Source organism: Desulfurococcus sp. (assembly GCA_026626905.1).
GTDB lineage: Archaea > Thermoproteota > Thermoprotei_A > Sulfolobales > Desulfurococcaceae > Desulfurococcus.
Genome location: JAPNUX010000003.1, coordinates 1 through 57,013, shown reverse-complemented (window position 1 = coordinate 57,013; position 57,013 = coordinate 1). Strand labels below are relative to the sequence as shown.

Annotated in this window: 67 protein-coding genes and 1 tRNA gene (1 of these 68 cut by a window edge); 25 read left to right on the top strand and 43 right to left on the bottom strand. The window is 46.3% G+C overall.

Features of this window, described 5'->3' with window-relative positions:
* The 5 genes from OWQ48_02330 to OWQ48_02310 form a co-directional block, all read right to left on the bottom strand.
* On the bottom strand, positions 1-586 hold the 5' portion of the coding sequence (locus tag OWQ48_02330) for a transcription initiation factor IIB family protein (GenBank protein ID MCY0868054.1). The gene continues 296 nt to the left of window position 1, outside the view; only the first 586 of its 882 coding nucleotides appear in the window; its start codon is at positions 584-586; its stop codon lies off the left edge, out of view.
* Positions 583-837 carry an RNA-binding protein gene (locus OWQ48_02325; GenBank protein ID MCY0868053.1) on the bottom strand — a complete coding sequence of 85 codons (255 nt, stop codon included), beginning with the start codon at positions 835-837 and terminating at the stop codon, positions 583-585. The genes OWQ48_02330 and OWQ48_02325 overlap by 4 nt, the downstream gene beginning before the upstream one ends.
* A gap of 185 nt (positions 838-1,022) precedes the next feature.
* Positions 1,023-1,319: a signal recognition particle protein Srp19 gene (locus OWQ48_02320; protein MCY0868052.1), complete on the bottom strand. Its 297-nt coding sequence runs from the start codon at positions 1,317-1,319 to the stop codon at positions 1,023-1,025.
* Positions 1,320-1,342: 23 nt separating this feature from the next.
* Positions 1,343-1,729, bottom strand: coding sequence for a 30S ribosomal protein S8e (locus OWQ48_02315; protein ID MCY0868051.1), 387 nt, complete (start codon positions 1,727-1,729; stop codon positions 1,343-1,345).
* Between the two features lie 86 nt (positions 1,730-1,815).
* Positions 1,816-2,367 carry a chromate transporter gene (locus OWQ48_02310; GenBank protein MCY0868050.1) on the bottom strand — a complete coding sequence of 184 codons (552 nt, stop codon included), beginning with the start codon at positions 2,365-2,367 and terminating at the stop codon, positions 1,816-1,818.
* Positions 2,368-2,465: 98 nt separating this feature from the next.
* Here OWQ48_02310 and OWQ48_02305 point away from each other — a divergent pair, with 98 nt between their 5' ends.
* From OWQ48_02305 to OWQ48_02295, 3 genes are read left to right on the top strand one after another with little or no spacing between them, the layout of a single operon-like run.
* Complete coding sequence (locus tag OWQ48_02305; GenBank protein MCY0868049.1) at positions 2,466-3,863, top strand: CoA-binding protein; 1,398 nt, start codon at positions 2,466-2,468, stop codon at positions 3,861-3,863.
* A gap of 11 nt (positions 3,864-3,874) precedes the next feature.
* On the top strand, positions 3,875-4,573 hold the full coding sequence (locus OWQ48_02300; GenBank protein MCY0868048.1) for an acetate--CoA ligase family protein: 699 nt from the start codon (positions 3,875-3,877) through the stop codon (positions 4,571-4,573).
* An 11-nt stretch (positions 4,574-4,584) separates the two neighbouring features.
* Positions 4,585-5,493 carry an ATP-binding protein gene (locus OWQ48_02295; GenBank protein MCY0868047.1) on the top strand — a complete coding sequence of 303 codons (909 nt, stop codon included), beginning with the start codon at positions 4,585-4,587 and terminating at the stop codon, positions 5,491-5,493.
* Positions 5,494-5,524: 31 nt separating this feature from the next.
* On the opposite strand, the gene cysS is transcribed toward OWQ48_02295, so the two are convergent.
* The 3 genes from cysS to OWQ48_02280 are packed head-to-tail and all read right to left on the bottom strand — an operon-like array spanning position 5,525 to position 8,383.
* A complete protein-coding gene (gene cysS, locus OWQ48_02290) occupies positions 5,525-6,967 on the bottom strand; it encodes a cysteine--tRNA ligase (protein ID MCY0868046.1) in 1,443 nt (480 codons plus the stop codon).
* 9 nt (positions 6,968-6,976) lie between these two features.
* A complete protein-coding gene (locus tag OWQ48_02285; GenBank protein ID MCY0868045.1) occupies positions 6,977-7,702 on the bottom strand; it encodes a purine-nucleoside phosphorylase in 726 nt (241 codons plus the stop codon).
* Between the two features lie 18 nt (positions 7,703-7,720).
* Positions 7,721-8,383 carry a hypothetical protein gene (locus tag OWQ48_02280; protein ID MCY0868044.1) on the bottom strand — a complete coding sequence of 221 codons (663 nt, stop codon included), beginning with the start codon at positions 8,381-8,383 and terminating at the stop codon, positions 7,721-7,723.
* Positions 8,384-8,485: 102 nt separating this feature from the next.
* Between OWQ48_02280 and OWQ48_02275 the strand changes: the two genes are divergently transcribed.
* A complete protein-coding gene (locus OWQ48_02275; protein MCY0868043.1) occupies positions 8,486-8,974 on the top strand; it encodes an adenosine-specific kinase in 489 nt (162 codons plus the stop codon).
* A 64-nt stretch (positions 8,975-9,038) separates the two neighbouring features.
* Here OWQ48_02275 and OWQ48_02270 read toward each other — a convergent pair whose 3' ends face one another.
* Positions 9,039-9,341 carry a deoxyribonuclease gene (locus OWQ48_02270; protein MCY0868042.1) on the bottom strand — a complete coding sequence of 101 codons (303 nt, stop codon included), beginning with the start codon at positions 9,339-9,341 and terminating at the stop codon, positions 9,039-9,041.
* Positions 9,342-9,576: 235 nt separating this feature from the next.
* Between OWQ48_02270 and OWQ48_02265 the strand changes: the two genes are divergently transcribed.
* Positions 9,577-9,807: a hypothetical protein gene (locus tag OWQ48_02265; protein MCY0868041.1), complete on the top strand. Its 231-nt coding sequence runs from the start codon at positions 9,577-9,579 to the stop codon at positions 9,805-9,807.
* Here the strand turns inward: OWQ48_02265 and OWQ48_02260 are convergent.
* Positions 9,799-10,680, bottom strand: a complete 882-nt coding sequence (locus tag OWQ48_02260) for a hypothetical protein (protein ID MCY0868040.1) — start codon at positions 10,678-10,680, stop codon at positions 9,799-9,801. The genes OWQ48_02265 and OWQ48_02260 overlap by 9 nt on opposite strands.
* Before the next feature lie 147 nt (positions 10,681-10,827).
* Here OWQ48_02260 and OWQ48_02255 point away from each other — a divergent pair, with 147 nt between their 5' ends.
* The 5 genes from OWQ48_02255 (at position 10,828) to OWQ48_02235 (ending at position 14,325) form a co-directional block, all read left to right on the top strand.
* A complete protein-coding gene (locus OWQ48_02255; protein MCY0868039.1) occupies positions 10,828-11,250 on the top strand; it encodes a hypothetical protein in 423 nt (140 codons plus the stop codon).
* Between the two features lie 94 nt (positions 11,251-11,344).
* On the top strand, positions 11,345-12,037 hold the full coding sequence (locus OWQ48_02250) for a CdvA-like protein (GenBank protein ID MCY0868038.1): 693 nt from the start codon (positions 11,345-11,347) through the stop codon (positions 12,035-12,037).
* Between the two features lie 161 nt (positions 12,038-12,198).
* The gene (gene uppS, locus OWQ48_02245) at positions 12,199-12,981 is read left to right on the top strand and encodes a polyprenyl diphosphate synthase (protein ID MCY0868037.1); all 783 of its coding nucleotides are present in this window, start codon (positions 12,199-12,201) and stop codon (positions 12,979-12,981) included.
* A 161-nt stretch (positions 12,982-13,142) separates the two neighbouring features.
* Entirely contained in the window at positions 13,143-13,718 is a 576-nt protein-coding gene (locus OWQ48_02240) for a hypothetical protein (GenBank protein ID MCY0868036.1), read from the top strand.
* Positions 13,687-14,325, top strand: a complete 639-nt coding sequence (locus OWQ48_02235) for an HAD-IB family phosphatase (protein MCY0868035.1) — start codon at positions 13,687-13,689, stop codon at positions 14,323-14,325. The genes OWQ48_02240 and OWQ48_02235 overlap by 32 nt, the downstream gene beginning before the upstream one ends.
* A 66-nt stretch (positions 14,326-14,391) precedes the next feature.
* Here the strand turns inward: OWQ48_02235 and OWQ48_02230 are convergent, their stop codons facing one another.
* From OWQ48_02230 to OWQ48_02200, 7 genes are all read right to left on the bottom strand, one after another.
* The gene (locus tag OWQ48_02230) at positions 14,392-14,712 is read right to left on the bottom strand and encodes a transcriptional regulator (protein MCY0868034.1); all 321 of its coding nucleotides are present in this window, start codon (positions 14,710-14,712) and stop codon (positions 14,392-14,394) included.
* Positions 14,713-14,750: 38 nt separating this feature from the next.
* Complete coding sequence (locus OWQ48_02225; GenBank protein MCY0868033.1) at positions 14,751-15,080, bottom strand: DUF167 domain-containing protein; 330 nt, start codon at positions 15,078-15,080, stop codon at positions 14,751-14,753.
* A gap of 64 nt (positions 15,081-15,144) precedes the next feature.
* Positions 15,145-16,344, bottom strand: coding sequence for a tRNA (guanine(26)-N(2))-dimethyltransferase (locus OWQ48_02220; protein ID MCY0868032.1), 1,200 nt, complete (start codon positions 16,342-16,344; stop codon positions 15,145-15,147).
* On the bottom strand, positions 16,328-16,891 hold the full coding sequence (locus OWQ48_02215) for an NTPase (protein MCY0868031.1): 564 nt from the start codon (positions 16,889-16,891) through the stop codon (positions 16,328-16,330). Before OWQ48_02215 ends, OWQ48_02220 begins: the two co-directional genes overlap by 17 nt.
* Positions 16,892-16,914: 23 nt before the next feature.
* Positions 16,915-17,817, bottom strand: coding sequence for a helix-turn-helix domain-containing protein (locus OWQ48_02210; protein ID MCY0868030.1), 903 nt, complete (start codon positions 17,815-17,817; stop codon positions 16,915-16,917).
* An 86-nt stretch (positions 17,818-17,903) separates the two neighbouring features.
* Complete coding sequence (locus tag OWQ48_02205) at positions 17,904-18,608, bottom strand: fibrillarin-like rRNA/tRNA 2'-O-methyltransferase (GenBank protein ID MCY0868029.1); 705 nt, start codon at positions 18,606-18,608, stop codon at positions 17,904-17,906.
* A gap of 5 nt (positions 18,609-18,613) precedes the next feature.
* Complete coding sequence (locus OWQ48_02200) at positions 18,614-19,840, bottom strand: C/D box methylation guide ribonucleoprotein complex aNOP56 subunit (GenBank protein ID MCY0868028.1); 1,227 nt, start codon at positions 19,838-19,840, stop codon at positions 18,614-18,616.
* Between the two features lie 96 nt (positions 19,841-19,936).
* Between OWQ48_02200 and OWQ48_02195 the strand changes: the two genes are divergently transcribed.
* Positions 19,937-20,089 carry a 30S ribosomal protein S30e gene (locus OWQ48_02195; GenBank protein ID MCY0868027.1) on the top strand — a complete coding sequence of 51 codons (153 nt, stop codon included), beginning with the start codon at positions 19,937-19,939 and terminating at the stop codon, positions 20,087-20,089.
* Positions 20,090-20,160: 71 nt separating this feature from the next.
* Here the strand turns inward: OWQ48_02195 and OWQ48_02190 are convergent, their stop codons facing one another.
* Positions 20,161-21,123, bottom strand: a complete 963-nt coding sequence (locus OWQ48_02190; GenBank protein MCY0868026.1) for an NAD-dependent epimerase/dehydratase family protein — start codon at positions 21,121-21,123, stop codon at positions 20,161-20,163.
* Between the two features lie 25 nt (positions 21,124-21,148).
* On the bottom strand, positions 21,149-22,345 hold the full coding sequence (locus OWQ48_02185; GenBank protein MCY0868025.1) for an aminotransferase class I/II-fold pyridoxal phosphate-dependent enzyme: 1,197 nt from the start codon (positions 22,343-22,345) through the stop codon (positions 21,149-21,151).
* 138 nt (positions 22,346-22,483) lie between these two features.
* Here OWQ48_02185 and gatD point away from each other — a divergent pair, with 138 nt between their 5' ends.
* The 4 genes from gatD to OWQ48_02165 all read left to right on the top strand — a co-directional run bounded on the left by gatD (position 22,484) and on the right by OWQ48_02165 (position 27,553).
* Positions 22,484-23,836, top strand: coding sequence for a Glu-tRNA(Gln) amidotransferase subunit GatD (gatD, locus tag OWQ48_02180; GenBank protein ID MCY0868024.1), 1,353 nt, complete (start codon positions 22,484-22,486; stop codon positions 23,834-23,836).
* Positions 23,829-25,769, top strand: coding sequence for a Glu-tRNA(Gln) amidotransferase subunit GatE (gatE, locus tag OWQ48_02175; GenBank protein MCY0868023.1), 1,941 nt, complete (start codon positions 23,829-23,831; stop codon positions 25,767-25,769). Before gatD ends, gatE begins: the two co-directional genes overlap by 8 nt.
* Positions 25,770-26,103: 334 nt before the next feature.
* Entirely contained in the window at positions 26,104-27,003 is a 900-nt protein-coding gene (locus OWQ48_02170) for a Fis family transcriptional regulator (protein MCY0868022.1), read from the top strand.
* Positions 27,004-27,154: 151 nt separating this feature from the next.
* Positions 27,155-27,553, top strand: a complete 399-nt coding sequence (locus tag OWQ48_02165) for a translation initiation factor IF-5A (GenBank protein ID MCY0868021.1) — start codon at positions 27,155-27,157, stop codon at positions 27,551-27,553.
* Here the strand turns inward: OWQ48_02165 and OWQ48_02160 are convergent.
* The 5 genes from OWQ48_02160 to OWQ48_02140 are packed head-to-tail and all read right to left on the bottom strand — an operon-like array spanning position 27,550 to position 34,499.
* A complete protein-coding gene (locus OWQ48_02160; GenBank protein MCY0868020.1) occupies positions 27,550-27,909 on the bottom strand; it encodes a hypothetical protein in 360 nt (119 codons plus the stop codon). The two genes, OWQ48_02165 and OWQ48_02160, sit on opposite strands and share 4 nt — an antisense overlap.
* Positions 27,910-27,948: 39 nt before the next feature.
* Positions 27,949-28,839 carry a carbon-nitrogen hydrolase family protein gene (locus tag OWQ48_02155; GenBank protein ID MCY0868019.1) on the bottom strand — a complete coding sequence of 297 codons (891 nt, stop codon included), beginning with the start codon at positions 28,837-28,839 and terminating at the stop codon, positions 27,949-27,951.
* Positions 28,840-32,853: a reverse gyrase gene (gene rgy, locus OWQ48_02150; protein ID MCY0868018.1), complete on the bottom strand. Its 4,014-nt coding sequence runs from the start codon at positions 32,851-32,853 to the stop codon at positions 28,840-28,842.
* A gap of 33 nt (positions 32,854-32,886) precedes the next feature.
* Complete coding sequence (locus OWQ48_02145) at positions 32,887-34,332, bottom strand: sodium:solute symporter family protein (protein ID MCY0868017.1); 1,446 nt, start codon at positions 34,330-34,332, stop codon at positions 32,887-32,889.
* The gene (locus OWQ48_02140; protein MCY0868016.1) at positions 34,329-34,499 is read right to left on the bottom strand and encodes a hypothetical protein; all 171 of its coding nucleotides are present in this window, start codon (positions 34,497-34,499) and stop codon (positions 34,329-34,331) included. Before OWQ48_02140 ends, OWQ48_02145 begins: the two co-directional genes overlap by 4 nt.
* A 112-nt stretch (positions 34,500-34,611) precedes the next feature.
* Between OWQ48_02140 and upp the strand changes: the two genes are divergently transcribed.
* A complete protein-coding gene (gene upp / locus OWQ48_02135; GenBank protein ID MCY0868015.1) occupies positions 34,612-35,277 on the top strand; it encodes a uracil phosphoribosyltransferase in 666 nt (221 codons plus the stop codon).
* On the opposite strand, the gene OWQ48_02130 is transcribed toward upp, so the two are convergent.
* From OWQ48_02130 to OWQ48_02090, 9 genes are all read right to left on the bottom strand, one after another.
* A complete protein-coding gene (locus tag OWQ48_02130) occupies positions 35,274-36,026 on the bottom strand; it encodes a nucleotidyltransferase family protein (protein ID MCY0868014.1) in 753 nt (250 codons plus the stop codon). The genes upp and OWQ48_02130 overlap by 4 nt on opposite strands.
* A 36-nt stretch (positions 36,027-36,062) precedes the next feature.
* On the bottom strand, positions 36,063-37,406 hold the full coding sequence (locus tag OWQ48_02125; protein MCY0868013.1) for an MATE family efflux transporter: 1,344 nt from the start codon (positions 37,404-37,406) through the stop codon (positions 36,063-36,065).
* A gap of 12 nt (positions 37,407-37,418) precedes the next feature.
* Positions 37,419-38,393, bottom strand: coding sequence for a glycosyltransferase (locus tag OWQ48_02120; protein MCY0868012.1), 975 nt, complete (start codon positions 38,391-38,393; stop codon positions 37,419-37,421).
* A 112-nt stretch (positions 38,394-38,505) separates the two neighbouring features.
* The gene (locus tag OWQ48_02115) at positions 38,506-38,970 is read right to left on the bottom strand and encodes a hypothetical protein (protein MCY0868011.1); all 465 of its coding nucleotides are present in this window, start codon (positions 38,968-38,970) and stop codon (positions 38,506-38,508) included.
* An 18-nt stretch (positions 38,971-38,988) separates the two neighbouring features.
* Positions 38,989-39,357, bottom strand: coding sequence for a hypothetical protein (locus OWQ48_02110; GenBank protein ID MCY0868010.1), 369 nt, complete (start codon positions 39,355-39,357; stop codon positions 38,989-38,991).
* The gene (locus OWQ48_02105) at positions 39,354-40,286 is read right to left on the bottom strand and encodes a PfkB family carbohydrate kinase (GenBank protein ID MCY0868009.1); all 933 of its coding nucleotides are present in this window, start codon (positions 40,284-40,286) and stop codon (positions 39,354-39,356) included. Before OWQ48_02105 ends, OWQ48_02110 begins: the two co-directional genes overlap by 4 nt.
* Positions 40,287-41,144: a uridine phosphorylase gene (gene udp, locus OWQ48_02100; GenBank protein MCY0868008.1), complete on the bottom strand. Its 858-nt coding sequence runs from the start codon at positions 41,142-41,144 to the stop codon at positions 40,287-40,289.
* A gap of 32 nt (positions 41,145-41,176) precedes the next feature.
* Positions 41,177-41,698: a metallophosphoesterase gene (locus OWQ48_02095; GenBank protein ID MCY0868007.1), complete on the bottom strand. Its 522-nt coding sequence runs from the start codon at positions 41,696-41,698 to the stop codon at positions 41,177-41,179.
* 39 nt (positions 41,699-41,737) lie between these two features.
* Positions 41,738-42,310, bottom strand: coding sequence for an Hsp20/alpha crystallin family protein (locus OWQ48_02090; GenBank protein ID MCY0868006.1), 573 nt, complete (start codon positions 42,308-42,310; stop codon positions 41,738-41,740).
* Positions 42,311-42,406: 96 nt separating this feature from the next.
* On the opposite strand from OWQ48_02090, the gene OWQ48_02085 reads away from it, so the two are divergent.
* Together OWQ48_02085 and OWQ48_02080 are read left to right on the top strand one after the other, a co-directional pair.
* The gene (locus OWQ48_02085) at positions 42,407-42,823 is read left to right on the top strand and encodes a secondary thiamine-phosphate synthase enzyme YjbQ (protein ID MCY0868005.1); all 417 of its coding nucleotides are present in this window, start codon (positions 42,407-42,409) and stop codon (positions 42,821-42,823) included.
* Positions 42,824-42,825: 2 nt separating this feature from the next.
* Positions 42,826-44,004 (top strand): nicotinate phosphoribosyltransferase, encoded by a 1,179-nt coding sequence (locus OWQ48_02080; GenBank protein ID MCY0868004.1) that lies wholly within the window; start codon positions 42,826-42,828, stop codon positions 44,002-44,004.
* On the opposite strand, the gene OWQ48_02075 is transcribed toward OWQ48_02080, so the two are convergent.
* The gene (locus OWQ48_02075; protein MCY0868003.1) at positions 44,001-44,681 is read right to left on the bottom strand and encodes a phosphatase; all 681 of its coding nucleotides are present in this window, start codon (positions 44,679-44,681) and stop codon (positions 44,001-44,003) included. The two genes, OWQ48_02080 and OWQ48_02075, sit on opposite strands and share 4 nt — an antisense overlap.
* A 60-nt stretch (positions 44,682-44,741) precedes the next feature.
* Here OWQ48_02075 and OWQ48_02070 point away from each other — a divergent pair, with 60 nt between their 5' ends.
* Genes OWQ48_02070 through OWQ48_02060 form a run of 3 tightly spaced genes read left to right on the top strand, consistent with a single transcriptional unit; the run spans position 44,742 to position 47,736 of the window.
* A complete protein-coding gene (locus tag OWQ48_02070; GenBank protein MCY0868002.1) occupies positions 44,742-45,743 on the top strand; it encodes a hypothetical protein in 1,002 nt (333 codons plus the stop codon).
* Positions 45,740-46,318, top strand: a complete 579-nt coding sequence (locus tag OWQ48_02065) for a phosphoesterase (protein MCY0868001.1) — start codon at positions 45,740-45,742, stop codon at positions 46,316-46,318. Before OWQ48_02070 ends, OWQ48_02065 begins: the two co-directional genes overlap by 4 nt.
* A 35-nt stretch (positions 46,319-46,353) precedes the next feature.
* Entirely contained in the window at positions 46,354-47,736 is a 1,383-nt protein-coding gene (locus tag OWQ48_02060; protein ID MCY0868000.1) for a CoA-binding protein, read from the top strand.
* Between the two features lie 125 nt (positions 47,737-47,861).
* Here OWQ48_02060 and metG read toward each other — a convergent pair whose 3' ends face one another.
* Together metG and OWQ48_02050 are read right to left on the bottom strand one after the other, a co-directional pair.
* Complete coding sequence (gene metG, locus OWQ48_02055) at positions 47,862-48,188, bottom strand: methionine--tRNA ligase subunit beta (protein MCY0867999.1); 327 nt, start codon at positions 48,186-48,188, stop codon at positions 47,862-47,864.
* Between the two features lie 37 nt (positions 48,189-48,225).
* A complete protein-coding gene (locus tag OWQ48_02050; GenBank protein ID MCY0867998.1) occupies positions 48,226-48,930 on the bottom strand; it encodes a hypothetical protein in 705 nt (234 codons plus the stop codon).
* Positions 48,931-49,017: 87 nt separating this feature from the next.
* Here OWQ48_02050 and OWQ48_02045 point away from each other — a divergent pair, with 87 nt between their 5' ends.
* Positions 49,018-49,836 (top strand): D-aminoacyl-tRNA deacylase, encoded by an 819-nt coding sequence (locus OWQ48_02045; GenBank protein MCY0867997.1) that lies wholly within the window; start codon positions 49,018-49,020, stop codon positions 49,834-49,836.
* Here the strand turns inward: OWQ48_02045 and OWQ48_02040 are convergent.
* The gene (locus tag OWQ48_02040) at positions 49,833-50,885 is read right to left on the bottom strand and encodes a hypothetical protein (GenBank protein ID MCY0867996.1); all 1,053 of its coding nucleotides are present in this window, start codon (positions 50,883-50,885) and stop codon (positions 49,833-49,835) included. The genes OWQ48_02045 and OWQ48_02040 overlap by 4 nt on opposite strands.
* A 207-nt stretch (positions 50,886-51,092) precedes the next feature.
* The gene (locus tag OWQ48_02035; protein ID MCY0867995.1) at positions 51,093-51,449 is read right to left on the bottom strand and encodes a hypothetical protein; all 357 of its coding nucleotides are present in this window, start codon (positions 51,447-51,449) and stop codon (positions 51,093-51,095) included.
* 59 nt (positions 51,450-51,508) lie between these two features.
* On the opposite strand from OWQ48_02035, the gene OWQ48_02030 reads away from it, so the two are divergent.
* Together OWQ48_02030 and OWQ48_02025 are read left to right on the top strand one after the other, a co-directional pair.
* Positions 51,509-51,883 (top strand): TOBE domain-containing protein, encoded by a 375-nt coding sequence (locus OWQ48_02030; protein ID MCY0867994.1) that lies wholly within the window; start codon positions 51,509-51,511, stop codon positions 51,881-51,883.
* Between the two features lie 150 nt (positions 51,884-52,033).
* Positions 52,034-52,136 (top strand) — tRNA-Thr (locus OWQ48_02025).
* Between the two features lie 50 nt (positions 52,137-52,186).
* Here the strand turns inward: OWQ48_02025 and OWQ48_02020 are convergent.
* Together OWQ48_02020 and OWQ48_02015 are read right to left on the bottom strand one after the other, a co-directional pair.
* On the bottom strand, positions 52,187-52,954 hold the full coding sequence (locus tag OWQ48_02020) for a DUF5603 domain-containing protein (protein MCY0867993.1): 768 nt from the start codon (positions 52,952-52,954) through the stop codon (positions 52,187-52,189).
* A gap of 4 nt (positions 52,955-52,958) precedes the next feature.
* Positions 52,959-53,903, bottom strand: a complete 945-nt coding sequence (locus OWQ48_02015; GenBank protein MCY0867992.1) for a D-2-hydroxyacid dehydrogenase — start codon at positions 53,901-53,903, stop codon at positions 52,959-52,961.
* Between the two features lie 332 nt (positions 53,904-54,235).
* Between OWQ48_02015 and hxlB the strand changes: the two genes are divergently transcribed.
* Positions 54,236-54,841, top strand: coding sequence for a 6-phospho-3-hexuloisomerase (gene hxlB, locus OWQ48_02010; protein ID MCY0867991.1), 606 nt, complete (start codon positions 54,236-54,238; stop codon positions 54,839-54,841).
* Between the two features lie 15 nt (positions 54,842-54,856).
* Here the strand turns inward: hxlB and OWQ48_02005 are convergent, their stop codons facing one another.
* The 3 genes from OWQ48_02005 to OWQ48_01995 are packed head-to-tail and all read right to left on the bottom strand — an operon-like array spanning position 54,857 to position 56,912.
* A complete protein-coding gene (locus OWQ48_02005; GenBank protein ID MCY0867990.1) occupies positions 54,857-55,453 on the bottom strand; it encodes a hypothetical protein in 597 nt (198 codons plus the stop codon).
* 43 nt (positions 55,454-55,496) lie between these two features.
* Entirely contained in the window at positions 55,497-56,174 is a 678-nt protein-coding gene (locus tag OWQ48_02000) for a hypothetical protein (GenBank protein ID MCY0867989.1), read from the bottom strand.
* Positions 56,175-56,225: 51 nt separating this feature from the next.
* Entirely contained in the window at positions 56,226-56,912 is a 687-nt protein-coding gene (locus tag OWQ48_01995; GenBank protein MCY0867988.1) for a hypothetical protein, read from the bottom strand.
* Between the last annotated feature and the right edge of the window lie 101 nt (positions 56,913-57,013).

Genomic DNA, 57,013 nt, shown 5'->3' with positions numbered 1-57,013 from the left:
CCAGCTTAACGCTACTAGTGGCTTCACGTATCATTCTAACGCCATCCCATAGATCGCTCTCTGATATTCCTAGCTCCTGCGAGAAGAGCTTAGGGGATCTTGGCTGCTTATGGATCTTATATGACAGGTATATGGCTGCTAGAACTATCCTCCTAATAGTCTTCTCCTTGTAGTTCCTGCCTCTGACAGTCTCGTGGATGAGTCTTGCAGCAGTCTCTCTTATCGCTATAGGTGGATCCAGTATCCTGAGGTACTCGTTGAGCTCTTGGAGTGCTCTCTTAAGTCTTCTATCCTTCTTCTCAACTCTGATCTCGCTGTTAGCTCTAACCCACCCCCTCCCCTCTCTAATATGCTTCATGAAGCTTCCTGCTATCTCCGTGCCTCCAACCCCATGGTCGTGAACCATGTGCGTGAAGGCTCCACTGTAGCGGGGGGTGTTCTCGCTCTTAGAGAAGCCTTCATAGCCCTGGTAAGCTGGTCTTTCATCTAGCACTGAACCACACACCTGGCATACATAGGCGTCGTGCTCAGGGTCGTAGATTATATTCGTGGAGCCGCAGTAGCGACATCTCAACGGGCTCTTCAACGCCTTCTCCCTCTACGCTTCTCTCTAGCTGAGTAGTAGAGGAGGGAAGATGATACCTGAGCCCCGCTTTCCAGCTTCACGATAACTCTTGGGTCATCTACTCTACCGATAACATCTACTATCCTCCCCACCCTCCTGTAGCTTTCATCGTAGACTGGAGAGTTCAGCAACCTGGTCACATCTACCCCGCGTGGCTTGACAACGAGGAGGCCGCTTCTCAAGGCTACTTCGATAAAGCCTAATCTACGCATAAGCGCCACCTGTAAGGTTAGCGTCATATATGATCTATCTTGGTTTGTATATAAGGGAGACGCCCCTTAGATGCAGTTTAATACAAAGGAAATGTATTATTATATTTTCAACATAAACGATTAAAAAAGCCAGTAATACGTTCATGTATCTCTACCAAATGCCATAGGATTCTTAATAGAGGATACTATCTTGGAGACCTCATAGCTTTAATCTCTCTCGCTATTGCGTGCAGCAGTTCTAGTTTCCTCGCCTTCTTATCGATTACTACACGCCCCCTGATATCATAGCTTCTAGGACTACTTTTATCCTCGTGTGTAGGGTTTAAGCCTAGCTTCTCGCAGGCTTTTAATATCTCGCTTATACTCGGAGAAGGGACAGCCTTGCTTAGACTTATCTTCCGCCCCTTCCTCCGGCTTCTCCTAGCATCAATGTAGTGAGGGTAGATGATGATTCTTCTTCCCTCGTAGTCACGGGTGCTCAAAAAGACCCTCACCGCCTAGAATCCTACTGCTTCACGAGGATGCCGTTTAATACGCCTTCTTGCCCGGGCCTTGATGTAATCTTGACTAGCCCTAACTCTGTTCTCACAATACTACCCTTCGATATTATCTTGAATCTAGCATTCTGGGGGTTTGATGGCGTCTCAACAACATCAATTATCTTCACTTTCCTCGCTGTCTTCTCTCTCGGTATAGCTACATTAACGTAGAGTGCTTTCTTCAATCTAATCTTATAGTTGCCTCCATAGGTTCTCACAGCTACTTTCACATCGCTCTCCCCTATACTAGTGTTTGTAGGTGGAGAGCCGAGCTCGTGCTTCCTCTTACCTCTATGCTTGCCCTTCAACCCGCCTGAAGGTTTTCTCAAATCATTGCCCTGGTAGTAGGACACTTCAAGCACCTCCTGGTGCTTCTATTGACTAACACCTCCTGATTATAAAACTTAAGGATTATTTAAGTTAAAAGAAGAATGCGGTTCTATATTCCGAGAAAGTATTTCAGGATGAGGCTTATAGCTGCCGACGCTAGTATCACTATTATTGGATGCAGGTTCCACCCGTATAGTAGAGTGAACGCGAGTATGAATATTGCTACCGTAATGTAGTTTACAGTGTTATTCGAGAGGAGAACGCCTTCGCCAACCCTGAGTAGAGCGTAGAGTATTAGTGCAACTACAGCTGCATTTATACCTCGGAAAAGTACTTTCACTACCTCACTATTCATGTAGGGTCTAAGAACTATTACTATAGATAGTATTACTAGGTATGCTGGTAGAACTACTCCCAGAGTCGCCACTATAGAGCCAGGTATTCCTTTAAGCACATAGCCGATCCATGTCGCAGAATTTATCGCTATGGGTCCAGGGGTGCTTTCAGCTATACCGAGGAGCTCCGTGAACTCCTCACTGGTAATCCACTTCTTTATCTCAACGAGCTCCTTGTAGATTAAGGCTATCCCCCCGTACCCGCCACCGAACATGAAGAACCCTATCTTCAAGAACTCAACGAATAGCTCGAGTAGTGTAACCATCCTGCACCCCCTTAATCGATTCCACTAGCTAATACAAGGCTGGCATTAAATAATATTTTACCCTGAGGTTCGCATTGAAGATCCTTATGGTGGCTTAAATGCCTAATCCCCTGGAGAAAATGTTCAATCCGCAGAGTATTGCAGTAATAGGTGCAACCCCTAAGGAAGGCAAGGTCGGCAGAGTGATACTGGAAGTCCTAGCTAGGAGGTTCAAGGGGCGGATATACCCGGTTAACCCAGGCTACGATGAGATACTAGGTTTAAAGTGCTATAGGAGCGTGAGGGATCTACCTGAGCCACCCGACCTCGCTGTCATAGCTATTCCGGCACCAAGTGTTCCAGGAGTTCTAAGAGAGCTCGGCGAGAAGGGGTGTAAGGCTGTAATCATAATAAGCGGTGGATTCAGGGAGACTGGTACACCTGAGGGAGCAAGACTCGAGGAGGAAGTCAGGAAGATAGGTGTTGAATACGGTATGAGGATTCTCGGCCCCAACTGTATTGGAGTAAGCGATAACTGGAGTGGTGTAGACACATTCTTCCTGCCTGAGGAGAAGATGAAGCGGCCTCCCAGAGGACATGTAGCCTTCATCAGTCAGAGCGGGGCTTTCGCGTCGGCGTTAATGGATTGGATGGCCTATAATAATATAGGGGTTTCAAGAGCTATAAGCTACGGTAATAAAGTAGACGTAGATGACGTCGACCTCCTAGAGTACCTAGCCCGCGATGATAAAACTAAGATTATACTCATGTACGTAGAGGGCTTGAAGGACGGCAGGGGTAGAGCATTTATAGAGACAGCTAGACGAGTCAGCAGAATTAAGCCGATCATAGCGTTTAAAGCCGGTAAGACAAGCCGTGGCAGCATGGCTGCAGCAAGCCATACAGCTGCCCTCGCAGGAGACTACTCGGTGTACAGGTCGGCTTTCAAGCAGGCCGGGGTTGTAGAGGTGGAGAGCTTTGATGAAATGATGGATGCTGTGAGAATACTTTTAGACCAGCCGTTAATGAAGGGGGGCAGAGTCTACGTGGTCACCGATGCAGGTGGAGTAGGCGTGATGCTAACCGACGCGCTAACCCTCCAGGGCTTCGAGGTGCCGAGAACACCCGCTGACCTGAGAGAGGAGTTGAAGGCTATTCTACCATCCCACTGCATAGTAGATAACCCGATAGATTTAACAGGTGATACAAGCGATGAAAGATATATCACGGTTCTCGAGAAGATAATTCCCCGAAGCGATGTAGACGCAGTCATAGTAGTAGCACTTCCCCAGGTACCCGGTGTAAAAGGCACGCTAGTAGAATACCTGGTTGAAGCCAAGAGGAAGTACGAGAAGCCTATTATAGCTGTCGTCATCGGGGGAGAAGAAGCCGCTAGAATATCGAGGAGGCTCCAGGAGAACGGTGTCACAGTCTTCGAGTCGCCGGAGAGAGCTGCCAGAGCACTCAAAATATTATATACCTACAGTATGATTAAGTTGAAAGCAACACTAGAATAGGTGGTTAAAGCTTGACGCCCCGTGAAATAATAGCTAGTGCTTTAAAGGAGGGTAGAATAAAGCTCCTCGAGCACGAGGCATTCCAGCTCGTGAAGTACTATGGAATACCTTCACCAGAGGTAGTAGTTGTTAAAAGCCCTGAGGAGGCTAGAGAGCTCGCTGATAGAGTAGGCTACCCGGTAGCACTGAAAATAGTTTCACCGGATATAACACATAAGAGTGATGTAGGAGGAGTCAAGCTAGGATTAAAGAATGCTGAGGAAACCGCGAGAGCTGTTGATGAAATGCTTAAAACCGTGAAGAGCAGGGCTCCTAACGCCAGGATCGTAGGTGTCCTCATGTATAATATGGCGCCACAGGGTCTTGAAGTAATAGTAGGCGGCGTAAGAGACGGCATATTCGGGCCGGTAATAATGTTCGGCTTAGGCGGCATATTCGTAGAGGTATTAAAGGATGTATCATTCAGGATAACCCCTATAACACTTAACGACGCCTTAGACATGCTAAGCGAGGTTAAGTCAGCTAAAATACTTGAAGGCTATAGAGGGCAGCCAGCAATCGATAAGAAGGCGATTGCAGACATAATAGTTAAGACAGCGAGACTCATGGAGGAAAACCCGGAGATCGAGTCAATAGACCTCAACCCAGTTATGGCTTACTCTAAAGGTGCCATTGCAGTAGACGCTAGAGTAATCTTGAGTAATAGATAGGCGAGCATGATATGCCCGAGGCCAGCCTAGACAGCCTGCAGGCAATGATAAACGAGGTAGCAAAACAACTAGGGGATGTAAGAGAGAGAATAAAACAGCTGAAGGAGGAAAGGAGAAAGCTCATAGAGGAAGTAAGCGCGAAGAGAGTCGAGAAGAAGGAGAAACTGGATAAGATAAGAGAGCTTAAAGAAAAATTAAGAAAAACATCCGAGGAGAGGAGAAAGCTCATAGAGGAGTACAAGAAGCTCGCCGAGGAGAGAAAAAGCAAGATCGAGGAGTTGAAAACACTTAGAGAGTTAATCACGGAGAAAAACAGTATTCTTCAGAGCATGTCAAGAGAGGCTAGAACCCCTGTAAGCGTGCTTAGAGGAGAAATAGAGAGGCTTGAATGGTACCTCCAGACAAACACGCTTACACTGGAGGAGGAGAATAGAGTAGTACAGAAGATTAAGAAGCTTAAAGACCTGCTCGAGAAAGCTGAGAAGCTGCGGAAAGAGAGAAATGAGGTACTAGAGTTCAAGGCGTTATACTCCAGCTTGAGAATACAGGTTAAGGATATAACAAGCAAGCTCCAATCTCTGAGAGAGCAGATAGCTAAGCTGACTGAGATAAGGGATGCTTTGAGAAAACAGCTTGAAGATGCAGTAAACACCTACAATAACTTGAAGAATACTGTTCAGACACTACAGAAGAATATAGATGAAATCTCAAAGGAGCTGGAGAATCTTAACTCTAAGCTTGTCGAGCTGAGAAGCAAGCTAAACGATCTTAACAGGGATTTAAAGAAAGCAAAGCTAAGCTTGATTCTAGAGGAGAAAAAGCGCGAGATACTCGAGAAGACACAGGGGAAGAAGCGTCTAGGGATAGATGAATTAAAGATAATTTACGGCGAGCCCGAAGACTTCATGGAAGAGCAGTAACCCAGGAATACTGGAAGCCTCGGGTTTAAAGTTAAGCCTGCTTTCTAGTTTTAATCCAAGTGGTTTCAAGTCCTTTATCCATTAACTGGACACCTAGCCGTGCGAGCTCGCTTCTAATGGTGTCTGATAGATCATATATACCTCTCTTACGCAGCTCTCTTCTAACCTCTACGATCACCTCGATTAGCTCGTCGACTAGAGATTCAGCCTCCTCGAGAACTCTGACTTCCTCACCCAGCACGCCGAGCACAGTATTGAAGTCTCTGAGGAGTTTTATGCTGGTTGATACTAAGATGTGCTTAGGATTATACTGTATATCCCTGAAGAGTATTGTCAGATACTCGTTGAGGACTGCTAGAGCCTCAGGAGTATTAAAATCCGTGCTGAGTGCTTCATGGAATCTTTTATGCAGCGTGATAAGCTGGTTTAACGTTCTTAAATCATCATCGCTAGCGTAGTGGAGCCCGGTGGACTCTCTAGCTAGCCTTGAAAGTAGCTGGGTAGCTGCAATCAGTTTATCATACAGCTTAACTGAGCTCTCTATAGACTCCTCGGAGAAGTAGAGGGGTTTACGGTAGTGTGCTGAGAGATACCATAGCCTTAAAGGCATGGGACCCCATTTCTCGAATGCCTCTTTTAATGGTATTATGTTACCTAGGCTTTTACTCATCTTTTCCCTTCCAACCATTACAAGCCCGGTGTGCATCCATATACTCACCCATGGCTGGGAGCCGAAGAAGGCTTCGCTCTGCGCTCTCTCATTCTCGTGGTGCGGGAATATTAGGTCTGTTCCACCGCCATGAATATCGAATCTAGAGCCCAGGTAGCGGCTACTCATCACGCTGCACTCTATGTGCCATCCAGGCCTCCCCTTACCCCACGGGCTCTCCCAGTATGGTTCCCCTGGTTTAGCAGCCTTCCATAAGGCGAAATCGTATGGATTCTTTTTCTCTGAGATAAACTCCTGCTCCTGGCTCCATGTTTCCCTGCTTAAGCGTCCTGAGAGACGGCCGTAGTCAGCGTACTTGTCGACGTTAAAGTAGACGCTTCCACTCGGGGCGATATAAGCGTAGTCTTTTTCAATTAATCCCTGGATGAATTCTATTATATCGTTAATGTGGTCTGTGACCCTCGGGTGATGGTCTACTGTGATATTAAGTTTCTGGAGTGATGAAATGTAATCCCTCGTGTACTCTTCAGCTATCTCTCTCCAATCTCTTCCCTCTTCTCGCGAGCGGTTTATGATCTTATCATCTATATCAGTTATATTCATCACGTGGACTACGTGGTAGCCTCTCAGTGAGAGATACCTCTTGAAGGCATCGTAGACAACGTACGTTCTACCATGTCCTATGTGAGTGTAATCGTATACTGTTGGACCACACACATACATCTTGATTACGCCGGGCTCTACTGGTTTAAGCTCTTTAAGCTCCTTTGAAAGTGTATCCTGTATTCTTACAGCTGGAAGCATGGCGATTACCTAGTAGTACCTGTTAAACACTTCTAAGACGACTTCACCAACCTTCAAGAAGATTTCAGCAAGCTCCTTAGTTGACAGGAACTCCTTCATCGCCTCTTCGCCGTGTAGAACATCACTTATGACTAGAACACACGAGGTTTCAAGACCGCGCATCCACCCGAGAGTGAAGAGTATGGCTGCCTCCATCTCTATAGCTACTATACCGTAGCGAGATAATCTCTCAGCGATTGAGGGGTCTTCAGCATAGAAGGCATCGCTGGAGAAAACAGGCCCCTTCTTAACGCTTAGTTTCCTCTCCTCAAGCTCTTGTATAATCCTTGCTGTTAGAAGAGGGTCAGGAGCGGCTGGGCCGCATAAACCAGGCATATACTGTCCTAAACCACAGCCATTCACAGTATACGATGCTCCCGTCGCTACAACTACATCACCTATCCTTGTATCCCTTCTCACACCACCAGCTGTTCCAACTCTCACTATTCTCTTAGCGCCGAGCTGATGGAGTTCCTCGAAGACTATTGCTGCGCTTGGAGCTCCAATTCCATGGGTTGCAATAGATACTTTTCTACCCTTGTAGAATCCTGTCACAGTTTTGAATCCACGATGCAGATTTACTGTTTTTACATCCGAGAGGAGGCTTGATAAAAGGTCTACGCGTGCCGGGTCTCCTACAGCAATAACATTCTCGGATATATCACCGTGTGAAGCATCTCTGAGGTGTATAGGCATGCTCTCACCATCTCCGCTTTAAGTCTTCTTAGACTTACCCTTCTTCTTTTTACTTTTCTTTCTGCTTCTCCCTCTCCTACTCTTCCTCTTTGTTCTTTTACTCTTTTTCTTCTTGCTCTTCCTACTCTTCCTCTCAGAAGGCTTCTCTTTAGCTCTCCTCTCAGGGATCCGTAGCTTAGGTAAGCTTAACTCGTGGGGTAGTAGTATTCTTACATCATCCTCTAGATCCAGGAGTACTAGGTCGTATTGAACTCCGGGGTCCTCGATTTTTATAGAGCCCTCGTAAGCAATAGATTCACCTGATGGTTTAAGCCAGCGGATAACACTGTATTTTCCTTCACTATCTACTTTAACTAGGCGCACCCCGATTAATGATTTAGGCTTAGGTGAAAGCATGGTCTCAGCGATGCTTGATGAACCTTCACCTAGAGTTATGCTTGCTCCAGGAGCTTTAACATTGATGAAGGTGTATTCTCCGCTCTCCCTCCTCGCGTGTTTAACTGTGAGTTTATTACCAGCTAATTCAAGCATTCTATTTAAAAGTACCTCGCTATTAGACTCATCTACGTTAACTAGTACTTCACTCCACTCTTCCTCTCCACGCTTGTAAAGTATAGTTTTAAAGCCTTCACCAGCCTCCTCTGATGAGGTGAGCTTGAATGACTCGACTATCAGCTTCAAGCCTATAACACCTGTAATACGTTGTATTCCCCTATCTTCACAATGTTATTATCTCTCCATCTTTAAAGCATCACTAGTGTTATTTTAATTTAGGGGAGGCATATGAGCGTCACAATACGTGTCCTAGATATTAAGATACCTGAAGGAGCAAACGTGATCATTGGGCGCAGCCACTTCATAAAGACCGTTGAAGACATCTATGAGGCACTGGTAACCAGTGTACCCGGTATAAGATTCGGGCTTGCATTCAACGAGGCTAGTGGTAAAAGACTTGTTAGATACGAGGGGAACGATGAAGAGCTAGTTAAAGCTGCCATCGACGCCGCCCTGCAGATAGGAGCAGGGCACACCTTCATCCTATTCATTAGAAATGCTTACCCGATCAATATCTTAAACCAGCTGAAGAACATTCATGAAGTAGTCTCACTATATGTGGCTACAGGCAACCCGGTACAAGTGGTATTAGCTGAGACAAACCAGGGGAGAGCTGTAATAGGGGTTGTCGACGGATTCCCTCCTCTAGGCGTGGAGGGGGATAGGGATAGAGAGGAGAGGAGAGAGTTCCTTAGGAGAATAGGCTATAAAAAATAATATTGGCTTAGAATCTAAAGCTCCTTAACTAAATAATTTTAGAACTCCGTGCTCTACGCTCTCCCTAGTATCTCTCATCAGTCTCACTCAGAGTCTCAAGGATCTCCCCGTAGGCTACGTCATTGTTGACTCTAGCTATTCTTATCTTAACCTTCGAGCCTAAGCTGGCGTTGAACACTATTATCTTTACTCCCTTGTAGTTGACTATGCCGTTGCCACGCTTATCTACATCACCTATTTCAACAGTCATAATCTTGCCAGGCTTCACTGAATCCTCCTGTGGAACCTGTATTCTAGGGTATACGCTGAATCTTTGAACATCACTGGTATAGGGGTTCCAGTTATGCTTTTTCTGAATCCTGCTCACGACTGTATCCCACTCACTTCACATCGGCAATCTAGTTTACTGTGAATCATGGTATCAGGGTAATTTATAGTTTTCCTAGGCGGTCTCCAGCCAGGGTATCCTGCTGTTTTAAACTCTATTGTTTCAAGTACTAGGGAGTGTGCTTGTTGTAGGTGAGAGTAGCTTTATTAATAATCCCGTTTTATTTATAAGCTCTTTGATATTCTTGGAGTATTTAATAGGAGCGTGGTGCAGAATGCCTAAGACTGCTAGCGTGCTGTTGAGAGAAGCGTTAGCTAAGCTTGATATCGAGCTCTTAGACTTATACAGCTTTCGTGACAAAGATGTTATAAGAGTTAGGGATAAGGCGTCCGGGAGGGTCGCCGTATTGAATCTTAAGACAAGGGTTTCCTCGGTGACGAGCAGAGATGATGCAGTAAAGGTGGCAGGTGAAGTTAAATCACTATTGTCTTCTCTATCAGCCTAGATGCTCAGCCAGGAATACCTTTAACTCTGAGAGGTCTTCACTATCTAGACTAGTGTAGCGTGGTCTTGATACACCAGCCCTTCTATAGTATTCTATTCTCCCCTGCATGAATACTAGTGTTTTAACAAGGCTGTCTACGCTACAATCCAGGGTTTTAATAATAGTCTTAGATTCCACGGGTACCTCTATATCACCGCATGCTATAATGGGACGGGTATTCCTGTAGAGAGCATTGAAGACAGGGTAGCCTGCTAGCTCTCCACCCCGCACTATTCCGATGGTTATACGTGGTGTTAAGCTGAATACTCTATCTGTGACCACGCTTATAATCCACGGGCTACTACAAGCCCGAGTAGAGAAGTTTATTATTAAAGGGTTAAAGCCCACATCGCTTAGCTGCTCGGCTACCTCCTCTAGCCATTTGCAGTCGTTGCTGCCTGCTGCTATACCCCCACTTACCGGTATTGGATCTCTTATACTATCTACTTTAGGCGTGTACAGGTGTATGGGGATGTAGGCTATTCTTGAGTCGCGCAGTTTATCCTGTAGTATTTTATGGTCTCTCAGCGAGTGTGCTATTATAAACACCCTTACATTATTCCCTAGGCTTCTTAACTCCTCTGTGATATCCTTATCAAGGGCCACGTTCTCCGGGATAACTACGAGTTTAATCCTATGTCTCTTTACTCTTTTAGCTAGCTCTCTAAGCCCTGTAGACCCGCCGGCATATACCATCACGTCGACTGGAAGTGTACTACCCTCCTCATAGACTATTATGTGGTAGCCTAGATCCGCGAAAACCTCTTCTAGTAGCCCGCAGTATGATGCTGGTGCTTCGCAGGCTACCTCCGGTAGCGTTTCAACCACCTTCACCCTCTTATACGGGTTTCCCAGGCTTAAACTCTTAAGTGGGGAGCCATGAGACTGCTTGAAGGAATAATTATTATATGGCGTCCACTAACCATTTAATCGCAGACGGCTTTGCTTAGATTAACCTCTAGTGTAGCAAGGGTGCTGGTGTTGCTTTCCCGCGGAGTCTTGTTTAATGATGGGTGCCTGGAGGTAAAGCGCTCCGGGGAGAGGCTTATAGTAGCCGGCGAGAACTTCTCAGTAGAGTTATCTCCTCGAGTTGTATTAGTAAAAGGGGCTAGAAGTGTTGAAGTTAAGGAGGTCTACGGGTCCCGGGGGAAAGTAGTCTACATACACCACCAGGCTGTATCAGCATTGAAGAAGTGCGAGGGGGCTACTGATGAAGTAGACTTCGGCGACTACATTGTAAGAAGCACGCGGCTCTACACTGGTAGCTATACAACCATAATTACACCAGGCTACTCACTAGTAAACTATGTTGTCGTCACCAAGGACTCCACAGTTATAGTTCTCCAAGGTAAGCGGGAAGTCTACTTTGAAGAAAACGAGCACGTGGCAGTGTACGTGATTTAGCAGATGGCAGCCTTAATAAACGGGCTCTCTCAGTGGAATCTAGACCCCTAGTTTTTAAACTATTCCAGCTGGATGACTGGATAGGTGTCATGGGATGTTAGAGGTAACAGTTGACAAGGTGGATGAGTACCTTGGGAAGCCTGTAAGCGATCCTTACGGCAGGCGTGTTGGCTTCCTAGTAGGATTCTACAGTGACTCTGATGGAAAGGTTGCATCATTTGAAGTTAGCTTCAACGATGTAGATTTTAGGCAGATTAGTGTTGATAGATTTCGCATTGAAAGCGGCAATATAATACTGATACCTGAATGGGAGTACAATGCACTCGTATTAGAGGGGAGGCTTGAAAGAGTTAAGAAGCGTTTCGCCGGCCTCGAGGAACTCTACAGTAGAAAGGAGATTCCAAGCTACACGTACGAGGAGTTTAAGAAGAAGCTTAACGACACCCTACTCAAGCTTAAAGAGGAGACTAAAAGCGTCAAGGAAACTCTCACAAAGAGAATGCACGAAATAGAAGACATGATAGTTGAGCTTGAGAAAGCAGTGACAGCAGTAAAAGTCAGCTATATAAGCGGGGAGATCTCGGAGAAAGCGTACAGGGCTTCAATGGATCACTTGAGGAAGAGCCTCGATATCTTAAACAACGAGAAGGCAAGTGTTAAGAAACACCTGGATAAGATTGAAGCCCTTGAAAACCTCCCTGTCGACACAGCTATAAAAGTCAGTGTTGCAAGTGAATCAGCCCCTAAATCCAATCAGCCAATTCAAGTAGTACTAGTTGAATCATAGTTTTTCACCTGCTTACAGGATTCAAGGATAGCGGTAAGCCTGCCAGCTCTACGTCTTAGAGCTTAGAACATTAGTATTAATATAGGCTTTAATTCTCAGCTACCTACTACTGTTTTTCAGTTGAGGGCTAGATTAACATGAGTAGAGTTTTTCGAAGACTTATGTTTAAAGCTGCTCTGCATCTTTCGAAGCCGCTATATAAAATCTATGAGAAATGGCTTTGGATGCAGATACGGGATGGACCCTTCCCGAGACATATAGGCATTATCCCTGACGGCAATAGAAGATGGGCTCGAAGGCTGGGTATCGACCCCTCAATGGGCCACTTCTACGGCTACGAGAAGCTCAAGGAGGTCTTGAAATGGATATGGGATCTCGGGATTAAGTATGTGACGATATATGCTATGAGCACTGAGAACTGTATTTACAGGGATGAAGGTGAACGGGAAAACCTCTTTAATCTAGCTAGGAAGGGCTTCATTGAATTGAAAAGCATGAAGGAAATACATGAGAAGAAAGTAAGAGTAAAGGTTTTCGGGCTACTAGACCTAGTTCCCGGTGACATCGTGAAGCTAGCCAGAGAGCTTGAAGCTGAAACCTCAAGCTACAACTCATATCACCTAAACGTAGCTCTCTGTTATGGGGGTAGACAGGAGATAGTTGAAGCTGTGAGATCAATCGCCCGGGATGTAGTAGAAGGAAGGCTAAGGCTTGAAGACATCAGTGAGGAGGTCTTCAGCAAGCGATTATATACAGGTGGCATGCCAGACCCCGACCTCATCATTAGAACTAGTGGTGAGGAACGCATAAGCAACTTTCTACTCTGGCAGTTAGCGTACAGCGAGCTCTACTTCTGCGATGTATTCTGGCCTGAATTCAGGAGAATAGATTTCTGGAGAGCTATTAGAAGCTACCAGATGCGTGAGAGGAGATTCGGTAGATAAGTAGCCCGAGATCCTTCTCTAATCTATCCTCCACCCTACCCTGTGTTAACGTGTACTAGAACATTAAACGCTGGGAGTCTTAATTTATGCTGGTTTAACTCTATACTTAGGGGTAAGAATACTATCTGCATCTTCAAGCTAGCGTGGCCGGGTTGACTTCAATGCGTAAGGATTTCATTAGGCATATAGTGAACCCCGTGTTGAATAAGTATATGACTACCCCTGAGAACGCGAAGATTTTAAGCGAAGTTCGAAGAATGTTCCAGCAGGGTGAAAGCACTTACGGTTTCAGCGTGTACGGTGGTAATCCTCTTAATATTGCTGTGTTCTTGAAGAGTAGCCTCTTCTCTAGTATAGTAAGCATGCTTGAATCAGCAGGCATGAAGCATATTATAGATGAAATACTGAGGGAAACACTAGAGGCCTACAGCGATCTAAGCGAGGTTCGAGAAGCCGTAGAACAGCTACTAAGTAGCACGGGTCAAGCGAACTCAAAGACGGATCAATTGAAGACCTTAGAGAGGATCCTCCAGAGCACTGGTTTATTCGAGCACGTAGAAGTCAAGAATAATAGCATTATAGCTGAAACCCGTGAAGGCTGGCGATTAGAGGTAACAGCTCTTAAAAAAGGTTTAAGACTCAAGTTAACCTACACAGAAAGCTACGAAGGGAGATTAGAAGGATTTATAGGGAGAGTGGTGGAGCTTGCCAAGAAGATTAGTGGTCTTCGACTGTGACGGCGTATTAACCGAGGATGCTAGCAGTTGGGAGGTAATGCATAAGTATTTTGGAAGCCGTAGCAGCAGGTATTTCGAGGAGCTGTACAGGAGGAATCTCATCTCGTATCTTGATTGGATGAAGATTGATGTAGCTTTAATGATAAGTGCATGGGGTAAACCCATAACTAGAATGGATGTTGAGAGAGTACTCTCGAGTATTAAAGTGAGACCTGAAGCTAGAAGGGTAGTTGACGCCTTGAGGAACTTAGGGTATACTCTCGCTGTTGTAAGCAGTGGTATCGATATACTAGTCGAGAGAGTCTGCAGGGAACTAGGAATAGAGATGTGCTTTTACAACAAGCTTAGATTCCATGGAGATGAGCTAATACCTGGCGGTGAAGCACTTGTCCCGTTAAAGGAGAAGCCCTCTATAATAGTAAAGCTTGCCAAGAGCCTCTCCATAGAACCCGAGAACGTATACTATATTGGAGATAGCGAGTGGGATATCGAGGTCTTCAAGGTTATTGAGAATTCAATCGCGTTAAAGCCGTGTGGGAATGCCTGCATGCATGCAAAACACGTGGTAGCAAGCCTTGAAGACATCATAAGTATACTTAGAGAGTAAATAGAGGAAGGATAAGGAACTTAGAGTTTGAAAATTTAATTGAAGCACTAGATGCAGATTAAAACTCTAAGGTTTTGATGTTATGATGAAGCGTGGAGGTTCTATCCACTCGCTCTTACACCTAGGGCACCTTGAAGGCTCCTTCGGCTTCTCCATGTCTGAAAATACGTAACCGCATTTCTTGCATCTAGGCGGCTCCATTAATAGTACTTCACTACCATTAGACTTAGCTCGAATGCTCTTAGCGATATGCTGGAGGTCAAGGTATATTTCTTCGGGTGGAACCCTTATTCCCAGGGTAGCCATGATCTCGTAGACTGTAAGTGGTCTCCCTGTCTCCCGTAACAGCCTTGTGATAACTTCTCTACGGGTTTCAAAGGTGTTCATGCTTAAACCCTGCTTCAGCTTACACAGCTTTCATTCAGTTATATGAGTCTTACAAGCCTGACTAACCTATCAGCTACTACATCCATGCTTACATCTTGAAGTAGTAGCTTTTTAAGCGAGTGGCGTTGACCGTAGACTATGTCTATCTTCGATACAGGTATCTTTAATCCTCTCGAGAGGAATCTCACTAGCACAGCGTTATCCCTGCCACCTCCTAGTTGCTCGCTGGAGTAGAATACTAGCTCTCCGCCCTCTAGGGTGAGATATTCTTCTTCACCTGGCTTCACTCTTATAGTCAGGATGACACCTCGTGAAGATTCTGCTAGATGCTTCAATATACTGCTACGTACCTCTTCAGCTAGGCCCAAGAATACCCCCGTTACTCTTGTAGCTCGAAGAAGAATATTAATGTTTTCCTGTCAACACTGTATACTATAAGTGCTTTAATACCTCGTAGAGTACCCCTACATCACTATTCACTCTCAGTCCTCGTGGATCGAAGTGAGTGCGGGTAGCTTTAACACCTAGCTCTCGTAGTCTTTCAATTATAACCTCATATTTCGGCATGCTCTTCTTAAGTATAGAGCATAATTTATCTATTCTCACATAAGGGTTGTTTACTTCTACTTCATCTGAGATAATATTGATGAGTTTTCTCGTCTCTCTACTAAACCACCATGTATTCTCTACTTCAGATTTAACGCTATTTATGAAGGCTTTATCTCCTAGACTGCATATCCAGACCCCTTCTAAGAGCACTGGTTTACCGCCGTTGAGGCAGATACGGCTTTCAGCTTCCTCGGGTTTCCTCGCGAATCCTCTCTCAAGAGTTGATGGGCAGTACCATATGTAGCCTATGCACTCATCAATCAGCCTATAGGCTTCTTCAGCGTTCCTCGTAGTTTTAAAGAAGAGCCTGTAGTAGTGTCTATGCATGAAGGCCACTAGTGGTTTAACCGCTGTATCCAGCGCGGCTGCTCGCCTCGCTATGTAGGCTGTAAGCAGCCTCATCCCCAGCTCCTTCTCGAAGTCTACATCTAGGCATCTAATCCAATATCTCCTTAATGCTTTCCTGGAGTGACTGCATGTTAATGGTGCAGTATCAGTTGCTGATATACCTATTAGAGCACTTCTTGCTAGAGGCTTAAATGCTGAGTCGATGAATGGAGTTGGAGAGCCGTAGGGGTCTAAGTCAATGTAGTCGAAAGCTATGCCTGTGAATGTTGCATTATTCAGCAGGGAGTTGGCTTCCTGCGAGTACACTTCTATCTTCTCCGGGCTGAGATTATTGAGTTCAATATTCCTAGACATGTAGTATAAGGCTCTCGGGTCAACATCGTTTAGAATCCCCCAGCCGCCTTTCTCAACAGCTATCCTGATCCCGCGGACTCCTGTGCCAGCCAGCGGCTCAATGAAAGCTATATCACGTGAACCATAGAAGGCTTTAAGCACAGCTATAGTTAAATCCCGGCTCACTACAGCTGCAGGATTGTAGAAGACAGGCATCCAGGCTGGCTCGAGGGAGCCATCGCTTCTCATATACAACTCTAGCCTGGGGACTACTATTTTCACGAGTCCCTCGCTTACAACCTGCTCGTGAGCACTAACTCTCACGCTAGCATCCCTTAGCATGCTTCACGTAGCCTGCTATCTTCTCCACCAGTTGCCCAATAATGCTTGCCTTAAGGGCCTCTCTGTTCTCGATAGTCACGGAGATCCAGTCGGCGTTGCCTAGCTTCCCCAGTATCACGGGATCCCTCAGCTTGTAGTGTACTACTAGTATTAATGGCTTCGTGGAATCCAGCACTCTGTATAGTAGAGGTGTGAAAACTGGTATCTTTAATTCCATGGGGCCTACCTCGTCTATACCGATGACATCCGCTTCATCGAGAGCCCGGGTTAAAGCCTTGCTCATTATTCTTGAAGCTTCATCCACTAGGACAGTGTAGGATCCCACTCTTACAGAACCCGGGGCATTCTTCCTAGCTAGCCAGGCTTCCTCACCGCTGAGAATATCGATGACTTTAAATCCTATTCTGTAGCCCTGTACTCTTACCTCGGGGGCTCTGACTCCACCCACTGTTAAGCCTGCTTTAACTAAACTGTTAATAATCTCGCTGAATAATGTGGATTTTCCTGAACCCGGGGGCCCGGTTATAACTACTCTGGGGGGATGCAAATTTCTCATTCCATGGTTTTAATCTAGGTCTGCTCGTCTAACAGTATCTCCTCAATATTCTTTAAATCGCTTGCACTCTTAATTGCTATGAGCTTGGAGCCGGTGGTATCCGCTATCTTCTCAGCGTTCTCGAGCTTCTCTGGCTTCTTCTCGGCTCTATCCAGCCTGGTTATAGTGATAACTCTTCTACTTTTGGCAACAAAGTCGACTGGTGTTCTATGGAGTTTAACAACGAGGCTGCTCAGCCTGTTGAGCGAGCTCCATAAGGTTTTCTCTAAGCTGTCTACTAGCTCGGATTCCCTTACAGTGTTATCGTCCTCTACGGCATCAACGTTTATCTTGAGTGGATCAATCTCCTCGAAGACATCTTCACCCACGAGTTGAGCTAGCTCTAAACCTTTTTGAAGCGATATCATAAGCTCTCCCCTCTCATACATGTACACGGCCTTCCTGCTAACCCCTATGAGTTCAGCTAGCTCTCCTCTCCTCAATCCAATCTCCCTTCTCTTCTCCTGCAGGCGTTGAGGCGATATTTTAAGGTAATAGTTGCCTTTGATGTTTACGATAAGAGGCTTCTCATTGCTAACTATATACCTGTTAAAGGATTCAGGGGACACAACGTTTATGCCGTGTCTCACGTATACGACGTCATCCTCTAGCTTCCTCTTATGCTCGCTTTCAGCTATTACAGCAACACCTGAGTTGTACACGATACTGGATCTCTTTAGATCCTTAACCTCCATGCTACTTATCTTTCCAGCATCCCCAACAATCTTCAAGATTACTCTTGTCTCACCCCGGCAGGCCACGATATCTATGCTTCTAGTGTAGCTGGGGTATGAGAGAACCTCAACTCTAAATCCAGCTTTCCTCAGGGTTCTTGAAACCTCCTCTGAGATAACCTCTACATGACTGCTGACGCTCAAAACAAACCCCGGTCTAGGTTTAACCTGGGTCTAATAGTTGATGGTGAACTTACAGTGTATTAAAGCTTTACACTCTTATCTTCCAGCTAGTTCCTCCTATATACAGCATAAACCATTGCGTGGTCCTTATCGTAGGGTTCCAAGTGCACGACATCTATTATCTCGAAGCCCCGCTGTTTTAATGTATCTATCTCCCTACGGTATACTTCGCTAGGCTCTTTTGTCACATCAATGCTTCTAGCTTTTACTGCAAGCAGCAGGTAGCCTTGGTCCTTCAAGAATAGCTCAGCGTTATCAGCTACTATGGATGCTTGATCCGGCTGAGCTATATCAGCGTAGAGTCCATCAACTGTTTCAACTATATGCCTGTACTCGTATGGTTTTCTCGCGTCGCTGAGAATAGGGTAGATGTTCTTCCTGACGTCTGCAACTAACACTAGTTCCCTCATAACTCTTGGAGCAAACTCTACTCCGTATATTCTCCCCTTGGAGCCTACAATATCCGATATATGGCTTGCAGTTGTACCGGAAGCTATGCCAAGGTATAGTATCCTGTGGCCTTCTCGTATTGGCTGCTCAGCGAGACCGTTTGCTAGAGCACCGGCTAGCTTGCTCCTGTAGAGATTCCACTCTCTATACTCGACGTTTCCAACCCTGAAGAGTCTCTCACCGTAGACTCTATGGCCTGGCACTAGGTTCCTGGTTGCTAATCTAACGCTTCCATCGTCTAGCTCGATAACATAGACCTCATAGTATTTCTCATGGGGTTTCACAGAGACAGGCTGACTCATCTACATCACCTTCCCTCTCTACCTCCACGCTTACGGCCTGCACGAGCAGGCCTGGTACGCTCCTCTTCTCTTCTAGGTGGTGGTCTAGGATAAAGTTTTCTAATCTCTTCTACTCTCTCCTCGAACTCCTTCACGAGTTTATCGCCGACGAATCTACCGCTAAACTGGTCTACTTTAGCAGCTATTGAGAGCTTTGTTGCCAGTGCTCTAGCTATCTTTCCTCTCTGCCATCTCGGGCTCTTATGAATGTAGGGGTGCTGGAAGATTACTCCGTGTTTAGGTGGCTTGCCTCCTGTTCTTAAAGCTCTAAATAATGCTTTCTCTGCTCCAAGAACCTGTATCGTGCTTGCAGGAAGTTTTGCAAGCTCTTCTAGCCCGCCAGCCAGGCTTAGCAGCCTGGCGCCTAGCTTTGCTCCTACAAGAGCTGTTATATTTGGTGCAACCTCCTTCATCACTGCCTCTATGTACTCGTCGAGGGTTCCTCTTAAGCGGTAGAGGTCTAGTATTATTCCAGCCAGCACCTTAATGTAGTTTATATCGAAGTCGCTTAAGTCTGCACCTATACTGTTCTTAGCAGCCTCGCTGATCTTAGATGCCTTCTCACTACTGTACCCTAGCCTAGTAAGGTTTTCAACAGTGTAGTTAGAGCGGTGTCCGAGCTCGTATACTAATCTAGCGTACTCCGGGTGGTCTTCTATCAGCTCGTCAAGCTCAGGGAAGTGTACACTATACCACTCCCTGAGTCTCGCAACATAGAGGTTTATGGTTTTATCTATATCGTCGATTGCCCTAATGGATTGAACCGCTAGTAGATCCCTTTTCTGAGCCTCTCTTCTAAGCTTTCTCCTAGTGCATTCAAGCATTATGCTGTGAAGCTTCTCGAAGAATTCTTCTACGCTTCCAGCAAACCCTTCTCTAACAGCTATCTCCGGGATCTCACTTCTCGTCTTAACGAATACTGGTGCGCCAGGGTTCACTTCAGGGGTTAAGCCGTGGGCTGAAGCTATTTTAGCTGTTGATACCGCCTCGACAACCACGCTGTTAATATTCAGTTCTTTCAGCTTAGCTAGCACTTCTACGTGCTGAGGTGTCTCCTCTCCTCTCTCAACGCTTAACAGGTACTCTACGTTTTCATCTAGGTTCACGGGGGCCCTAGAGTAAGCTATCAGCGAGCCGTTATCATCGAGAGCTAAAACCCCTATAACACTCTCAACTATGTAGGCTTTACCCATTACTACAACACCCTTCTCTCACAATAGTATCGTGAAGCCGCATTTAAATACCTCTAACAAGCTATTCAATCCTAGACTACAAGATGGGGGAAACCTATGCCGAGCCACGGATCACTAACAAAGGCTGGTAAAGTTAGAAGCCAGACACCTAAAATCCCACCTAAACCCAAGAAGAATAAGCCACCTAGAGTAAGAAATAGATGGGAGTACACTAGGAGAGTAGAAGCAGCTGCGAAGGAGGCAGCCTAATTCAAGTATTAAATTAGTTTCATAAGTAGCAGGTACAATTGTCTGGGGTGCGGGAAAAATCTACATAGAAGTTATATAGGGGGAGTCACACCGAGTCTCCTGCTTAGTTTTACAAGCATGTCTTTCACCATGGCTTCAAAACTCCACTCAGGCCTCCAGCCCCACTCCTCTCTCGCTATAGAGTCATCTATTGATCGAGGCCAGGAGTCAGCTATGCTCTGCCTGTAGTCAGGCTCGTAGTCTACTTGGAAGCCCGGTATATACTTTCTGATCTCGCTGGCAAGCTGCTCTGGAGTGAAGCTGAAAGCTGCAATATTGTATCCAACCATGAGTTTAAGCCTGGATCTATCAGCCTCCATCAACTGTATTGCGGCTTTTACAGCATCCGGCATGTACATCATGGGGAGCATGGTATCCGGTCTAAGATAGCACTTATATCTCTCTCCTTTTAGAGCATAGTAGAACATTTCAACAGCGTAGTCGGTGGTGCCTCCCCCTGGAAGAGCTTCACTGCTTATTAAGCCGGGGTATCTAACACCTCTTACATCCACGTTAAACTTTAAAGCGTAGTATCTAGCGAGTAGTTCACCAGTGTACTTCGTGATCCCGTACATTGTTGTAGGATCTATCACGGTAAACTGGGGGGCATGGTCTCTGGGAGCACTAGGCCCGTATACTGCTATAGAGCTCGGCCAGAATACTCTAAGCCCGTACTCTCTTGCGGCTTCAAGTACGTTGATTAATCCATCCATGTTCACTCTCCAGGCTAGCATGGGGTCCTTCTCGCCTCTCGCTGAGAGTATAGCAGCAAGATGGTAGACCACGCTTACATCAAGCTTTCCAATAACTCTTTCAAGCTGCTCTCTACTAGTTACATCCACTTGCTCTAGAGGGCCGTCTAGGAGTTCAGGCTGCTCAGGCTTCCTTGAGTGGTAGCCAGCTATAACGTTGTCTTTCCCATACCTCCTTCTTAATTCTGGTACTAGAGCTGCACCGATCTGTCCTGTGGCACCTATCACTAGTATCTTTGTCAATTAACTCGCACCCCTGATTACACGTCTAGATTATGCCGAGTTTTCTCCCGTGCTTCTCGTATGCTGCGAGAGCTTTCTCCAGGTCCTCCCGGGTGTGCCCAGCGCTAACCTGGTTTCTGATTCTCTCTGTGCCTCTAGGTACCATTGGATACACTATCGGCACGACGAATACTCCTTCATCGAAGAGAGCTTTAGCTAGCTCACGTGTTTTCTTTGTATCGCCTACTATAACTGGTATTATCGGCGTCTCACTCCTACCAGTATTAAAGCCCATGCTATCCAGCTCTCTCTTAAAGTACTCTCTGTTATCCCAGAGTCTCCTAATCCTCTCTTTTCCCTCACTACTCATCACTATCTCAAGGGCTTTCAGGTTAGCTGCAGCAACAGCCGGCGGGTACCCTGTGCTTAGAAGCCATGTTCTAGCTCTGTTTCTAATGTACTCTACGATCTCGTAGTCTGATCCAATCATGCCGCCAGTAGAGCCTAGAGCCTTCGAGAAAGTCCCCATGTGTATGTCTACGTCTCCTTCAACACCGTAGTGTGCTGGGGTTCCACGGCCCTCTCCGAGCACTCCTTCACCGTGTGCATCGTCAACGTACACGATTGCATTGTACTCTCTTGCAAGCTTAACGATATCCTTTAGAGGCGCGGTATCCCCGTCCATCGAGAAGACTCCATCTGTCACAATAAGGATTTTCCTGTATTTACCTTGAGCCTGCCTCAACTTGTCCTCTAGGTCACCTGCATCGCAATGCTTGTAGATCATCTTGTCGGCTCTTGAGAGCCTTATGCCGTCGATTATGCTGCCATGGTTTAATTCATCGGATAGTATGAGGTCGCCTTGCTCAACTAGCGCTGGTATACTGCCAGCGTTAGCTGCAAAGCCCGTGGGGAAGACTAAGGCTGCTTCAGTCCCCTTGAATTCAGCAACCTTCTTGTGGAGTGCATCGAGTATCTCATGATAGCCTGCTATAGCCCAGACTGCACCAGGCCCCCATCCATACTTCTCCATGGCTTCGATTGCAGCCTGCTTTAATCTAGGGTCGTTTGCTAGATTCAAGTAGTTGTTAGATGCTAATACTACAACCTCTCTCCCCTCTACTACTGCTCTAGGGCCTGCTGGAGTCGCCAGCCTCTTGATCTCCCATATCTCGCCTCGCTCAATCAGCTCAGCGAGCTTAGCCTTATAGTACTCTCTAACCCACTGCTTAGCCAAGACCACCACCTCCATGTATTGTGTTAGTCTAGGAGACATATATATGTTATATATGAATTTATATCTAGAATTATGAAGCCTCATAAAACACTATTAGAGTTATTAGGGTTAACCCAGCATACCTTTTCTAGCATGGTGGCTGTTGTGGAGCTCTACTACGGCTATACTGGTATCGCCGCGAGAATGCTTAAGAGTATTAACGCGGAGCCAGGTGACAAGGTGACCATAGTCCTAAAGGATGGCTCGTTTTTCACCGGCGTGCTAATGCCACGTCAAGCATTGTATGCTGAGAGACCTATACTAGTGATCAAGTTGGAGAACGGCTATAATATTGGATTAAACGTTAACGAGGTAAGCGAGTTAAAGCTGGTAGCAAAGAAACAGGAGCATCATCGACGCACTGAGGAGAAGAGTAGGGTAGGCGGACTACCGCGCGTATCACTAGTTAACACTGGTGGGACAATAGCTTCAAGAGTAGACTATGAAACCGGAGGGGTCACCCCCGCGCTTACAGCAGAGGATATACTTGAATGGATGCCTGAACTCGAAGACATAGCAGTCTTCGATGTTAAGGAGGTAATGAAGGTGTTCAGCGAGGATATAGAGCCACGCCACTGGGAGCTAATCTCAAGCGAGGTATACAAGGAGATAATGAATGGGGTAGCAGGTGTTATTGTAACACATGGAACAGACACAATGTCGTACTCAGCGTCAGCTGTAGCATTCTCAATCATCGGTAAACCTGTTCCAGTAGTCTTCGTGGGCTCCCAGAGAAGTAGCGACAGGCCTAGCAGCGATTCAGCATTCAACTTGAAGGCAGCCTTCATAACAGCTGTTAAAGCCCCATTCGCTGAATCCGTTATAGTAATGCATGGAGAATCCTCCGACTCCTACGCGCTAGCTCACAGGGGGGTTAAAGCGAGGAAAATGCATACGAGTAGGAGAGATGCCTTTCAGTCAATTAATGATAAGCCGATCGCCAAAATATATCCTGATACAGGCGAGGTCAAGATTACCGGCAGGATAGTAGAGTACAGGGGGGTGGCGAAGAATACTGAGCTGAAGAACAAGTTCGATGATAGAGTAGCCCTCGTGAAGATGTATCCGGGGCTGCAACCCGAGATCATCGAGTACCTTGTAGACAAGGGGTTCCACGGCATAGTGTTAGAGGGGAGCGGGCTCGGCCACATAGCTAACAAGCTGATCCCGACTGTAGAAAGAGCTGTTGAAAACGGGATACCAGTTGTAATGACAAGCCAATGCTTATTCGGTAGAGTAAACCTTAACGTCTACAGTACTGGGAGGAGGCTGCTGGAGGCTGGGGTAATACCAGCCTCAGACATGCTTCCTGAAACAGCTTATGTGAAGCTCTCATGGATCCTAGGTAGTATTTCAAGAGACTTAAGTGATGTCAGGAGGATTCTTCTAACCAATATTGCCGGCGAGATCAATGAGAGGCATACACTAGACCTCTATCCAAGGTGGAATCATGAGTAGAGTAAACTATAGTGATATAGGCTTGAAGGTAGGCCTTGAAATCCACGTTCAGCTTAATACATCCGAGAAACTCTTCTGCAGGTGTCCAGCGGTCCTGAGTGATACAGGCATCATGCTGATATCAAGGTATCTAAGGCCTGCTAAAAGCGAGACTGGTGAAGTCGATCCTGCAGCACTCCTCGAGTGGAGGAAGAGCAAGAGGTACGAGTACGAGGCTCCATTATCTTCATCATGTCTTGTAGAAGCCGACGAAGAACCTCCTCACGAGATGAATAGAGAGGCACTTACAGTTGCTATAGCAGTAGCCCGTGCAATGAACATGAGGATAGTTGACGAGATCCACGTGATGAGGAAGATCGTTATAGATGGAAGCAACGTCAGCGGTTTTCAGCGTACTGCACTAATAGCTGTTAAAGGCTATATCAGTGATGGAGATGAAAGAATAGGTATTGAAACACTATGCCTCGAGGAAGATGCAGCGAGAAAAATTGAAGAGAGCGAGGATACAGTAAAATACCGTATTGATAGGCTTGGAATACCGCTTATAGAGGTTTCAACTGCACCAGATATACGGGATCCCGAGCAAGCTATGCGTGTAGCACTAAGAATCGGCCAGCTGATCAGGCTAACAGGTAAAGCTAAACGCGGCCTCGGCTCGATAAGACAAGACCTCAACGTGAGCATTAAAGGTGGAGCTAAAATTGAGATTAAAGGCGTCCAGCACCTCTACTTGATCCCAAGGATCATTGAGTACGAGGTTCAAAGACAGCTTAAGCTACTGGAGATCCGTGATGAATTATTAAGGCGTGGCGTGAAACCAGAGGATATCGAGGAGAAGATCATCGATGTAACAGAGATCTTCAAGAATACATCCTCGAAGATTATCAGGAAGGCTATTTCAACACCCGGGGGCGGTGTTTACGCGCTTACACTACCAGGATTCAAAGGACTACTTGGAGTAGAAGTCCAGCCGGGCAGGAGGTTTGGGACAGAGCTAGCAGACTACGCTAGGGTCTGGGGAGGCGTGGGAGGAATATTCCATACAGATGAGCTACCAGGCTACGGGATAACAGAGGATGAAGTTAAAAAGCTGTACGGAGCACTAGGGGCATCACCTGAAAGAGATGCAATAGTGATCGTCGCTGACACCGCTATTAAAGCTCGTGAGGCTCTCAAGGCTGTCTACGAGAGGGCTAAACTAGCTCTCATAGGAGTACCCGAGGAAACCCGTGCATCAAACCCTGATGGTACAACAAAGTACATGCGTCCCCGTCCAGGCTCAGCTAGAATGTACCCTGAAACTGATATTCCTCCAATACTTGTAACCTCTGAGATCATAGAGGAAGCGTCTAGATTAATACCCGAGCCCCCTGAAGTTAAGCTTAAGAGGCTTGTTGAGGAGCACGGTTTAAGCGTGGAGCTTGCTAGAGCTGTTTTAAATGATATTAGATTAAACCTCTACGAGGAGCTTGTGGAGAAGTACAGGGAGAAACTGCCTCCATCTCTTATAGCCTCCACACTAATTAATACTATTCCATCATTAAGACGGGAGGGGGTGCCAATAGAGAACATAGATGACGATGACATCGAGGAAACCCTGGATCTCGTTGCTAAAGGCATTATAGCTAAGGAGGCTATACCTCTTGTTCTATCTAGTGTTGCGAGAAACCCTGAGAGAAAGGTAGGCGATGTTGTAAAAGAGCTGGGGTTAACAAGGCTCGGGCTACAGGAACTCGACCAGTTGATTGATGAAGCTATAGCCAGGAATATCGAGAAGATAAAAGCTAGGTGGGAGAAGGCTTTCCAGATAGTTATGAGTGAAGTCATGAAGGTAGCTAGAGGGAAAATAGATGGCTCAGTAGTGGCTGAAAAAGTAAGAGAGAAACTAAAGAGTTTAATAGAGGGTCATAGTAATTCTAGATCCCAGCAATGAAGAATTACTCCCGGCAATGACAGGTGATTGGAAGGCATTTGACTGAGCATTCCACTACAATAGCCTTCGCGGGTTGTGATGAAGGAAGAATACTCGAGGATGAGAGCGATGAGATCGCACGAGCGTGCTGAACCCTTCTACCACCTATATTTAAAGCCCCGGTAAGCATGGGTTTACTGTGGATGAGGTTCCTTGGCCGCTTGGATGCCCTTCCACGGGCAGGTGACGTTGAATGGTAGCCTCCGACCCTCTTTATCCTACCCGGCGTCAAGCGTGAAGGAGTGCCTGGTGTTATGAGTAATACTATGCTTGAATACACCCTGGTGGGCTACTAGTGATCGATGACTACACTCTTCTCAAAGCTATATCACTATTGAACACTGGCATGAACCTCATGGAGGCAGCTAGAGCATTAAACTTGAATGCATCCCAGCTCTCTAGAAGGCTTAGTAGAGCCATTGAGAGAGGCGTGATAGTCAAGTACCTGAATGTACTAATAGACCACTTAGCTACACCTGTATCAATACTAATCTACGAGCTACGCCAAAAAACCCGCGACCTCCAATGCTTCTATGAGAAACCGCCTGTGGTAGTATCGTATTACTCTTACATAGGGCGCCCAGTCGTTTTAAGCTACGTGAAAGGAGATTATGGAGAAGCTATTGTAGAATTCTCCACTATACGTGCCTGCAGGCTTATTCTACATGAGAGGGTTAAGAAAGTACTCATCCCACTCATGGATCCAGAGAGCAGTACTATTAGACTCCTCGACTCAAAGGATGTCGCTAGGAGTAAAGTGCACACGGATGAAGTAGATAGCGAGATAGCATTAGAGTTATTTAGAGTCTTCAATCCCTCCCCGATAGGTAACTGGAGGGTTAAAGAGCTCGCTGAGAGACTAGAGAGCAGCACCGGCTTAAAGGATGCATTCTATCATTTAACACGGCATGTTCACGCTTTAACTCGAAGAAAATACATTTACAGGGATAGCGGTGTCTACGCATTAATATTAGCCTCAGCCGATACCCCTAGCACTCTTACAGCCCTACTAGCCCAGCTAGCCAGCGCTAGGATAATATTAGATCTAGAGCAAGTAAACGCTGTAAGCACAGAGCCATTCCTAGGCGTAATTCACGCGTGGATCTCGCTTGAAGCACTCTACGATTCAAAGAGAGGGCATGACCCAGTGGAGAAAGCATCCTACTACATATACCCTGTTATCGAGGTCTATTAGACTCTCAGCTTTAACTCCATGTGGAGAGCTTACAAGCCTGCTCTATGAAACAGTAGCCGGAGGCTACTGGAGGCTGAGATACCGAGGAGCAGGAGAGAAAAGAATATATTGTTCAAAGTGGGATCAAAGAAACCGTGAGAGGTGATCAAATTTGAGTAAAACATATGAGACACTAGGGAACCTAAAGGTTGGAAGCTTCATTATTATCGACGGCGAGCCCTGCAGGATAGTTGAAATGACGCGTGCTAAAACAGGTAAGCATGGAAGCGCTAAGGCTAACGTGGTTGCAATCAGCCTTTTCACGAAATCTAAGAAGACCCTTATAGCCCCCGTAGACACGCAGGTTGAAGTACCCATTATAGAGAAGCGTGTAGGCCAGGTTATCGCTGATATGGGAGCATCCTATCAGATCATGGATATGGAGACCTATGAGACATTCGAGGTTGAAAAAGAGTTAATTGACGATGAGGTAAGAAGTAAGATGAGTGTAGGCTCTGAAGTAGAATACTGGATTGTAATGAATAAAAGAATTATAGTGCGCTTACGTTAGATATCATCCGGCACGAAAACGGGTTTCTCAGCAAGAGATACAATAGGTATTGATACACCTGGCTTAGGATTTTTAGAGAACTCTATTCTTTCATCGCTTGTGCTAATCACGATATAGTTAGCGCTTCCAGCATCCCTGCTCTCACCTTCAAGAGGATAGTAGTAGAAGACTGGAATACCATAGTACTTGTAGTAGTCTCTGAAGACTCCCAGCATACCCAGATACAATCTACCCTTATACTCGAATCTAATAATGTAGGCGCCGAACTGGCCTGGAATCATTGTGGATGCTGCTAACCTAACTAGATCGTTGAGTGATGAAAGCTTTACTGGGACTACTTTCTCTATGGAATCCAAGACTCCCACCACCTCTTTAAATATCATCATAATAATAACTTAAAATGAGCTCTTGCCCCGGGTTCTCCTATAGTGCTTTAATACTAGTTTGAGAACATCTGTAGCGTTGAATTCACGTTCATCGGCTTCAAGTAACTGCCTTATTTTCTTGAAGGATATTGTTATTAATCCTGGTGTTGAATCCTGGTGTAATAGTACTGTTCTCCCGCCTGGATCAATGACCATTGAGTTCAACGCGTGGAGGTTACTCTCAATGAGGTATAAGCCGCCAACATTAACCACCCAGACTCCTAGCATCCTGGCAATAGCTTTAAGAATAGTGGTGTAATCCTCTAGTGGTTTTAACGGGGGAAGAACAGTTATCAATATATTACCACCTTCAATAACCCCCAGCCTACCTATCTCTGGAGCTAGTATCTCATTCGATAGAAGCACCAGGTACTTCAACCGCCCGTCATCGAAGACTACAATCTCGCGGCCGGGTCTCACTCCCACTCTCTTCTCCTCGCTGGAGACCACTATCTTCCTCTGAGAGATGAGAGTGCCGCTATCTTTATGCACGAATATAGTAGATATGTAGTACCAGCCTCGTATTCGCTCAATTACACCAGGTGAGGCTATGCTGACTCCGTAGCTGGTTGAGAGGTATCTGAGGGCTTTAATATACGGGTGTTCAGCGTCAATGGCGTACCTTCTACGTAGCTCTCCGGGTTCCATGCGGTTAGAGTACACTTCTATGACCTGCCCGAATGCTGAAGAGTATGGGAGAATTAAGGTTTCAACACCTATCTCGCTCGCGTAGAATACTACTTTACGGATATGTCTTAGGTTGGCGCCGAAAGCGTCTAGTACCACTGGTATGTGAGCAATACCTAGCTTCGAACCCGGCTCTCCATCTAGTTCTACTAGCTTAAAGCCTGCTGTACTCAACTATTCTAAGCCTCCACTAAGACACATTTCTTTATACATGTCTTCGAGCTTCCCGTTTACCTCCTTGTTCTCGAGTATCTTATCCACGACTTCATTGTATATTTCACTGAGGATCTCCAGGTACTCGCTTCTATCATCGCTTAGGCTTATCTTTTCCATGTATTCCTCGAGCTTCCTAGTCGTCTCCACGCTAACTATGTCGCTATAGTAGTCTTCAAGGAATTTCAACACGTATTTACCACGGGTGACTGGTATCAGTGATTTAGTTTTACCACTTACAATTACGTATCTTCTATCAATTATGGTTTGTATTATCTTAGCGTACGTGCTGGGTCTTCCAATCCCCTGCTCCTTCATCCATTTAACGATATCGTGGAATCTCAGCATTGGTGGTTTAACTACATCTCCACCATGTATCTCTCCGCGGACTTTCATACCCGGTTCGAGTTTTAAGCTGGCTTCAACTACTTTCACATTACCGTATACGTCTAAGTATCCTTTCTCCACTACGCCTGTGTAGGTTTCAACATCATAGCTACGCTCTCCTATTGTAACCTTGAATTTCAGCTTCTCCAGTCTAGCCGCTTTCATCTGGCTCGCCATAAATCTTCGGAATACTAGGTCGTAGAGCCTTAGGTGGTCTCGGGTCAACTTGACAGGGAATGCGAGAGAGCCCTCCCTCATTAAGTCGACTAGTCTCTCAGCATCTATTGGTCTAGTGGGGCGTATGGCTTCGTGAGCTCCGCCCTCCCCCCATGTTCTCGGCTTAAAGAATAACTGTGAGTCTGCTCCGTACTTCTCTTCGAGGTACTGCCTGGCAATAGCTATACCGACATCGCTGATGCGCGTGCTGTCAGTCCTGTGGTATGTTATAAGTCCTACCTCGAAGAGATTCTGGGCTAGCTCCATAGTTCTAGTTGCAGTGAACCCGAGTAGTCTTGAAGCCTCCTCAATAAGCGTGTCTGTAGTGAAGGGGGGTGGGGGGTTTACTTCTTCTACATCCTTGGCTACGACTTCTATGTCAACGGGTGTTGGCTTCTTGTTTTTAACGCGCTTTAAAACTCCTAGTTCCTCGGCATCCTTGTACGGAATAGTAGTATATATGAAGTCCCCTATATCCTCCACGTATATTGTGAGCTTATACCTCCATTCCTCGCGTCTCTTTCTTCTCTCAGTTTCACTTACAATGTACTCTAGAACAGGTGTCTGGACTCTACCGGCACTAAAGTTATTATTGGGTTTACAGCACCTTGATTTACTCTCCTCGCGTCTACTAGCAAGGTATTCTAGGCAGTATTTAAGCCAGGCGTACTTTTGAACTTTCTCTGAGAGCGAGAAGCCCAGCCATCTATCCTCTATTCTCCTAACAATCTGCGATTCCACAAGCGAGAGGTTGAAGTCTCTCGGCTCCCTAATAGCGTTTAATATTGCTCTCCGTGTAACCTCATGGAATTCTACTCTTCTAATCTCGTTCGCGTAGGGTTCGAGGAGTACTCTTAGATCCCATGCTATCTTCTCCCCTTCAGAGTCCGGGTCTGTAGCTATTAAGACTACATCAACTTCCTTTGAGAGCTCTCTTAAAGCATTGACAATATCTAGCTTCCTTGCAACCTCCGAGGACTTATTCTCCAGCTTGCATCTAGGGCACTCGAGCCTCCCGTTTTCTTCAGAGGGATCCTCTGTGAATTGATGTCCATTAGAACACTTCTTGATATCCGTGTATATGGGTAGGAATTCTTTTTCTCCTACTATTACTCCATAGAGGTGTTTTCTCCCGCCTGCCTCAGGTGGATCAGAATCCCTATAGGCTACTAGATCGTATACATGGCCGCCTGTAGCCGCTATTGTGAGAACGTAGTTTCCTATTGTCACCTCGTATGCTTGTAGTACGTTGCTAATTACTCTCACGCTCGGCTTACCGAAGAAGTTGGCTATAGTTTTAGCCTTATTGGGGGATTCAACTATCATTAAGGCTGTTTTAACCGGGTCGGCAGCTTGCTGGACGGCTGTAATACCTTTCTTTAGGATCTCTGCTACCTTTACCCTCTCTTCTTCTATCTGCTTTACTAGCTCGTTCAGGTTTACCTGGCTTAGAGGCTTTATTGCGAAGTCCTCGTAGATCCATCTCAGCTTCTTCACTAAGCCGTTGAGGAGTCTTTTATCATCGACTATTATAATCGAGAGACCTTTTGTTATCCCGCCTGGATATAGTCTTGAAGCCCTACCGCTGGCCTGGATGTATGTTGCTGAATCCGGTATCAGCATGAAGTGCTTTCCATTCTCCCTAATAATCCCGACATCGCCTAGATCAGAGATTTTCCTCCATGTCTCCCCTCTGGAGAGCTCTTCTACTATTATTTCACGCGCCTCCAGAAGGTCTCTTAGAAGCGGTGTCTCCTCTACCTCCTCGCCTTTAAGCTTTCTAGCTAGATCCTCCTTGATCCTCATGACGGCTGCAGGACTCATAGCTTTGATTCTCCTCGATATCCTCCCAGCCAACTTCTCGATTACATTCTTCCTATCGCCTTCGACAACATGCTGGAGCACGAGGAGTATCCTCAGGATGTCGGTTGGTGAGGGCTCCTCAAGCGTCGAGCTAAACTTATGGCGGGGGACTCCAGTAAACACAACGTACTTTACTCTCTCAGGCATATCTAAGCCTCTAACCATGACACCGTAGTAGGTGGCTACTCCCACCAGCACGTCTATCTCGCCGTTTTCAAACGCCTTCAGTATTTTCAACGGCTTCTTTGAGTGGAATGTTTCAGCCTTAAAACCTCTGGATTTAAGGAGCTCAGTTATTTTCTCAGCATACTCTACTCCTTTATCAGCAGGCACGAATACTAGGATCCCGTTTCCGAGAATAGAGACTAGTTTAACTAGCTCTTCCTCAACCCCCTCAGAGGGTTCAACGTAGGTGTCTACTATGTTTCTTATGGCTTCAGGCTTGGATCCAGCTTCGAAGCCCAGGAGGACTTTAAATAGCTTCGGGTAGATGCCTCTCGGCCTGCCTGTAGCACTGTTAACGAGGAGTATTGTATCTAGCTTCTTTCTCACGTTATTGACTTCCTCTTTAAGCCCTCTGATTTCTTCTTCAAGCTTATTTCTTTCCTCACCGCTTAGAGACCCCAGCTTGAACTGGGCTTTAACTAGGTTTAATGCTTTATCAATGAATTCTCCTTCAACACCTATTATCTCTAGGAGTCTCCTCACAGCTTTACCACTTCTTAGAACAGCATCGACATCATCCATTACAATTAGCTTGAAACCCTTGTTCTTTAAGAGCTCGAAGCTCTTATGCATGAAGGCGTTTGTCGACATGAGTATATCGAAGTCTCCTTTACTGAGCTTTTCGAGAGCTCGCTCTCTTTCCTCTTTACTGAGCCGCCCGTGCACGCAGAGTATTCTTAAACAGTTTTCTCCCCACTCCTCGCTGCTACAAGGCTTCCTACCTATATTCTCCGCAAATAATCTTATCTTCTCCTCGGCTTGACGCAGGAGTGGTGTAGTCGGGAAGACTAGGTAGGCTTTAGACTGCTGATCCTCCTTACCATGCCCCTTACTGTTAGCTACTAAGTATAGTGATGCTATAAGCGAGAACACAGTTTTACCCATGCCTGTCGGCGCTATAATACTAAACGATGACTTCTTGAGGAGGCGTCTAGCCCACATTCTCTGAGCACTCCACATTCTAAGGCCTCCAGTAGCCTTCTCGAAGAACTCCTCGAAGTCCTTTAGCCTTTTCTCTTCTTCTATAAGCTGCTTTATCATCTTCTTTTTCTTTTCACTCATCCTGCTCTCGTACAGCTCGAGCACTTGTAGACGGCTGAGCCCGCTATTATTCTTCAACTGCTCTTTAACTTCCCTGAAATCCTTCTCCCTCAAGCATTTCTTGCATGGAGCTTTAAATAAGAGTCTTTCATCGCTTATCCAGCCACCACAGTTAGGGCATGCATGCCTGTAAATACCGTGTTCTCTGAAATCAAATATAAATGGTTGACTGGAAGCAGGCACTCTTCAATCACCATCATTAAATGGCGGGTTATACTACACTTTTAAACTTTGCTTACCATGGATTGCCGAATCCAGTATTAAACCTGCTGTGAGCACTGTAGTAGAAGCCACGAGAACCCAGAGCGACACCGGGATACCCATATATACTGCTGTGAAAGCATTTCTAGCCCCATTAATCAAAGTGCTAGCACCAGCTATACCTGCCCCCGTGACAAGAGAGATTATAGAAGCAGTCCTCGTATACCTGCCTACATGCTTCTCGAAGTAGACGCCTAGAAGGGTAAGAGGGGCTAGAGGGAGCAGGAATACCGATGTCATCACGCTTAAATCCACTATGTGTGAAACTCTAGCGTAAGCTATAGTAGAGGATACTGCTGTCACAGCTAAGCCGAGCACATTGAGTACTAGTAGAGGGTTGCTTCTTACTCTACCGGTAAGCTCCGAGTAGATGCTGCTAGCGATAACGTGGATAATATTACTGGTAACTGAAACTGCTGCAGCTGTAATTGACACTGCAATAAGCGATGATGATACTGGATCAAAGAACCTGGAGAGCAGGCATACTGTTACATCATCACGTCTAGCTATCAAGGGCAGCAACCCCATCTCGGTTAACCCTCTTGCTATAAGCCCGGCTATCACTACCATCAATGTGTACGCCAGCCCGAAGACAGCGAAGAAAACCACGCTTCTCTTATACGCTCTACTATCTCTCTGAATAAACAGCTTTACAACAACCTGCGGGTTTGTGACAGCGAAGAAAACCCATGGAGTAGTATAAGCTAGGAAAACCTGAGGAGTCCAGAAGCCTGTTAACCCAAGGTAGCCTTTTTCGCCAGCCGTGCTGAGAGCATTGAGAGCGGTGACTCCAGAAACATCTAGGAGCCCTGTAATAAATACAATACTGCCGGCGAGAGTCACGAGATCCCGGTACAAGCCAGTTGTAGCAAGACTCCACATTCCTGCTGAAAGTATCCACAGGTAAGCTATGATAGCACTTACAACTACGCCTAACTCTGGATTAAATCCAGCGTAATTGAATACCACGGTGAGACCCTGGATTTGCGCTGCAATATAGGGTATCATTGCAATAATGTAGAGTCCTGTTGTAAGCAGGCCTAGAAGCTTAGAGGAGTAGAGATCCCTGAGCATTTGAGGCGGGGTCATCCAGCCTCTTTTTCTTGAAAGACTCCATATCTTATATCCTGCTGTGGAGAGCAGTATTACTGTCGCTAGTAGATAGGAGAGCTCGAATCCAAGGGCTCCAGCACCTGTAGCATAGGTTAATCCAACGAGACCTATCATCATGAATGCACTGTAGGTTGCTGCAGCATAGGATGCGAAGCTGAGTAGCCCGCCAACTCTGCCACCTGCTTTAATATAGTCTTCAGCACTTCTAACACCAAGCCTACTCGATGCAAGTGCTATCAGCGTACCGGCTAAAATGTAGAGGATTAAAGCGGCGATAAAGGTGGTCAAGGCGTACTCCTCCACAGGTAGATTGCTGATACAGCTATCCAGGCAGCAGTTAGAAGGCTCCAGAATAAGAGTAATTCAAACCCGCGTGTATTCTCCAGCAATAGGTAGGGTACTAGAAAGAAGACTAGCATTACTACGATGCTTCCCGCTACATAAGCTTTCCTCACGGCAGCTCCCTAAATACATTTAATCCTCGTTCAAGACGGTTAAAATCTAATCGTTAACTCCTAGTTCAATTGGATTTATAACCACGGCTTCACATATCCACTCAGGGCTTCAATGTTCGAGGTTAGAGTTGTTAGCAGAAAGTATGCACAAGCTATTCTCACAAGCCTGCGAGACGAGAACACCAGTCAGATAGAGTTCCGTAAAGGGCTGGTGAGGCTCGGCCGGATACTCGGGTTAGAAATAATCGAGGACTTCGAGTGCGAGAGAATTGATGTTAAAACGCCACTTGGTGTTAAAGCGGAGGGGTGTAGAATCAAGGATCTGGAGAATATTATAGTGGTGACAGTGCTGAGAGCAGCATGGCCTCTCACAGAAGGCCTTATAAAAATACTGTATACTGCTAGACAGGGCGTGATAGCTGCTAGGAGAGTCGAGGAAGAAGGGATGAAGAATGGAGTATTCAAAGTGGAGATATCGTACGTTAAAGCGCCGAGAATTACTAGAAACGATATAGTTGTAGTAAGTGATGTAATGATTGCAACAGGCTCAACGCTGGTAAGAGTCCTAGATAAGCTGAGAGAGCTTGGAGAAGCGAAGAGATACTATGTGGCTTCAGTGATAACAACACCGCTCGCTATAAGCAGGCTTAAACGCTACTCTGAGGAGAGAGGATTAGACTTAAAGCTTTACACGATAGCCGTGGATCCTGAGGTAAACGATGAAGGCTATATAGTGCCCGGCCTCGGCGATGCAGGCGATAGAGCGTTTGGATCCTAGTACTCCTCGAAGATCCTGGATACCCACTCCATATCTAGTTTTTTATAGCTCTCAAGGCTTCCTACATCAACCCATACATCCTCGTAGACGTAGGCTTTAACCCTATAGCCTCTGCTGATTAGCCATGGAACGAATTCCCCCATGAAGTCGAAGTTCTTCCCTAATTCCTCTTCAATTTTTTCATCAAATAGGTAGGGTTCTAGCACGCCTACACCTATCGTCACATTCATATCTATCACGGGCTTCTCCCGTATCTCAATAATATTGTTCTCTCCGTCAATTCTGACAACACCCACTGGCACCTTATACTTGCCTGCAACTACGAGTGTTAGATCACTCTTCGATTTTACATGGTACTCCACTAGCTTATTCACGTCTAGTGGAGCTAGTATGTCACCATACCATATAATAGCCCTGCTTCCAACTAAGCCCTCCCTGAACACTTTCAATACTGCTCCGCCAGTACCCGTGTACTCTGCTCCCTCCTCGATAGAATACCTTATCTTCACGTTGAATCTAGAGCCGTCTTCAAAGTAGTTGTAGATATACTTCCACTTGTAGTTTACTAGGAGAAGTATATCTCTTACACCGTGCTTTCTAAGCCATTTAATGATTAATTCTAAGACGGGTTTCTCGTTTAATCCGACCGGGATCATGGGTTTAGGGAGAATATCAGTGTAAGGGCGGAACCGCGAACCCTGCCCGCCAGCTAGCACGAGAGCCATGGTATCACTGAGAGCAGCTGCCATGAAGACCTCCTCTAATACCTAGTAATGAGCAGCCTTCTATATAACTCTTCTCGCGATCCTCTGGAAGTACCTTGTAAGCACAATAAAAGCTACAATACCCCTGAAATATACATCCATGAACATTGCGAGCCACGGGCCTATAACGCCTAGGTACCTGGCTAGAATGAAAGAGGGAGTTATCCTGAAGACTATGATGGATAGTGAGTTAATAGCGAACGGTATTTTCGTGTTTCCAGCTCCTCTCATTGCTCCACTCGAGATTACTCCAAGCCCTAATCCTAGCTCGCTGAAGCCGGCTATAATTAAGTAGATTGACGCCAGTGAGTGGATCTCGCTGGATGGAGAGAATGGTTCTGTAATATAGTAGCTTAACAAGGCTACTATAACACCTAGTACTCCCTCTACGATGGCGCCAAGCCATACGACTTTAACACCCAGCCTTCTAGCACCTTCAAGGTCTCCTTCCCCAACACGTCTCCCTACTAGTGTTGAAGCAGTAATGGAGAATGCAAAGGCAGGCATGTAGATGAGACTCTCAACTCTAATCCCAATACTATGGGCTGACATTGCTGTGGCGCCGAGCCTCGATATTACCCCAGCGTATACATTATGGCCAAAGGAGAGTACTCCTCTCTCTATAAAGGCTGGTAGCCCGAGTTTAACCACTGTTTTCATCATTGAGGGATTGAATGGTGTTATAGAGGTGGCTGGAAGGAGCTTAAGCTTCCTCAAGTAGTATAATTGAAGAGGAATCACCATCACTGAAGAAACAACTGTAGCCCAGGCTGCTCCAGCTACACCGAGCTTTGGAAACCCGTATAGCCCGTATATCATCAAGGGGTCTAATACTACATTAGCTGTAAGTCCCAGCGAGTTAGATATGAGAGATAAAAAGGTTTTACCGCTAGCAATTATCATGGTATCTAAAGCTAGGGAGACGAATAGAATGGTAAATCCTGCAAGCCTTATCCTAAAGTACTCTAGTGAGTAGTCGAGCACGGGGCCTGAAGCCCCGGATTGAAGCTGGATAATTACAGGGGAGAAAGGGTACAGTATTGCTGACACGAGGATCATGTAGAAAACACCCTCGAGAATTATGCTTCCAGCTACAAGCCTAGCTCCCCGTGTATCCCCTGCGCCAAGACTCTGCGAGGCCAGCACTAGGAGAGGAGTCTGGAAGAGAGTGAAGAATACTTGGAGAAGCATTAGCAGGTACCCGGCTATGCCGAGAGCTGCAATAGCATCACTGCCGAGTCCTTTAACGAAGAAGGTATCTGTCAGCGAGTAGATGCTATTAGCGAGTTCAACGAATACTAGGGGTAGTGCTGTTTTAAGAGCTGATTTAACCTCCGGGTCGTCTGTAACACTAGGTATTTTCACTCCTATAACCTCTCAGTCCACTAGCCTAGCAATGTACTCTGCGATATATTCACCGCCGTTAGGGTATGCTGGAACCGGCATCCTGGAAGCCTCCTTCAGTGCTTCTTCAAGCCTCTCGGCATCCGGCCTCTCAAGGTACACTGCGTTGAGCTTACCTGATAGTATCCAGGCGTCTTCTCTAGGAGCAGCCAGCTTATGTCTCGGGGAGTAAACCATTACAACAGGCTTACCATATGAGAGTCTAGCTGTAAGTGCTGTTGTACCCGGGTAGTGTGTGATGACGGCGCTTGCCCCCGCTATCCACTTGTGTATGTCATCTGTGTACTGGAATACAATCCACTCGGGATGCCTTCTCCTGTAGGGCTCAGGGTCTACATCACCTGTCTGCAAGACTACTCTTCCAGGGTTTAACTCGCTTACAGCATTAAAGAGCTCTCTATGCCCGAAGGTGCCTGTAGTGACTAGAATATAGCCTTCATCTCTAGGCTCATATACTGCCGGCTCGTACACTGGGCCTGCCACCACCCCTCTCTTATACAGCTTCACCTGCTCCTCCCAGTGGAGAAACACCGTGGCTCCCAGTTTATAGAGTACGCTAACAGCCCTCGACCTCTCAGTAAACCTGGCTACATCCTCTACAGCTAGTATCCTCGAGCCTCTAACCCTACAGAGGATTGCCGGAGGTATTGAGAAGTTAGAGCCGGATGCGAATACAGTACTGTATCCCTCCCTGCATATACTTAGCGACTCACTAAATGCACGAAGCCATCTATGAAGCCCTCTATATAGTGGTTCAGCCGGTCTCCTAGGTAGTGTAGCCTTTACAATCCTGCCGAGAGTGCTCATCTTTCTCTCAACCCACTCGTAGCCTCTAGGAACTAATACATCAAGCTCAACTCCCCTCCTAGCGAGATAGTACCCTATACTGAAGGCTAGGCCGGCGTGACCCCCATAGCCTGCTACTAAGAGTACCCTGGCCACCGGCACTATTAGCTCCCCCATTAAAGCCTAATACTATGCGTTGTACCCACCTTGGTTCTCTAACAGCTTCTAGGGCTACTTGAATCTTCACGCTCCTTCCTATCTACCTCTCGCCACACTATATACTCTTATAGCTTAACGACCACTCGATGACTACAGTCTTCTCTTCCATGCCTGGCAAGCGTTTAAGGATTGAGTACTCTGGTGTGAGGACGAGGTATATGTTACCGTACACTGCCTCCAGCTTCTCCACCATCCTCTTGTAGAGCTCAGCATACTTTCCACTGCACTTCTCTACGAGACTAGAGAGCCTGACTGTGATCATGCTACCTCCAGTGTTCAAGCCGAGTATGCTATCTAGGAGACTAGTGTTCAACACAGCTTTCCCTGTCTTCCTTAACGCTTCCTCGGCAAGGCTTAGAGCTTTAATCATCACTTCCTCGCTCCCAGTTATCTTTAAGCCTTCTCGTATAAGCCTGCTGACTTTTTCGCGGAGCTCCTGATACCTTAAGTACTCGTCTTCACTGACATCTATTCTATCGAGTGCTTTGAGCTCGCTACTATATCTCAAGAGCCTCTCCAAGATTATACTGAGTCTTAGTTATTCTATCCCGGGTTTCAGGAGCTCTAGTAGAGCCTCGTGAATTAACAGTGTTCTATTGTACTCCTCACTGCAGTCGTCTAATACTACAATCACCTTAAAGCACTGGATACTTGAAGCAAAGCTAGATAAATACTTGTAGACTTCGATGTATCTCTCAAAGGTTTCATCCAGGGAGAGCATAGGGGGAACTAGGTGTATTCTTGAAGCTTGAATTACGGCTCCAGCACCATACTTCCCGGCTAGAAGGGGATCAGTGAAAGATACCCTTATGCGGGGCCCGCACTCCAGTATGTTCAGCGTGCTACGACTCCAAGCAGCTATAATGTCTCCTATAAGCTCGGCATCCCGGCTGCCTGCTTTAATCATTCAGGTATTTCCTCGACTTCTCTGATCACTGTTGACTCTAAGTGCTTATTGAATAGATCTCTACTCCAGCATGTCAACAGGCTACCCTCGCAGAGTGTTTTTAGTGCTCCAGCTGAAACTCCGTGTTTAAGTGCTTCCACCACGCTCTTAGTATCTATGTATGATGCATTATAGAAGGCGTCGAAGGCGTCGCCCGCCCCCGTGGAGTCAACTGGTTCTCCCTGAGGCTTAACGTACGCATGGTATATTCCCCCATCTCTTGTGAGGGCTACAGCACCCTTCTCGCCTAGTTTTACCACTACTGTTTCAACACCTAGATCGAATATCTCCTTGATGCTGGTTTTACTAGCTAGTTCCTTGTACTCTCTTCTATTCATGAAGAATACGTCTACATGCTCTAGCAGGCTACGCAACTCGCTCCAAGATGCTCTAGCATGCCTCCCCGGGTCGTAGGTGACCAGGGCTTCTCTAACTCTTCTTGCAGCTTCAAGGGCTTTCCCAGGGGGTATTGTAGCCATGTGAACCACGCTTGCTGAATCCAGTAGGCTCTGCTCTACTTCGCCTGGCGTGAGATACGCGTTTGCTCCCGGGCTAGTTATCATTGACCGAGCGCTATTAGAGTAGACGAGTATCACGACCATTCCAGGGTGAGCGTTCACATGTTTCAAATGCAAGTTGACTCCCAGCTCTCTTAGGATGTCGAGGCTTTCTCTCACTAGCGGGCTGTCTGCGACAGAGGCTACTAGTGTTGCATGGTGGCCGTAGCGTGCTACTGCTACAGCGTAGTTTGTAGCAGCTCCTCCAGGCCTTACATCTATACTTCTTGCCAGAACATCCTCGTCTAAGCCTGGTATTCTATCAATGTATAGTGCTATATCTATGTTGAAGTTGCCTATGCTAACATGAAGTGGCTTCCAGCTACTACTCAATCAGCTTCCTCCTCTACCAGCATTCTTTATTATTGATGCAGTAATATGCTTCTTCCCCTTCCTCTTAGCTTCTTCATCCCATTCACTTAGTATTCTGACAGCCTCGTTCGCTACTCTTATAGCGTCTTCAACACCAGCGTTGACTACGAACTCCTCTGTCTCCCTGTTAGCTACAGCTGCGCAGACAGCTCCAGCTCTCAACCCGTAGATGCTGGCAAGTGTGAATATTATTGAAGCCTCCATCTCAAAGTTCAACACGTTCATGCTTCTAAGATACGAGATTAAGCCTTTCTGGAAGGGAGGTAGGTAGTCCTTGAATCCAGGTCTCTCCTGGCCCACGTAGAAGCTATCACTGCTAGCTGTTAACCCTACATGGTATCTAACTCCAAGAGTCTCAGCCGCCTCTATTAGAGCTAAGACTACATCATAGTTTGCAACAGCAGGGTATTCTGGTATCGCGTAGTGCCTACTCGTGCCTTCAAGCCTCACTGCTCCAGTCGAAATCACCAGGTCTCCAACACTGATCTCGCGTTTAAGAGCACCTGTAGTACCCACCCTGATGAACGTGTCCCCGCCTACCCTTGCCAGCTCTTCAACAGCTATTGCAGTAGCTGGAGCACCTATACCTGTGCTAGTTGCTGATATGAAGACTCCATGATAGTAGCCGCTGTAAGTCACGTACTCCCTGTGCTTAGCGACCAGCCATGATTTATCCCAGAAGCTAGCTATCCATGGAACCCGCTCGGGGTCCCCTGGCAGGAGGATGTACCGGCTTACATCACCAGGTTTAACTTGCAGATGGTACTGTCTGCCCTCTCCGCTTTCAGGGCGGCTTGCACTCTTAAGCCTCTCGCTCATAGCCTACACCCTTTACCTGTATACTCATCATGCTATGATTCAAGAGTAATTATATTCGCTTTCATGGTTCTAGTATCAATTAGTCCATAGGTGGATCTACCAGTTAGATAGCCGCATACCTCGCCGGGGTTTAGAATCAGTTTGCCGCCGACATGCTCTAGCCTAGCTCTATGGGTATGCCCGTAGAGGACTCCATCCACTCCTGTAGAGCCTGCTAGACTGTTAACTAAGCCTTCCACGGTTAATGTATCCCCGTAGCCGTGCATAGCCAGTATCCTCCTGCCATCCAGCTCTATGATGGTTAATCCATCGTAGAACCTCCAGCCGTAGCTTTCTGAGAGCTTGCTAAGCATGTATACATCTCCATCATTATTTCCCTTGATGATAATGAACTTTAGGTTTCCAGCAGCCTCCCTCATGTATTTTAACGTGAATGGGCTTACTACATCCCCGAGGTGAATTACTAGTTCAACACCCTGTTTTAACAGCTCGTTGATAACCCTCCTAGTTGCACTAATATTGTCATGCGTGTCGCTGATAACTCCGACTAGCATGAGAGGATCCCAGGGGCCTGTAAGCTAGGCGCTAAAAAACTACTCGACGCTTATCTTGACTCCTCTCCGCTCTCCAGCAGCCTTCTTCAGTTTAACCTCTAGTACACCATTTTTATACGATGCTTTCGCTGAGGAGGGGTCTACTCTAGCGGGGAGCTCCACCTCCTTATAGTATCTTCTATTAGTATCGCTTGCACTTATCACTAGTGTACTTCCATCCTCTAGTACTTTAACATCGATTTTATCCTTGTCTACACCAGGTATCTCAGCTATAACTGTAATTTCATCCTTAGATTCAAAGACATCAATTAACGGCTCTCTCTCCTCTGTTATAACGGGTTTACCGTGTACTCTCCTCACGTTACCGAACTCCTTTATTAGTGGTCTTCCATCAGGCCCTATTGTTATACTGAAGCCGTAGATGTATGGTGTAACTCCTTGTTTCTCAAGCTCTTTCTCCAGCCTCTTGAAGTCTTCTTCCGTGAATCCTCTGGTGAACCTCCTCATAAGCTCCCACATAGTTCTCTCCATTTCCTCGAATATCTTGTCAAACTCCTCGAATACGTCTTCATCCCAGTAAGTTCTCCTCCTCCTACGCCACCATTCATCCACCAATTACACCACCATGTTTCAGTATACCTTAATCCTTATTTTAACTTAACCCGATTACAATATTTTAGAATCTAGTGTGCTAACAGGGTGGTCTTATTGAAGGTATACCATCATGTCGCCAGGTTCTCGACTAGAGAGAAATTCCAGTTAATTGATATCACCAGTATAGTAGAGGAGGCTGTAGGAAAGTCTGGTGTACGCAATGGAATCGTAGTTGTTCACGCCCCTCATGCTACAGCAGCCATAGTACTCAATGAGAATGAGGAAGGCTTAATCAATGATATTATTGATAAGCTTAAAGATCTAACTGAGCCCGGGAGCAGAAGGTGGAGGCACAACCTTATAGATGATAATGCCCACGCCCATATAGGTTCAGCAATAATCGGTGCTGAGAGAATACTTCCAGTAGTAGAGGGTAGGATAGCTAGGGGGACCTGGCAGAACGTGTTCTTCGTGGAGATGGATGGCCCCCGCTCCACGAGAGAAGTTATTGTGACAGTTATAGGTGAGTAGCCTTGAAGCTCTACATTGCTAGTGAGGAGGAGATACTAAGGGGGGATGCTACAGACATATACTTTGAGAGAACCCATAGGATCCTTAAGGCTAAGGGTATTAGAAGAAAGGTGAGAATGGAGTTTCATGCTATGAAGCTACCTAAAGGGTACGAGTGGGCTGTCTACGCTGGCCTCGAGGAAGTACTATACCTGCTGAAAGATAAGCCTGTGACAGTATACTCGATGCCGGAGGGCACGTTGTTTAAGGCCAAAGAACCACTACTTATAATCGAAGGCTACTATGATGACTTCGCATTATATGAGACTCCAATCCTAGGCATCCTAAGACACTACTCGAGCATAGCGAGTAAAGCTGCCCGCATCAAGAGGCTGGCCATGGATAAAACAGTATTATTCTTCGGCTTGAGAGCTATTCATCCAGCAATAGCTCCAATGGCTGATCGAGCAGCATACATAGGTGGCGTCGACGCTGTCTCAGGCGTTTTAAGTGAAAGATACCTCGGCTTAAAGCCGTCTGGAACCATGCCTCACGCATTAATCATAGTCTTCGGGGATCAAGGTGAAGCCTGGAAGGCCTTCGATGAAGTAGTCGAGCAAGACGTACCAAGGATAATGCTAGTTGACACCTTCCTAGATGAACGCGAGGAGGCTTTAAGGGCAGCCAGGCTCCTAGGTAGCAGGCTCTACGGTGTAAGACTCGATACCCCGAGCAGCAGGCGTGGAGACATGAGGCAGATTGTAGAGGAGGTTAGATGGACCCTCGATATACACGGCTTCAAGCATGTCAAGATAGTTGTAAGCGGCGGGCTCAGCGAGAAGGAGATCGCCAGGTTGAAGGATATCGTGGATGCATTCGGAGTAGGAACTAGCATAGCAATGCCGGTCAGCGTGGATATAAGCGCGGATATCGTTGAGGTATACGAGGATGGTGAGTGGAAGCCTGTCACGAAGAGAGGGAAGCTACCAGGCGCTAAGCAGGTTTACAGGAAGAGGCCTGGATTAAACGATGTGGTCACGCTAATGGAGAAGCCTGAAGGAGTTCCAGAAGGATATACTCCTCTACTAGAGAAGTATCTAGAGGACGGCAAGTTAACCCGGAAGCTACCAAGCCTAAACGATATTAGAAGATACGTGATAGAGCAGCTGAGAGAACTACCAGAGCCTGAGATACTAGACTAGCCAGCCTGCTTCTTTACAAGCCTCACTACATCGAGTAGATTGCTGACTTCTATGTATTCACCATGGGGGCCTACCCACGCCGGGCTATAGGGTGGTTTAAAGTTGTGCTTAACGAGGATAACTCTACCTTTAAGCTCGTCTCTCAAGCCTGCTTCTACTACTGCTAGATTTAACGGCTTGTCATCCACGTAGATGACTACATCGTGGCCTCCGAGTATCTCTAGGAGCGCGTGAAGTCTTGAAGACGTGTTCTCGCCGACAACGTAGATTTCTCTAAAGTACCTTGTGAAGCCGTCGCTTTCAATCCTATGCTCTTTCAACCCGTATATATCATCCCTGTACCCAACATGGTATACACTGATGTTCATAGAGCTGAGCTTCTCGAGAGCATGCCTGGATCCCGGGAGGCTAGTCGAGTACTCGATCCTCCGCTCCCAGTACCTTGATATTAGCTCGTCGAGCATGCTACTCGTTAAGCCGGGTATGAATTTAAACCATATGTCTTCTCTCAGCAGCCCGAGCCCCTCGGCGAGATACTCGATGTAGAGGAGGCGTTTAGCGTAATCGTAGCTTACGCTACTTAGGGATGGAAGATCCTCTGTGTAGAATACTGGGACGCCCTTATAGCTGTCAACGAGGACTCCATCGTAATCTAAGGCTACTGCAATCGCTTTCACAGCAGGCCACCACTAATAATTATTGAAGCCCTCTTACTTTAAACATCATTGGGGTTCACTGTGCAGGAAGAGTTTCACAGGGTACTCGACCACTACTATCTCAGGTTGTACAATAACTGCTTTTTCGTTGTAGCCGGCGAGAGGCATTTAAGCTGTGGATTCATAGGCTACGTGAAGTACTGTCCTCTCAGCACAAGATCATCTCAGTGGGTCTTTCAAGGGCTTCCTCTAGAGAGGCTTGTTAAATGGTATGAAGTGAAAGAAATCTACGAGGGGACACCTTGGAGGATCTACGTGCCCTACTATGATGCAGTTCTCCCCTACGCTCCTAGAGCTCACGTTGTAAGAGTATACAACCCGGTTGAACGCTTCATGGAGATAATTAGCTCTCCCAGAGACATTCTTGAAGCCAGTGCAGCTAGAATGTACAGCTACCTGGGTGATTTAACAGGGAGTTTAAATGAGCTAGGAGTTACCGGCTCACTTCTCCCAGGCATCCATAATCCTGAGCGTAGTGACATAGACTTAGTAGTCTACGGGTGGAGGATGGCTGTAGACCTGCTTGAAGGAATCTCCGAGAACAAGGATATATTCAAGCCTCTAACTGGAGGCAGGCTTTACGAGTGGGCGGTTAGAGTCTCCGAGAGGACGGGTTTAACCTTAAAGCAGGCTATAGCACTCCAGAGGAACTGGAGGCGCGGGGTCTTCAATGGAAGAGAATACTCTATTATATATAGTAGTGGAGTCCACGGTCTATCAGCGAGTGAGAGATTCTTTAAGACTCTCGGAGTTATTGAAGCTGAAGTATCACTTGCAGGAGGTGTTGAGGCGTTAAACTACCCCTCCCGAAGTAGAGTTGACAGGTATAAAGTTATCAGGGGAGTCGTTCCCCCAGCAGATATATTGTTTGTTGAGAGCTTTGAATCCCTCTACATACCCCTGCTCTACGAGGGTGGAAAAGCTTTTACTCGAGGACTTCTACAGTGTAGCAGAGGTGAGTGTAGGATTCTAGTAGGGGTTATCGAGGAGAAAGGGTTAATCGCCCCGGTGCAGCAGGCTTGACTGGAAACCTCAGATTAATCGCCGTCCACGATCTACGAGGGTCTAGAAGCCTCTCAAGACTTCTCTGCATAGCTTCACGTGTATTAAACGCCAACACGATCCTGCTACTAGGCGACACAGTATCACCAGGCATCATCAAATGGCTTGTAGAGGAGTGTGGTATTAGAGTACTCGGAGTTCTCGGAAGGCTTGATGATGCATCAATCGCTCAGTCACTAAAGAACTATAATGGGTTGCTGGAAAGCAGAGTAGTCGAGCTAGAAGGATATAGGGTAATGGGCTTAGGTGTCATCCCCATATACCCTGGGAGAGTTAAGGTAGATGTTCTGGCAACATATAAGCCGGGAGTAGAGTACTGTAGCGTTTACAGTGATACCGTTAGAAGGATAATCCAGGAGGTAAAACCTCTACTCGTAGTAGCCGGTTCATGCGTAACCCCACGTGTGCTGGAGAACACTGTATTCCCTGGAAGCGCTTGGAGAGGAAGCTACGCGTTTATAGAGATATACAACCATACCTATAAAGTTGAATTAAAGGAGTTTAAGACTCTAATAAAAAGTCTACTCTTTAAATAGGAGGTGGGAGTTTAACCCTAATCGGTGATGCCGCTATGGTTAAAGAATTGTTTAAGCCTAGAAGCATAGCTGTAGTAGGAGCCAGCCGTGACCCGAGGAAAATAGGTCACGTTATCCTCAGAAATATAAAGGGGTACGGGTTCCAAGGTAAAGTATACCCTATAAACCCTCAAGCCGAGGAGATACTAGGGTACAAGGCTTATCCCTCGATACTCGATGTTCCAGATGAAGTCGACGTAGTTATAATATCTGTCCCAGCCAACGCTGTACCTGAGGTTATCGAGGAATCCGGCAGGAAGGGTGTTAAAGTAGCCGTCGTGATAACCTCAGGATTCTCTGAAGTCGGCAATGTAGACCTCGAGAATAGGATTGTAGAAACCGCTAGAAAGTATGGAATGAGAATTCTCGGCCCCAACATCTTCGGCTACGTCTACACTCCCTCCAGTATTAATGCTACATTCGGGCCACTGGAGGTTTCCAGAGGTAATATAGCATTGATCTCGCAGAGCGGTGCTCTCGGAATAGCGTTAATGGGCTGGACAATAATGAATGAAATAGGTATTTCAGCACTCCTGAGCGTTGGAAACATGGCTGACTTAGATGTCGTAGAGCTCTCAGAGTACCTGGCCGACGACCCTAATACAGCTGTTATAACAGTATACCTTGAGGGACTGAAACCTGGGCAAGGCCAGAAGTTCGTTGAGGGAATGAGAAGGGTTACCGCGAAGAAACCCGTGATCATAGTGAAAGCTGGAAGAAGCATGAGAGGAGCGGCAGCTGCAGCAAGCCATACCGGTAGCCTAGCTGGAAGCGATAGCCTCTACGAGGCAGCATTCAAGCAGGCTGGCGTGATAAGAGCTTACACGGTTGAAGAAATGTTCGATGTAGCGAGAGCTTTCGCAACCCAGCCACTACCAAGAGGCGAGAACACGATTATTATAACTAATGGCGGCGGTGTCGGAGTACTCGCAACCGATGCTGCAGAACTAAGCGGCGTAAAGCTGCTTGACCCAAGCCCAGAGCTAAAAGAGAAGTTTAAATCAGTAATGCCCTGGTTCGGTAGTCCTAAGAATCCTGTAGATTTAACAGGCCAGGCGGTAGTCGAGAACTATATTAACGCGTTAAAGATAGCGCATGAATCGGATGAAATCGATAATATTGTCATACTGTACTGTAGGACGGCAGTACTAGACCCTCGGGATCTAGCTAAGGCGATCGTAGAGTTCTATGAGACCGAGAAAATAGACAAGACAACTCTAGCAGGCTTCGTAGGTGGCGAGGACACTTATGAGGCTATAAAATACCTGAATAGACACAACATACCAGCATACCCGTCACCTGAGCGAGCTGTCCACGCTCTCTCAAAGATGATAAGCTACAAGAAGTACCTGGAGCGATTAGCTGCTTCAACTAGCTGAAGGATCTCTAGAAGTATAGGCGTGTATTCAATGAAAATCAAGCCATCGTAAAACACGTTAGACTCCAGGAGGTTTTTAACTACTGCTTAATCAATTCAAGCGGCTGTAAACAACTCTAGGGGCTTCTAGAGAAGTTTCGAGCCGGGTTTAACTGGTTTTTCAACTGTTGCTAGTACTGGGGGTTCTGTATCTGTGGCTAGCAGCATCCCCTGGCTTTCATAGCCCATCATTCTCTTAGGCTTTAAGTTGGCGACAACTACTACGTGTTTACCCTGGAATTCCTCGGGTTGATACCATTTACCTAAGCCTGCAATTACTACTCTCTCACCTAGCTCACCTAAATCCACTACTAGTTTAATAAGTTTCTCGCTACCGGGGATTCTTTCTGCCGATTTAACAAATCCTACTCTTAGATCAATCTTCTTGAATTCTTCTACTCCAATCTGCTCCACTGAGCCCACCACTTGCACTTGATTCTCTTGTTGATTTTTATATGCTTTTAGAGAGCTCTTCGAAGACATCTATAGGGTTCCTCTCATGTACTCTTATCCTTCTCTCCTCAAGGTATCTTACAACATATTCGTCGAGGCTCCACGGTAGAATTTTCTTTAGCTCCACGTATAGTATTGAAAGCTTCTTCTTTCCTTCGTAGAGGGTTTCATTGACTAACTGGGTTACTCTGCTGAGCTCACTCTGCTTAACTATATCAGTGTCTCTAGTTCTTAAGAGCAGGGAGAGATAGATGCCTGTTGTAAGCTCTACAATAACCCCTTTACTTCTACTGATACTTAGGATACCGCTATGCTTGTAGCCGCTTGCTCTTGCAATCCTTAATACTTTAACTGCTGTTGCTAGATCCGCTGTCGATAAGTGGATTATAGGCCCGGTTACATTAAGCCATATCCTCCTGTAGACTGGTATCTCGTAGAGCTTAAGCACTTCCTCTAATACTATTGGGGTATGCTTTTTGAAAATGACTGTGGAATCCAGGCTCCTGCTCCAAGGAGTCTCCGAGTCGCTTGCTGATATCCTGCCGCTACAGCTACTCATGGTGTATATCTTCTCCTCGGTATTTAGGACTACTAGTAGAGGAAGGAGATCCTTATCTAGGTATCCTATCTCTAGGTCCTCCCATAGTCTAAGCCAGAACTTCCTCTTCCTCTCAATCCACAGGTTCTTCTGCAATTCCCTCACTCTTGCAGGCTCCCCGCTCTTATTAATATATAATACGTGTTAAACCTCTATATCTAGCTGGCGTGCTCAGTGAAGGTGGAGTAAGCTTTGATAGGCTTAGTCTACAGTATAAGGGATCCAGCTGGTAGAGGAATCGCAAAGCATATTACTGAATCCTTAAATCTCCATGCAGTGGAGAAGCCCGGGATCCCCGAGTACTTTGAAGGCAATGGCTTCGTTCTAGCCGGCTTCGAAGAGGATGTAATATACTTTGATTTCCTAGAGGAGAAGATTCCCTTCGCATCCGAGTACATAGTGTTATCACGGCATAGCAGTGAAGCCGGTGTTAAAAGCTATACAGTACACCATACAGGGAACTACGGTAGGGAGGCTCTCTACGGCGGGAAACCCATGGAGCTTGGAGTTGCATCACCAGTTACAGCATGGAGGCTTCTTAGACTAGTAAAGACTCACAGAGATAGCTATGGTAGAGGAGAGTACTATGTGGGCTATGAAGCGACACACCATGGTCCAACAAGTCTCTCCAAGCCAGTAGTGTTCGTGGAGATCGGTAGTACACTGGATGAGTGGAGCGATCCCGTTAACCATAAGGTTATCGGGGATGCCGTAATGGGCTTTCTACTAGGATGGATTAAAGATGATTGCAGGCCGGTAGCAGGTATTGGTGGAGGACACTACCCGCGCAAGCACTCCGAGATAGCTTTAACACAGCCGGTGTGCTATGGCCACATAATGGCTAAGTACTCTCTAGAAAACCTCTCTAAGCAGATATTGAAATCCATGGTTGAAAGAAGCATTGTTAAGCCTGAAGCTCTAGTAGTCGAGAAGAAGGGGACTAGGCTGGAGCATAGAGCCCTTATCGAGGAGTTCGCAGCTGAGAGGGGGTTGCAGGTAGAATACATTTAATTCAAGTCCACGCTTCTTTCAGTCATCCATACTCTAGCAAGCCTTCCCCATATAATCCTCACTGTCACTCCTCTAAGAGAGTTAGGTACCCTGGGAATAACTATCTCCTTACTGAATACTTCACCAGGCTTCAAGGGGATATGGACTCTGTGAGATGCTAGTATACTTCCTCTATCCATTACAACGTAGATAATGTAGTCTGGTGGAGCCTCACCTTTATTCACCAGTGATACATTCACCGTTAAGCCTTCTCCAAGCCGTTTAACGCTGACATCCTCAACCTCAAGACGGGGTATACTCATTAGCGAAGCGTACTGCAGGATACTTGAGATAATCACGGCTCCATCCACGCCTTCATTCATAATACTCGCAATACTACCTGAAGAGCCTAGAGCACCCGGTATCACGAACTCCTCAAATCCCTCTACACTACTCCCAGCGAACTCATGCTTTACTCCGTCGACGGCTACAGATAACCGGCATGAAGTCTTCGTCACATACCCTGCTACTCGCAGCTCGCTTACCCCGGCATCAGGCACTCTACTCGATAGGTCGCTTAGAGGGAAGGCTTCCCCTGGGTTTAACAATAGTATCCCTGTCTGATATCTTAGATCCGTAGTGGAATACTGCTCCTCGTACAGTGATATAAGCTGAATCTTCTTGAGCTTGAAGGCCTCTCCACCTTCATATTTAACAGTGAGATTAACCCAGTCTCTCTCCCTGGACTCCTCGACATTTAAGAATGATGTGACATCGTAGACGAATTTAGAGACAATTTTATCCCTATACTTAACTGTATAGTGGGGCTTAAACTCCCTGGTGACACTTATACCATTCAACTTGAGCCTCCAGTCGATGCTAGTGCTATTAGATTCTACTACTACCTCTAGTACTCCAAGTCCAATGCTTCTACCTCTTCTACCAGTCATGGGGAGAGTTAAACTCTCCTTAGAGTAGTATCCATGCAACTGTACGTCTAGAGGCCTAAAGACTACGTGGACTCCGCCCTTCAATACTTTATCTACAATTTTGTCCAGTGACCCCTGCAACCAGGACACCTTGTATTAGGGTTATAAACCTCATTGAGGGTTATTTAATTATTCTGGATGATGACGCCCTGCCGCAGGCAATTGATGAGCCCTGAATCCCCGGCTGACACTAATGGATTACCTGCTATGAATCGTGAATATAGTGTATTCATCGTGGTATCTCCTCCTAGAAACCATCGAATAAAGTAACTGAGATAAAACTAGAAGCTACTGGATTGAAATTAACGGGGATGAAACCTGGATTCCACCTTGTAATCTCTCTCTGCCGATGACCGCTTTACCACCCTTGAATTTCACGCCGAGGAATCCGTGGAGTATTATCCACCATAAGCCTCCTGCCGCTGCTACATGAAATCCGTCGCGTGTATTACCGTAGTAGTCTTCAGTATCTGTTCTCAACGCCCTCTTGAAGAGCTCTAATGCATCACCGTGTTTTCCGATGATTGCAGCCGCTGTTGCATACATTGGTATTGAAAGTGAGGATTCGTGAGTTGTCCTCTTAATATAGTAGTCGTAGTTCACTGCGAGATCCCCAGGGTAGTATAGCGCAGGTTGATACTCCACCAAGGCTTTTCGAAAAACCCTTAGACATGTTTGTAGCAGGCTTCATAGGTGTACCACCAATGAACTTTATTGAGGGGACACTTCTAGAGAAAGATGGCTCCTTACTCCTAGATGTAGAGGCGTACTCTATTAGAATCCCCAGTAAGTACCGCGACCAGCTGAAGGAGTATATTGGTAAAAACATAGTACTAGGGGTAAGGCCGCAGAACATAATCATTGGAGCTAGGAGTTCTGAGGGTTACACAGCAAGAGTAACAGGCTGCGAACTAACAGGCACAGAGACTATCATTCACTTCACTATAAAAGGAGACATCGACTATACAGCAGTTATTCCAAGCAGAGTTAAGATTAGTATAGGCGATGAAATAACCTGGAAGCCCGATGAGGATCACTTGTACTTCTTTGATAAGAAGACGCAAAAAGCCATATACTAGTAGAGCAGGCTACAATATCTCAAAATATCTCAATTAATATTAATAACATGAAAGCATCCTAATGAATTAGCTCGAATACCGCCTGCAGGAGATCCAGCAAGCTGTTAATTTTTAAGCCTATCTAGGAGTTAATCGAATACTGGTTTATACGCCGCCGTAGCTCAGCCCGGTGGAGCGCCGGCCTTGTAAGCGGCTGGTTGGTAAGGCCCGTTGAGAAAGCCGGTGGACGCGGGTTCAAATCCCGCCGGCGGCTTCTCCGATTTCCTTGACGGTGTAGTATTATATTGGTGTCGAAAAATCTGCTTATTGGAGCTTATCTAGCGGCGTGTACGTTTTAGCAGGGTAGAATGGTAGGATGTGCCTGGTGGTCTTAGGAGCATAGACTCCTCCGTTCTTAACGTAGTTCATGACATCCTCCTTGGTGAGAGCTTTACGCACGAATAGGTAGGATAGCCAGCCTGTCTTCAAGTCTTCAACCGCTTCTACAAGTTCACCGTAGTATACTAAGGTTACGAGATCCTTTAGATTTAGATCACTGAGCACTCGGGAAACTATTTTTTGTCCCTCAATTCCACCATTAATTGCTACACAGAGCTCTCTTCCAAGCACTATGAAGGATGATTTCTCGAGGAGCCCTGGATCCAGTTCTAACACGCTATCTATAGTGTAATCGCAGGTCGATGTCTTCAACCCCCTTCTAGCTACTTCTTCGAGAACAGGCTTCACGTCCCCGATAATACCTGGTAGCCATGTTTTCAGCTTTACATCAGGGCTGTAGTAGTCGATAACTATACAGGGGATCCTCCTGTAGCCAAGGGCTTTTACAGCAGCCCATCTATGATGCCCGTCTACTATGAGGTACTTGCTGGTCCCCGGGATCGGTGCTACCACTATAGGCATGTCAACAGCATTCTCTCTTCTAATCTTCTCCGTAAGCTCTTTTAACCTTGCCTCCACGATCTCCTCGTGGATGACTAGGTTATCGATGTCTATGAGTACAGGTTCAATATACTTGTAGGGTATGCTGGTCTTAGGTAGCTTTATTATCACCCTGCCGCTTTCACTACTCACCCGCCTACACCACCCGGCTCTTAAAGTACTCGATTATCTTACTGGCAACCTCTAAGCCGGCTCTCTCCTGAGCCTCTACGGTGCTAGCACCTATGTGTGGTGTTAAAACAACATTCTCAAGCTCTAGTAACGGGTGGTTTTCTGGAAGCGGTTCCTCCTCGTATACGTCTAATCCTGCTCCTGCAATCCACCCTTCCTTTAATGCTTTTACCAGCGCTTTGGTATCGATGACTTGCCCCCTGGAGGTATTAATTATGATGGCAGTCTTCTTCATGAGTTTTAATCTCTCCTCGTTGATTAAGTGGTGTGTTTCAGGTGTTAGAGGTACATGTATTGTTACAACATCTGACTCCCTTAAGAGTGTTTCCAAGTCAACAAACTTTGCATTAAGTTCTTTCTCGAGGTCTTCCCTCCTAGAGAGATTATAATAGAGAATGTTCATGTTAAAGCCTAGCTTGCATATTCTTGCTACAGTTGACCCGATTCTCCCTGCCCCTACCACCCCGAGGGTTTTACCGTAGAGTTCTACCCCTATGGCCTGCTTCTTAGGCCACTCCCCTCTCCTCATGTGTCTATCGCTAAAAGCTATTTTTCTGGCAACCGAGATCATTAATCCAACTGTCAGCTCGGCTACACTTACAGTTGAAGCCTCAGGAGCCGTAATAACCTCTATACCCCGGCTCCTCGCTGCCTCGACATCAATGTTATCTACTCCCACCCCGGCTCTAGCTATAACTCTAAGGGAGTCAGCTTCCTCTATTACTCTCCGGGTAACCAGTGGTTTACTGCGGACTATTAGAGCATGGAATCCTTTGATAATTGAAGCTAGCTCCTCCTCACTCGGCTCCTCTTTCACAGCTACATCGAATCCACTAGCTTTTAACGCTTCTATAGCCTTCTCGTGTATATGACTGGCTACTAATATCCTGTATCTGAGTTGAGAGGTCATGTAGCACCCCTTCAAAGTAATCATTTAAGGCAGGGGTTATAATTGATGTGGGCGGAAAACTTTTAAGAACTAACACCACTTAAATTAATACATTTCAATATAGGTATTATAGAGAAGCTTGATCTAGCTATACGGGGATCCTAGACTACTACCAGCATTTATCATTAATACCCTTCAATTACGACTACTACAGTCTCAGAGATACCTGCTAGTTCCCGAGGGTAGCCCGGTGTCCTGCGACTCACCGTTTCACCTCAACTGCAGGTGTCAATGAGTGATTACGTAGCTTACTTTAAAAAGCCTCATAGAGAATACCAGTTTAAGGGATACGAATGGTCTCCGGGAAGACAAGGGATGCAATGCTTACAATAATAGACTTTGCCCTCAGAAGCATTGAGATCATAAGCGATGAGGAGAAAAATAGATTCATCGACACGCTTATTGAAGCATCAAAGACTGGGAGGAAAATCTTTGTTGTTGGTGCTGGGAGAAGTGGTTTAGTTGCTAAGGCGTTTGCAATGAGGCTCCTACACTTAGTCTTTAACGTGTACGTAATCGGTGAAACTATCCTGACGAAATCCTCGCCAGGCGATATCCTTGTAGCAATATCAGGTTCCGGGCAGACAAAGCTTGTCGTCTCGGCAGCTGAAGTCGCGAAGAGTGTTGGCGTTAGAGTAGTAGCTATCACCACATACCCTGATAGTCCTCTCGGAAAGCTAGCTGATATAGTAGTAAGAGTACCGGGTAGAACTAAGAGTGCCAGAGAAGACGACTACGTGAGTAGGCAGATACTAGGCATGCATGAACCACTAGCTCCTCTAGGCACGCTCTTCGAGGATACACTACTAGTATTCCTTGACGGCGTAATAGCTGAGCTCATGGAGAAGCTCGGGGTATCCGAGGAAGACTTAAGGAACCGTCACGCTAACATAGAGTAAATTAAAGCCTTCTCGTTAAGCCTGCCGAACTCTGCTACATACATCCCCAAAGAAGTACCATACTGCAAAGACAGCTATTGTTAAACCCAGCCCGAGGCTCAACCCCCATGTTAACGCCTGCTTGACCTCAGGGGTTAGAACAGCTATATCAACCACTAGTATGAGTGTTATATTGAACATTAATAGCGCCATGAATCCTCCAAGACCTTTCCTCATCCCCAGCATCTCCACTAGGTAGTTAACTGCAATATAGGCGAGAATTATCATGGATATAACGCTTGCAATCCTAGCTGAGACAACAATAATCTCAGATGCAAGCTGAGTGTACTCTGGGAACCCTGCTGCTATAGATGCATATAGAGTTAACAGGGCTAACGCGAAGGCTAGCAATCCCTTTACTAGGGAGGAGAGCGTGAAGGGTATTCTATAGCGTTTCAACATAGGGGTGGTGAAGTCGTCAACTCTCGAGATTGAGAGAAGAATCGAGACTAGCTTGAATACTAGCACCGAGACCAACGCAAATATTGCTGCAGCTAGAGCCGAGACAGCTAGCCTCGGTACAAGGCCCCCCACGCTCATTATAATTGACTCTATAATCTCACTCGGGTTCACGGCAACCACCTCAGGCACTCTGACACTTAGAGCATTAATTGCTTTACATGGGTATTAATAGCAGGTAGAGAAGCCTGTAGAGGAATAAGAGTATGAGTAGAGCAAGCGTGAATGCCAGTGTTCTCAAGACTACTATAATTGTTCGCCTTGAAGCCACAACTACCACAGTGAACGTGGAACTAGCAACTAGATGCAGCCTCCTAGCGTGGAGTAACGCTTGATCCCGCGGCACTACAGCTACCTCTGGCAGCGAGTAGAAAGCTGTAAAGACTGCTAGAGTAGCATATGCGGTTGCAGAGAGGAATGTAGCCCAGGTACCCGCCTGAAAAACTGCTAGTGCTGTAAGCAATCCTACCGCCTGCGATGAGAGAAAAGCTATTGTCGTCATAAGTGATGATGTAAATGCTCCCAGTTTCCTAGACATATCAGCGTAGAGGAAGCTGGCTAGTAGAGATGCCCCAGTCGCTGCGAACGCGTATATCGCGTTAAGCCCGAAGTGAAGTGGAAGGCTTCTTACAAGTACTACAGCTACTGGTACCAGGGGTAGGATTAGCAGTGAGCGTTTATAGGCTGAGTAGTCTACTCTAAGCCAGTATAAGTTAGCTATAATACTAGTAATCATGCCTGTGAAACCCAGCAGGGCTGCAGTGTAGTCGGGTGCTCTAAGCTCATGCATTATGTAGGGTCCCCATTCAACGTTAAGCACCGCGCTAGAAGCCATGAATAAAACCATGAAGGTGAAGACTACACTAGACTTGACTTCTACATCACTCTAAGTCACTGTGCTATTAATTGCGGAGGCTTCATCAGCTACCGGTAATTTTACTAAAGCTAGCAGAATTGTAGCGAGTAATCCAATAATAGCTGCTAGAGTGTAGAGGTAGATGTACTTGAAGTAACTGCTCATCGCCGCAAGTACAATAATACTTGTTAGACTACCAATAATACTAGTCGCGGTAAACGCTGCATTACGGTAGGCAATTAAACGACGAGGCCCATTCTCGCCGGGAACATTGTAGACGACGACACCAATCAGCAGGCCTGTTATAGCTGCAAAGCTTACTGCAAGAGCATACACGGCTACAAGCATCCTCCAGTCGAGTACAGCGGTTAAAGGGAGCAGCCCCCACGCTACTCGTTCAACACCATGTGAAACTAGCAGCATGTTGCGGATTCTTCGAACACCATGCCAACGTAAAAGCAGGATTACAGCTAGAGCAATCAGGTAAGCAATAGATGTCACAAGCATGATACCTGTGATACTGAATCCGAGGAACGCCATGAAAATCGGAGCTAAGCTTCGAGTCACCGTCACATAAAAGCCTGCTGAGCCAGCCTCCACCACGAGAACGAGAGTAGTAAGTGACATCTTTAATCCGCTGTTCCTTAAACCTGTATTCGCTGAGCGCTCCATGAAGCAGTAGCCTCCCGAGTTCTCTGCTAGCCTGTTTACTACCATATATCAGCATCTACTTAGCCACGTGATACCAGGTATCTTTAGTCTTACCACCCACTTATATTTGGTGAATGTAGATTTAAAGGCTACTGGGCATGACGGTA

Coding starts and splice junctions, on each gene's coding strand:
- OWQ48_02325 (MCY0868053.1), bottom strand. CDS start 837: ATGCGTAGATTAGGCTTTATCGAAGTAGCCTTGAGAAGCGGCCTCCTC.
- OWQ48_02310 (MCY0868050.1), bottom strand. CDS start 2,367: ATGGTTACACTACTCGAGCTATTCGTTGAGTTCTTGAAGATAGGGTTC.
- OWQ48_02305 (MCY0868049.1), top strand. CDS start 2,466: ATGCCTAATCCCCTGGAGAAAATGTTCAATCCGCAGAGTATTGCAGTA.
- OWQ48_02295 (MCY0868047.1), top strand. CDS start 4,585: ATGCCCGAGGCCAGCCTAGACAGCCTGCAGGCAATGATAAACGAGGTA.
- cysS (MCY0868046.1), bottom strand. CDS start 6,967: ATGCTTCCAGCTGTAAGAATACAGGATACACTTTCAAAGGAGCTTAAA.
- OWQ48_02285 (MCY0868045.1), bottom strand. CDS start 7,702: ATGCCTATACACCTCAGAGATGCTTCACACGGTGATATATCCGAGAAT.
- OWQ48_02275 (MCY0868043.1), top strand. CDS start 8,486: ATGAGCGTCACAATACGTGTCCTAGATATTAAGATACCTGAAGGAGCA.
- OWQ48_02265 (MCY0868041.1), top strand. CDS start 9,577: ATGCCTAAGACTGCTAGCGTGCTGTTGAGAGAAGCGTTAGCTAAGCTT.
- OWQ48_02250 (MCY0868038.1), top strand. CDS start 11,345: ATGTTAGAGGTAACAGTTGACAAGGTGGATGAGTACCTTGGGAAGCCT.
- uppS (MCY0868037.1), top strand. CDS start 12,199: ATGTTTAAAGCTGCTCTGCATCTTTCGAAGCCGCTATATAAAATCTAT.
- OWQ48_02240 (MCY0868036.1), top strand. CDS start 13,143: ATGCGTAAGGATTTCATTAGGCATATAGTGAACCCCGTGTTGAATAAG.
- OWQ48_02230 (MCY0868034.1), bottom strand. CDS start 14,712: ATGAACACCTTTGAAACCCGTAGAGAAGTTATCACAAGGCTGTTACGG.
- OWQ48_02220 (MCY0868032.1), bottom strand. CDS start 16,344: ATGCTAAGGGATGCTAGCGTGAGAGTTAGTGCTCACGAGCAGGTTGTA.
- OWQ48_02205 (MCY0868029.1), bottom strand. CDS start 18,608: ATGAGTCAGCCTGTCTCTGTGAAACCCCATGAGAAATACTATGAGGTC.
- OWQ48_02200 (MCY0868028.1), bottom strand. CDS start 19,840: ATGGGTAAAGCCTACATAGTTGAGAGTGTTATAGGGGTTTTAGCTCTC.
- OWQ48_02195 (MCY0868027.1), top strand. CDS start 19,937: ATGCCGAGCCACGGATCACTAACAAAGGCTGGTAAAGTTAGAAGCCAG.
- gatE (MCY0868023.1), top strand. CDS start 23,829: ATGAGTAGAGTAAACTATAGTGATATAGGCTTGAAGGTAGGCCTTGAA.
- upp (MCY0868015.1), top strand. CDS start 34,612: ATGTTCGAGGTTAGAGTTGTTAGCAGAAAGTATGCACAAGCTATTCTC.
- OWQ48_02130 (MCY0868014.1), bottom strand. CDS start 36,026: ATGGCAGCTGCTCTCAGTGATACCATGGCTCTCGTGCTAGCTGGCGGG.
- OWQ48_02110 (MCY0868010.1), bottom strand. CDS start 39,357: ATGATTAAAGCAGGCAGCCGGGATGCCGAGCTTATAGGAGACATTATA.
- udp (MCY0868008.1), bottom strand. CDS start 41,144: ATGAGCGAGAGGCTTAAGAGTGCAAGCCGCCCTGAAAGCGGAGAGGGC.
- OWQ48_02095 (MCY0868007.1), bottom strand. CDS start 41,698: ATGCTAGTCGGAGTTATCAGCGACACGCATGACAATATTAGTGCAACT.
- OWQ48_02060 (MCY0868000.1), top strand. CDS start 46,354: ATGGTTAAAGAATTGTTTAAGCCTAGAAGCATAGCTGTAGTAGGAGCC.
- OWQ48_02030 (MCY0867994.1), top strand. CDS start 51,509: ATGAACTTTATTGAGGGGACACTTCTAGAGAAAGATGGCTCCTTACTC.
- OWQ48_02015 (MCY0867992.1), bottom strand. CDS start 53,903: ATGACCTCTCAACTCAGATACAGGATATTAGTAGCCAGTCATATACAC.
- hxlB (MCY0867991.1), top strand. CDS start 54,236: ATGGTCTCCGGGAAGACAAGGGATGCAATGCTTACAATAATAGACTTT.
- OWQ48_02000 (MCY0867989.1), bottom strand. CDS start 56,174: ATGGCTTCTAGCGCGGTGCTTAACGTTGAATGGGGACCCTACATAATG.
- OWQ48_01995 (MCY0867988.1), bottom strand. CDS start 56,912: ATGGTAGTAAACAGGCTAGCAGAGAACTCGGGAGGCTACTGCTTCATG.